Annotated in this window: 52 protein-coding genes and 1 pseudogene (1 of these 53 running past the window's edge); 24 read left to right on the top strand and 29 right to left on the bottom strand. The window is 71.0% G+C overall.

The window, feature by feature from the left end; translation table 11 throughout:
- Both AB0C38_RS32510 and AB0C38_RS32505 read left to right on the top strand, forming a co-directional pair.
- Positions 1 to 2,850: the 3' portion of an ABC transporter ATP-binding protein gene (locus tag AB0C38_RS32510; protein WP_360680916.1), read on the top strand. 897 nt of this gene lie to the left of the window's left edge; the window shows 2,850 of its 3,747 coding nt (coding positions 898-3,747); the start codon falls outside the window, past its left edge; its stop codon occupies positions 2,848 to 2,850.
- Between the two features lie 162 nt (positions 2,851 to 3,012).
- Positions 3,013 to 3,567, top strand: coding sequence for a DUF4291 family protein (locus tag AB0C38_RS32505; protein WP_360680914.1), 555 nt, complete (start codon positions 3,013 to 3,015; stop codon positions 3,565 to 3,567).
- Here AB0C38_RS32505 and AB0C38_RS32500 read toward each other — a convergent pair.
- Complete coding sequence (locus tag AB0C38_RS32500) at positions 3,564 to 3,836, bottom strand: hypothetical protein (RefSeq protein ID WP_360680913.1); 273 nt, start codon at positions 3,834 to 3,836, stop codon at positions 3,564 to 3,566. The two genes, AB0C38_RS32505 and AB0C38_RS32500, sit on opposite strands and share 4 nt — an antisense overlap.
- Before the next feature lie 258 nt (positions 3,837 to 4,094).
- Here AB0C38_RS32500 and AB0C38_RS32495 point away from each other — a divergent pair, with 258 nt between their 5' ends.
- On the top strand, positions 4,095 to 7,820 hold the full coding sequence (locus tag AB0C38_RS32495; protein WP_360680911.1) for a multifunctional oxoglutarate decarboxylase/oxoglutarate dehydrogenase thiamine pyrophosphate-binding subunit/dihydrolipoyllysine-residue succinyltransferase subunit: 3,726 nt from the start codon (positions 4,095 to 4,097) through the stop codon (positions 7,818 to 7,820).
- 79 nt (positions 7,821 to 7,899) lie between these two features.
- On the opposite strand, the gene AB0C38_RS32490 is transcribed toward AB0C38_RS32495, so the two are convergent.
- On the bottom strand, positions 7,900 to 11,160 hold the full coding sequence (locus AB0C38_RS32490; RefSeq protein ID WP_360680909.1) for a CHAT domain-containing tetratricopeptide repeat protein: 3,261 nt from the start codon (positions 11,158 to 11,160) through the stop codon (positions 7,900 to 7,902).
- The gene (locus AB0C38_RS32485; RefSeq protein ID WP_360680908.1) at positions 11,157 to 12,203 is read right to left on the bottom strand and encodes a hypothetical protein; all 1,047 of its coding nucleotides are present in this window, start codon (positions 12,201 to 12,203) and stop codon (positions 11,157 to 11,159) included. The genes AB0C38_RS32490 and AB0C38_RS32485 overlap by 4 nt, the downstream gene beginning before the upstream one ends.
- An 89-nt stretch (positions 12,204 to 12,292) precedes the next feature.
- On the opposite strand from AB0C38_RS32485, the gene AB0C38_RS32480 reads away from it, so the two are divergent.
- Together AB0C38_RS32480 and AB0C38_RS32475 are read left to right on the top strand one after the other, a co-directional pair.
- Positions 12,293 to 12,811 (top strand): N-acetyltransferase, encoded by a 519-nt coding sequence (locus tag AB0C38_RS32480; RefSeq protein WP_360680907.1) that lies wholly within the window; start codon positions 12,293 to 12,295, stop codon positions 12,809 to 12,811.
- A gap of 11 nt (positions 12,812 to 12,822) precedes the next feature.
- A complete protein-coding gene (locus tag AB0C38_RS32475) occupies positions 12,823 to 13,782 on the top strand; it encodes an LLM class flavin-dependent oxidoreductase (protein WP_360680906.1) in 960 nt (319 codons plus the stop codon).
- Here the strand turns inward: AB0C38_RS32475 and AB0C38_RS32470 are convergent.
- On the bottom strand, positions 13,779 to 14,417 hold the full coding sequence (locus tag AB0C38_RS32470) for a class I SAM-dependent methyltransferase (protein WP_360681080.1): 639 nt from the start codon (positions 14,415 to 14,417) through the stop codon (positions 13,779 to 13,781). The two genes, AB0C38_RS32475 and AB0C38_RS32470, sit on opposite strands and share 4 nt — an antisense overlap.
- 134 nt (positions 14,418 to 14,551) lie before the next feature.
- Here AB0C38_RS32470 and AB0C38_RS32465 point away from each other — a divergent pair, with 134 nt between their 5' ends.
- On the top strand, positions 14,552 to 15,154 hold the full coding sequence (locus AB0C38_RS32465) for a LysE family translocator (protein ID WP_360680904.1): 603 nt from the start codon (positions 14,552 to 14,554) through the stop codon (positions 15,152 to 15,154).
- A gap of 82 nt (positions 15,155 to 15,236) precedes the next feature.
- Positions 15,237 to 16,526, top strand: a complete 1,290-nt coding sequence (locus AB0C38_RS32460) for an erythromycin esterase family protein (protein ID WP_360680902.1) — start codon at positions 15,237 to 15,239, stop codon at positions 16,524 to 16,526.
- Between the two features lie 4 nt (positions 16,527 to 16,530).
- On the opposite strand, the gene AB0C38_RS32455 is transcribed toward AB0C38_RS32460, so the two are convergent.
- The 4 genes from AB0C38_RS32455 to AB0C38_RS32440 are packed head-to-tail and all read right to left on the bottom strand — an operon-like array spanning position 16,531 to position 19,869.
- Positions 16,531 to 17,418: an ABC transporter substrate-binding protein gene (locus tag AB0C38_RS32455; protein WP_360680900.1), complete on the bottom strand. Its 888-nt coding sequence runs from the start codon at positions 17,416 to 17,418 to the stop codon at positions 16,531 to 16,533.
- Positions 17,415 to 18,107 (bottom strand): ABC transporter permease subunit, encoded by a 693-nt coding sequence (locus AB0C38_RS32450; protein ID WP_360680898.1) that lies wholly within the window; start codon positions 18,105 to 18,107, stop codon positions 17,415 to 17,417. Before AB0C38_RS32450 ends, AB0C38_RS32455 begins: the two co-directional genes overlap by 4 nt.
- Entirely contained in the window at positions 18,104 to 18,787 is a 684-nt protein-coding gene (locus AB0C38_RS32445; RefSeq protein ID WP_360680896.1) for an ABC transporter permease subunit, read from the bottom strand. The genes AB0C38_RS32450 and AB0C38_RS32445 overlap by 4 nt, the downstream gene beginning before the upstream one ends.
- Complete coding sequence (locus AB0C38_RS32440; RefSeq protein ID WP_360680895.1) at positions 18,784 to 19,869, bottom strand: ATP-binding cassette domain-containing protein; 1,086 nt, start codon at positions 19,867 to 19,869, stop codon at positions 18,784 to 18,786. Before AB0C38_RS32440 ends, AB0C38_RS32445 begins: the two co-directional genes overlap by 4 nt.
- 93 nt (positions 19,870 to 19,962) lie before the next feature.
- Between AB0C38_RS32440 and AB0C38_RS32435 the strand changes: the two genes are divergently transcribed.
- Positions 19,963 to 21,381, top strand: a complete 1,419-nt coding sequence (locus AB0C38_RS32435; protein WP_360680893.1) for a bis-aminopropyl spermidine synthase family protein — start codon at positions 19,963 to 19,965, stop codon at positions 21,379 to 21,381.
- Between the two features lie 91 nt (positions 21,382 to 21,472).
- Here the strand turns inward: AB0C38_RS32435 and AB0C38_RS32430 are convergent, their stop codons facing one another.
- Entirely contained in the window at positions 21,473 to 22,654 is a 1,182-nt protein-coding gene (locus AB0C38_RS32430; protein ID WP_360680891.1) for an NADP-dependent malic enzyme, read from the bottom strand.
- Between the two features lie 358 nt (positions 22,655 to 23,012).
- On the opposite strand from AB0C38_RS32430, the gene rfbC reads away from it, so the two are divergent.
- From rfbC to AB0C38_RS32415, 3 genes are all read left to right on the top strand, one after another.
- On the top strand, positions 23,013 to 23,618 hold the full coding sequence (rfbC, locus tag AB0C38_RS32425) for a dTDP-4-dehydrorhamnose 3,5-epimerase (protein WP_360680889.1): 606 nt from the start codon (positions 23,013 to 23,015) through the stop codon (positions 23,616 to 23,618).
- Between the two features lie 67 nt (positions 23,619 to 23,685).
- Entirely contained in the window at positions 23,686 to 24,159 is a 474-nt protein-coding gene (locus AB0C38_RS32420; protein WP_360680887.1) for an SRPBCC family protein, read from the top strand.
- Complete coding sequence (locus AB0C38_RS32415) at positions 24,156 to 24,590, top strand: MarR family winged helix-turn-helix transcriptional regulator (protein WP_360680885.1); 435 nt, start codon at positions 24,156 to 24,158, stop codon at positions 24,588 to 24,590. Before AB0C38_RS32420 ends, AB0C38_RS32415 begins: the two co-directional genes overlap by 4 nt.
- Here the strand turns inward: AB0C38_RS32415 and AB0C38_RS32410 are convergent.
- Positions 24,580 to 24,915 (bottom strand): annotated as a pseudogene (locus AB0C38_RS32410) (GMC oxidoreductase); the annotation flags it as partial. The gene AB0C38_RS32415 and the pseudogene AB0C38_RS32410 sit on opposite strands and share 11 nt — an antisense overlap.
- Positions 24,916 to 25,005: 90 nt before the next feature.
- On the opposite strand from AB0C38_RS32410, the gene AB0C38_RS32405 reads away from it, so the two are divergent.
- Positions 25,006 to 25,674 (top strand): hypothetical protein, encoded by a 669-nt coding sequence (locus AB0C38_RS32405; RefSeq protein WP_360680883.1) that lies wholly within the window; start codon positions 25,006 to 25,008, stop codon positions 25,672 to 25,674.
- Here AB0C38_RS32405 and AB0C38_RS32400 read toward each other — a convergent pair.
- A complete protein-coding gene (locus AB0C38_RS32400; RefSeq protein ID WP_360680881.1) occupies positions 25,671 to 26,144 on the bottom strand; it encodes a hotdog fold domain-containing protein in 474 nt (157 codons plus the stop codon). The genes AB0C38_RS32405 and AB0C38_RS32400 overlap by 4 nt on opposite strands.
- Before the next feature lie 83 nt (positions 26,145 to 26,227).
- Between AB0C38_RS32400 and AB0C38_RS32395 the strand changes: the two genes are divergently transcribed.
- A complete protein-coding gene (locus AB0C38_RS32395) occupies positions 26,228 to 26,818 on the top strand; it encodes an acid phosphatase (protein WP_360680879.1) in 591 nt (196 codons plus the stop codon).
- A gap of 1 nt (position 26,819) precedes the next feature.
- The gene (locus AB0C38_RS32390; RefSeq protein ID WP_360680877.1) at positions 26,820 to 27,302 is read left to right on the top strand and encodes a GNAT family N-acetyltransferase; all 483 of its coding nucleotides are present in this window, start codon (positions 26,820 to 26,822) and stop codon (positions 27,300 to 27,302) included.
- Between the two features lie 100 nt (positions 27,303 to 27,402).
- Here the strand turns inward: AB0C38_RS32390 and AB0C38_RS32385 are convergent, their stop codons facing one another.
- Positions 27,403 to 27,873, bottom strand: a complete 471-nt coding sequence (locus AB0C38_RS32385) for a hypothetical protein (RefSeq protein ID WP_360680875.1) — start codon at positions 27,871 to 27,873, stop codon at positions 27,403 to 27,405.
- 314 nt (positions 27,874 to 28,187) lie between these two features.
- Between AB0C38_RS32385 and AB0C38_RS32380 the strand changes: the two genes are divergently transcribed.
- On the top strand, positions 28,188 to 29,114 hold the full coding sequence (locus AB0C38_RS32380; protein WP_360680874.1) for a diacylglycerol kinase family protein: 927 nt from the start codon (positions 28,188 to 28,190) through the stop codon (positions 29,112 to 29,114).
- A 274-nt stretch (positions 29,115 to 29,388) separates the two neighbouring features.
- Positions 29,389 to 29,643, top strand: coding sequence for a WhiB family transcriptional regulator (locus AB0C38_RS32375; RefSeq protein WP_072481920.1), 255 nt, complete (start codon positions 29,389 to 29,391; stop codon positions 29,641 to 29,643).
- A gap of 345 nt (positions 29,644 to 29,988) precedes the next feature.
- Here the strand turns inward: AB0C38_RS32375 and AB0C38_RS32370 are convergent, their stop codons facing one another.
- From AB0C38_RS32370 to AB0C38_RS32355, 4 genes are all read right to left on the bottom strand, one after another.
- Complete coding sequence (locus AB0C38_RS32370) at positions 29,989 to 31,509, bottom strand: histidine kinase N-terminal domain-containing protein (protein WP_360680872.1); 1,521 nt, start codon at positions 31,507 to 31,509, stop codon at positions 29,989 to 29,991.
- Positions 31,510 to 31,512: 3 nt separating this feature from the next.
- Positions 31,513 to 31,725 (bottom strand): biotin/lipoyl-binding carrier protein, encoded by a 213-nt coding sequence (locus AB0C38_RS32365; RefSeq protein WP_360680870.1) that lies wholly within the window; start codon positions 31,723 to 31,725, stop codon positions 31,513 to 31,515.
- A gap of 237 nt (positions 31,726 to 31,962) precedes the next feature.
- Complete coding sequence (rsrA, locus tag AB0C38_RS32360) at positions 31,963 to 32,283, bottom strand: mycothiol system anti-sigma-R factor (RefSeq protein ID WP_284744382.1); 321 nt, start codon at positions 32,281 to 32,283, stop codon at positions 31,963 to 31,965.
- Positions 32,280 to 32,903, bottom strand: a complete 624-nt coding sequence (locus tag AB0C38_RS32355; RefSeq protein WP_360680867.1) for a sigma-70 family RNA polymerase sigma factor — start codon at positions 32,901 to 32,903, stop codon at positions 32,280 to 32,282. The genes rsrA and AB0C38_RS32355 overlap by 4 nt, the downstream gene beginning before the upstream one ends.
- A gap of 193 nt (positions 32,904 to 33,096) precedes the next feature.
- On the opposite strand from AB0C38_RS32355, the gene ybaK reads away from it, so the two are divergent.
- Positions 33,097 to 33,573, top strand: a complete 477-nt coding sequence (gene ybaK / locus AB0C38_RS32350; protein ID WP_360680866.1) for a Cys-tRNA(Pro) deacylase — start codon at positions 33,097 to 33,099, stop codon at positions 33,571 to 33,573.
- A gap of 120 nt (positions 33,574 to 33,693) precedes the next feature.
- Here ybaK and AB0C38_RS32345 read toward each other — a convergent pair whose 3' ends face one another.
- Positions 33,694 to 34,302 carry an alpha/beta family hydrolase gene (locus AB0C38_RS32345; protein WP_360680864.1) on the bottom strand — a complete coding sequence of 203 codons (609 nt, stop codon included), beginning with the start codon at positions 34,300 to 34,302 and terminating at the stop codon, positions 33,694 to 33,696.
- The gene (locus tag AB0C38_RS32340; RefSeq protein WP_360680862.1) at positions 34,299 to 35,057 is read right to left on the bottom strand and encodes an SOS response-associated peptidase; all 759 of its coding nucleotides are present in this window, start codon (positions 35,055 to 35,057) and stop codon (positions 34,299 to 34,301) included. The genes AB0C38_RS32345 and AB0C38_RS32340 overlap by 4 nt, the downstream gene beginning before the upstream one ends.
- Before the next feature lie 116 nt (positions 35,058 to 35,173).
- Here AB0C38_RS32340 and rsgA point away from each other — a divergent pair, with 116 nt between their 5' ends.
- The 4 genes from rsgA (at position 35,174) to AB0C38_RS32320 (ending at position 38,939) form a co-directional block, all read left to right on the top strand.
- Complete coding sequence (gene rsgA / locus AB0C38_RS32335; RefSeq protein ID WP_360680861.1) at positions 35,174 to 36,196, top strand: ribosome small subunit-dependent GTPase A; 1,023 nt, start codon at positions 35,174 to 35,176, stop codon at positions 36,194 to 36,196.
- Between the two features lie 101 nt (positions 36,197 to 36,297).
- Complete coding sequence (locus AB0C38_RS32330; protein ID WP_360680859.1) at positions 36,298 to 37,185, top strand: hypothetical protein; 888 nt, start codon at positions 36,298 to 36,300, stop codon at positions 37,183 to 37,185.
- A 68-nt stretch (positions 37,186 to 37,253) separates the two neighbouring features.
- Positions 37,254 to 38,006: a hypothetical protein gene (locus AB0C38_RS32325; RefSeq protein WP_360680857.1), complete on the top strand. Its 753-nt coding sequence runs from the start codon at positions 37,254 to 37,256 to the stop codon at positions 38,004 to 38,006.
- A gap of 51 nt (positions 38,007 to 38,057) precedes the next feature.
- The gene (locus tag AB0C38_RS32320) at positions 38,058 to 38,939 is read left to right on the top strand and encodes an NAD-dependent epimerase/dehydratase family protein (RefSeq protein WP_360680855.1); all 882 of its coding nucleotides are present in this window, start codon (positions 38,058 to 38,060) and stop codon (positions 38,937 to 38,939) included.
- 439 nt (positions 38,940 to 39,378) lie between these two features.
- Here the strand turns inward: AB0C38_RS32320 and AB0C38_RS32315 are convergent, their stop codons facing one another.
- Together AB0C38_RS32315 and AB0C38_RS32310 are read right to left on the bottom strand one after the other, a co-directional pair.
- A complete protein-coding gene (locus AB0C38_RS32315; protein WP_360680853.1) occupies positions 39,379 to 39,870 on the bottom strand; it encodes a hypothetical protein in 492 nt (163 codons plus the stop codon).
- The gene (locus AB0C38_RS32310) at positions 39,867 to 41,273 is read right to left on the bottom strand and encodes a wax ester/triacylglycerol synthase family O-acyltransferase (RefSeq protein ID WP_360680851.1); all 1,407 of its coding nucleotides are present in this window, start codon (positions 41,271 to 41,273) and stop codon (positions 39,867 to 39,869) included. Before AB0C38_RS32310 ends, AB0C38_RS32315 begins: the two co-directional genes overlap by 4 nt.
- A gap of 34 nt (positions 41,274 to 41,307) precedes the next feature.
- Here AB0C38_RS32310 and AB0C38_RS32305 point away from each other — a divergent pair, with 34 nt between their 5' ends.
- Positions 41,308 to 42,069: an RNA methyltransferase gene (locus AB0C38_RS32305; protein WP_360680849.1), complete on the top strand. Its 762-nt coding sequence runs from the start codon at positions 41,308 to 41,310 to the stop codon at positions 42,067 to 42,069.
- Positions 42,070 to 42,072: 3 nt separating this feature from the next.
- Here the strand turns inward: AB0C38_RS32305 and AB0C38_RS32300 are convergent, their stop codons facing one another.
- The gene (locus tag AB0C38_RS32300) at positions 42,073 to 42,447 is read right to left on the bottom strand and encodes an HAD-IA family hydrolase (protein ID WP_360681078.1); all 375 of its coding nucleotides are present in this window, start codon (positions 42,445 to 42,447) and stop codon (positions 42,073 to 42,075) included.
- A 227-nt stretch (positions 42,448 to 42,674) separates the two neighbouring features.
- On the opposite strand from AB0C38_RS32300, the gene AB0C38_RS32295 reads away from it, so the two are divergent.
- Complete coding sequence (locus AB0C38_RS32295) at positions 42,675 to 43,121, top strand: Rv3235 family protein (RefSeq protein WP_360680847.1); 447 nt, start codon at positions 42,675 to 42,677, stop codon at positions 43,119 to 43,121.
- 276 nt (positions 43,122 to 43,397) lie between these two features.
- Here AB0C38_RS32295 and AB0C38_RS32290 read toward each other — a convergent pair whose 3' ends face one another.
- From AB0C38_RS32290 to AB0C38_RS32255, 8 genes are all read right to left on the bottom strand, one after another.
- A complete protein-coding gene (locus AB0C38_RS32290) occupies positions 43,398 to 44,585 on the bottom strand; it encodes a cytochrome P450 (protein ID WP_360680846.1) in 1,188 nt (395 codons plus the stop codon).
- Between the two features lie 65 nt (positions 44,586 to 44,650).
- Complete coding sequence (secA, locus tag AB0C38_RS32285; protein WP_360680844.1) at positions 44,651 to 47,545, bottom strand: preprotein translocase subunit SecA; 2,895 nt, start codon at positions 47,543 to 47,545, stop codon at positions 44,651 to 44,653.
- Between the two features lie 206 nt (positions 47,546 to 47,751).
- Entirely contained in the window at positions 47,752 to 48,438 is a 687-nt protein-coding gene (gene raiA / locus AB0C38_RS32280) for a ribosome-associated translation inhibitor RaiA (RefSeq protein WP_360680842.1), read from the bottom strand.
- A 952-nt stretch (positions 48,439 to 49,390) separates the two neighbouring features.
- The gene (locus tag AB0C38_RS32275; protein ID WP_360681077.1) at positions 49,391 to 50,044 is read right to left on the bottom strand and encodes a ComF family protein; all 654 of its coding nucleotides are present in this window, start codon (positions 50,042 to 50,044) and stop codon (positions 49,391 to 49,393) included.
- A gap of 43 nt (positions 50,045 to 50,087) precedes the next feature.
- Positions 50,088 to 51,776: an LpqB family beta-propeller domain-containing protein gene (locus tag AB0C38_RS32270; protein ID WP_360681075.1), complete on the bottom strand. Its 1,689-nt coding sequence runs from the start codon at positions 51,774 to 51,776 to the stop codon at positions 50,088 to 50,090.
- A gap of 59 nt (positions 51,777 to 51,835) precedes the next feature.
- On the bottom strand, positions 51,836 to 53,560 hold the full coding sequence (gene mtrB / locus AB0C38_RS32265) for an MtrAB system histidine kinase MtrB (RefSeq protein ID WP_360680840.1): 1,725 nt from the start codon (positions 53,558 to 53,560) through the stop codon (positions 51,836 to 51,838).
- A gap of 7 nt (positions 53,561 to 53,567) precedes the next feature.
- Positions 53,568 to 54,245, bottom strand: a complete 678-nt coding sequence (gene mtrA / locus AB0C38_RS32260; RefSeq protein ID WP_005150760.1) for an MtrAB system response regulator MtrA — start codon at positions 54,243 to 54,245, stop codon at positions 53,568 to 53,570.
- 156 nt (positions 54,246 to 54,401) lie between these two features.
- A complete protein-coding gene (locus tag AB0C38_RS32255) occupies positions 54,402 to 54,716 on the bottom strand; it encodes a bifunctional 3-phenylpropionate/cinnamic acid dioxygenase ferredoxin subunit (protein WP_360680838.1) in 315 nt (104 codons plus the stop codon).
- 165 nt (positions 54,717 to 54,881) lie between these two features.
- Between AB0C38_RS32255 and AB0C38_RS32250 the strand changes: the two genes are divergently transcribed.
- On the top strand, positions 54,882 to 55,706 hold the full coding sequence (locus tag AB0C38_RS32250; RefSeq protein ID WP_360680836.1) for an IclR family transcriptional regulator: 825 nt from the start codon (positions 54,882 to 54,884) through the stop codon (positions 55,704 to 55,706).
- Positions 55,707 to 55,802 lie beyond the last annotated feature (96 nt).

Here is a 55,802-nt window from a genome sequence, read left to right as displayed (position 1 = left end):
CTGATCGGCCCGGCCCGGATGCTGTCCGGCCTGGTCGTGCAGGCCCAGCTGACCCGCGCCGGCGCCGAGCGCGTGTACGAGCTGATCGACGCGCAACCGGAGGTCGTGGACTCCCCCGACGCGCGGCCGCTGCCGGCGGGGCCGCTCGGCGTGGAGCTGGCCGACGTCCGGTTCGGCTACACGCGGACCGACCCGGTGCTGGCCGGGCTTTCGGTCACCGCGAACCCGGGCGAGACCCTCGCGCTGGTCGGCACCGCGGGCTCCGGGAAGTCGACGATCTCCCTGCTGCTGCCCCGGTTCTACGACGTGCACGCGGGCTCGGTGCGGGTCGGCGGCCTCGACGTCCGGGACGTCCCGTTGCGGCAGCTGCGGCAGGCGATCGGCGTGGTGTTCGAGGAGGCGTTCCTGTTCTCCTCCTCGATCCGGGACAACATCGCGTACGGCCGCCCGGACGCGAGCGACGAAGAGATCGCCTCCGCCGCGCGCGCGGCGGAGGCGGACGAGTTCATCCGCGTCCTGCCCGACGGCTACGACACGCTGGTCGGCGAGCGCGGGCTGACGCTGTCGGGCGGTCAGCGGCAGCGGCTCGGGCTGGCCCGGGCCCTGATCACCGACCCGCGGATCCTGATCCTGGACGACGCGACGTCGGCCATCGACACCGTCACCGAGGCGGCGATCCACGACACCCTGCGCTCGGTCACCGCGAGCCGGACGACGCTGTTGATCGCGCACCGGCGCTCGACGCTGGCCCTGGCCGACCGGATCGCGGTGCTGGACGAGGGCCGCGTCGTCGACGTCGGCACCGAGGACGAGCTGATGGCGCGCTGCCCGCTGTTCCGCGAGCTGGTCGCGGGCCCGGGCGACGACGTCGAGGAGAAGCACCGCTGCGAGGGCCTGGACTGCGGCCCGGCCGGGGTCACGCGGGCGCTGTGGCCGCGGGACGAGAGCCGTGACGAGGTCGACGACCTGGCCGACGCGGCGCGGCAGCGCAGCGGAAACCCCACCAACAGCGGGTTCGCCGGCGGGGGCGGCGGCCTCGACGTGCCGCCGACACCGGAGCTGATCGAAGGCGTGCGCAACCTCCCGGCCGCCGTCGACGAGCCGCGGATGTCCGATGTGGACGTCACCGCGCCCGACCCCGGTTTCCGGCTGGCGCGGCTGCTGCGGCCGGTCCGCTGGCCCCTGGCGCTGGTGGTCGGGCTGGTGGCGGCGGACGCGCTGGCGTCGATCGCGCTGCCGGGGCTGTACCAGTTCGGCGTCGACCACGGCGTCCGGGCGGGCGTGGAGTGGACGATCTGGCTGGCCGCCGGGATCGGCGCCGCGGTGATCGCGGCCGACTGGCTGGTGGTGTTCGCGCAGACGCGCCTGACCTCGCGGGTCGGCGAGACGGTGCTGTACGCGCTGCGCGTCCGCAGCTACGCGCACCTGCAGCGGCTCGGGCTCGACTACTACGAGCGGGAGCTGTCCGGGAAGATCATGACCCGGATGACGACGGACGTCGACGCGCTCTCGACGTTCCTGCAGACCGGCCTGGCCACCGCGGTGGTCAGCGCGCTGACGCTGGCCGGGATCACGGCGGCGCTGCTGGTCACCGACGCCGGGCTGGCGCTGTTCGCGCTGGCGATGGTGCCGGTGCTGGCGGTGGCCACGGTGATCTTCCGGCGGGCGGCGTCGAAGGCGTACAACGAGGCCCGCGAGCGGGTCAGCCTCGTCAACGCGGACATGCAGGAGAACATGAGCGGCCTGCGCGTCGCCCAGGCGTACACGCGCGAAGACCGCTCCGCGGAGGCGTTCGCTTCGCGCAGCGACGACTACCGGCGCTCGCGGCTGCGGGCGCAGCGGTACGTCGCGACGTACTTCCCGCTGGTGGCGCTGCTGTCCGACCTGGCGACGACGACGGTGCTGGTCGCGGGCGCGAACCGCGTCTCGGCCGGGACGCTGTCGGCCGGCGTGCTGCTCGCGTTCCTGCTGTACCTGCAGCAGTTCTTCTCGCCGATCCAGCAGCTGTCGTCGGTGTTCGACGGCTACCAACAGGCCCGCGTCGGCCTGGACCGGATCGGCGACCTGCTGCGGACGCCGACGTCGGTGCCGGCGGCGGAGAACGCCGTCGCGACGCCTGAACGGCTGCGCGGCGAGGTGTCGTTCAAGGAGGTCGACTTCTCCTACACCGGCACCGAGGGGAAGGCGCTGGAGCAGTTCTCGCTGGACGTCGCGGCCGGGGAGACGGTCGCGCTCGTCGGCGCGACCGGCGCGGGGAAGTCGACGGCGGTGAAGCTGGTGGCGCGCTACTACGACGTCACCGGCGGCGAGGTCCGGATCGACGGCACGGACGTCCGCGAGTACGACCTAGCCGGGCTGCGGCGCCGGATGGGCGTGGTGCCGCAGGAGGCGCACCTGTTCTCGGGCACGGTGGCGGACAACGTCCGCTACGGCCGCCCGGCGGCCACCGACGCCGAGGTGGAGGCGGCGGTGCGCGCGGTGGGCGCGTTCGACGGCGTCGCGGCCCTGCCGGCGGGCTTCCTGCAGCCGGTGGGCGAACGCGGCCGGTCGCTGTCGGCGGGTCAGCGTCAGCTGGTGGCGCTGGCCCGGGCGGAGCTGGTCGACCCGGACGTCCTGCTGCTCGACGAGGCGACGGCGGCCCTGGACCCGTCGACGGAGGCGGCGGTCCTCCGCGCGACCGAACACGTGTCCCGCCGCCGCACGACGTTCGTGGTGGCCCACCGCCTGGCCACGGCGGCCCGCGCGGACCGCATCGTGGTCCTGGACCACGGCCGCATCGCGGAGACGGGAACCCACGAGGAGCTGCTGGCCGCGAACGGCCTCTACGCCCGCCTCTGGTCCCTCGGCTGACCCGTAACTCGCGTGCTCAGGCCCGTGACTCGCGTGATGGGAGCCGGAACTCGCGAGTTCCGGCCCCGATCACGCGACTTTCGTCCCCAATCACGCGGGTCACGGGTTCGGTCGCGCGAAGTTTCGTGGCCGCGGTCGCCTCGCGCTGGGAGCATGGCAGGCATGTTCGAAGAGAAGCGGGTCCCCGACCGGCAGGTTCGCGCGGCGCAGACCGGGACGACCGTCCGGGTCTACCAGGCCTGCTCGCCCGCGGTCGCCGACGCCGCGCTCGAGAAGCAGACCTTCGTCCCCCCGTTCGAGCGGGCCGGCACCACGTGGCTCGTGCCGTCGTTCCGCTGGGCGGCCTACGACAGCGGGAACGGGAGCAAGCCCGGCCGGGAACGCATCCTGGCTGTCGAGCTCACCCGCGACGGCTTCGAGTGGGCTCTCTCTCGTTCGGCCGGCGGGGGTCCGGTGCTCGTCCAGTGGGACGCGGAACGAGACCTCGACCACACGGCGCTGAACTTCGAAGCGATCCGGATCGGCCTGAGCGGCGAAGCCACCGGCCACTACGTCGACGAATGGATCACCGCGATCACCGACGTCACCCCGGTGATGCGCGACATCTCCGGCCTCCTGGCCACCGACCAGCTGCACAAGGCCGTGAAGCTCGTCCCCCACGAGCCCCCGTACGAGCTGTCCGAAGAGCTCGCCAAGGCCGTCGACGCCACCGGCTAAGGCAGCGCCCGCCACTTCAGGGACCCCATCCCCGCCGCCTCGACGTCCGGTCGCGCGGCCCACCGGACCGTCCCCGGCCGCACGTGGACCCCGGCCCCGACCTGCCAGTCCGGCTCGTCCGGCTCCACGTGCTCGAACGACTCGAAGTCGGCCAGGGTCGGCCAGACCGCCTCGCACGAGTCGCACCTCAGGACGACCGCGCCGGACTCCGTCACCAGCGGCCGCACCAGGCCCTGGTCCCAGAACGAAGGACATTCGACCAGCCACATCCGCCCAGTGGACCCCGCCGCGGTGAACGTCCCCGGACCACGGGACGAACCCCGGCGGAAAAGCCCGGGAACCCTGTACCGGGTACAGGGCTTAAGGTTCCCTTAGCACATCTTGATCGAGTCAGTGACCGATCCCCTAGTGCGCCACGCCTCACACAGGCCGGTTCCATCACAAGCCGGTCATCGAGGGGGTTAGCCTGGTAGGCGCATCAGCGGATTCATGATCGAGATCGAGACGGATAGAGGCGAGCCCAAGCCGTGTCCAGCAGCAGCCCTGCGTCACAGTTCGGCCCCAACGAGTGGCTGGTCGAAGAGATGTACGACCAGTTCCTCGCAGACCCCAGTTCAGTCGACGCCGCATGGCACGACTTCTTCGCGGACTTCAAGCCGACGCAGAACGCGCAGGCCAAGGCGGACACCGCCCGGCAGCAGCAGTCCGACGTCAAGACCGCCACCAACGGCCAGGCCTCCCAGCCGTCGGCCGGGGCGGTGCGGAACGCCGAGTCGGCGGCCAAGCAGTCGGCGACCAAGTCGGCCCCGGCCACGGCGGCGCCCGCGAAGGCGGCCCCGAAGCCGGAGCAGAAGGCAGCGCCGAAGCCGGCCGCGGCCAAGGCCGAGCCGAAGACCGAAGCGAAGAAGGACGAGCCGGAGTCGAAGCAGCTCCGCGGCGCCGCGGCGGCCATCGCGAAGAACATGGACGCCTCGCTGAGCGTCCCCACCGCGACCAGCGTGCGCGCGGTCCCGGCGAAGCTGATGGCCGACAACCGCATCGTCATCAACAACCACCTGAAGCGCACCCGCGGCGGCAAGATCTCCTTCACGCACCTCATCGGTTACGCCATGGTGCGGGCGCTGAAGAACTACCCGAACATGAACCGGCACTACCAGCTGATCGACGGTAAGCCGTTCGCGATCACGCCGGAGCACGTCAACTTCGGGCTCGCGATCGACATGAAGGGCAAGGACAACTCCCGCACGCTCGTCGTGGCTTCGGTCAAGGGCTGCGAAGACATGTCCTTCCTGCAGTTCTGGCAGGCCTACGAGGACATCGTCAAGAAGGCCCGCAACAACAAGCTCACCGCGGACGACTTCGCCGGCACCACGATCTCGCTGACCAACCCGGGCGGCATCGGCACCAACCACTCGGTGCCCCGCCTGCAGGCCGGCCAGGGCGCCATCATCGGCGTCGGCGCCATGCAGTACCCGGCGGCGTTCGAGGGCACCAGCGAGAAGACGCTGGTCGACCTCGGCATCAGCAAGATCATGACGCTGACCTCGACCTACGACCACCGCATCATCCAGGGCGCGGAGTCCGGCGAGTTCCTCAAGCGCATCCACCAGCTGCTGCTCGGCGAAGACGGCTTCTACGACGACGTCTTCACCAGCCTGCGCCTGCCGTACGAGCCGATCCGCTGGGTCGCCGACATCCCCGAGGGCCCGGTCGACAAGACCGCCCGCGTGATCGAGCTCATCGACGCGTTCCGGATGCGCGGCCACCTGATGGCCGACACCGACCCGCTGAACTACCGACAGCGCAGCCACGCCGACCTCGACGTGCTGAGCCACGGCCTCACCCTGTGGGACCTCGACCGCGAGTTCCCGGTCGGCGGCTTCGCCGGCCAGGAGCGGATGAAGCTGCGCGACATCCTGGGCGTGCTGCGGAACTCGTACTGCCGCACGGTCGGCATCGAGTACACGCACATCCTCGACCCCGAGGAGCGCCGCTGGATCCAGGAGCGCGTCGAGATCCCGCACGAGAAGCCGGACCCCGCGGTCCAGAAGTACGTGCTCTCGAAGCTGAACGCCGCCGAGGCGTTCGAGACGTTCCTGCAGACCAAGTACGTCGGCCAGAAGCGGTTCTCGCTCGAAGGCGGCGAGACGGCGATCCCGCTGCTCGACACGCTGCTGGACAAGGCCGCCGAGCACGAGCTCGACGAGGTCGTCATCGGCATGCCGCACCGCGGCCGGCTGAACGTCCTGGCCAACATCGTCGGCAAGCCGATCAGCCAGATCTTCCAGGAGTTCGAGGGCAACCTCGACCCGGGCCAGGCGCACGGCTCCGGTGACGTGAAGTACCACCTCGGCGCCGAGGGCAAGTACTTCCGCATGTTCGGCGACGGCGAGACGAAGGTCTCCCTGACGGCGAACCCGTCGCACCTGGAGACCGTGGACCCGGTGCTCGAGGGCATCGTCCGCGCGAAGCAGGACCTCCTGGACAAGGGCGGCGAGGGCTACACCGTGCTGCCGGTCCTGATGCACGGCGACGCGGCCTTCGCGGGCCAGGGCGTCGTCGCCGAGACGCTGAACCTGTCGCTGCTGCGCGGGTACCGCACCGGCGGCACCGTGCACGTGATCGTCAACAACCAGGTCGGCTTCACGACCGCGCCGGAGCACTCGCGCTCCAGCCAATACGCCACCGACGTCGCGAAGATGATCGGCTCGCCGATCTTCCACGTGAACGGCGACGACCCGGAAGCCGCGCACTGGGTGGCCAAGCTGGCCGTCGAGTACCGGCAGGCGTTCCACAAGGACGTCGTCATCGACCTGATCTGCTACCGCCGCCGCGGCCACAACGAGGGCGACGACCCCTCGATGACGCAGCCGGCGATGTACGACATCATCGACACGAAGCGTTCGGTGCGGAAGACCTACACCGAGTCGCTGATCGGCCGCGGTGACATCTCCGTCGAAGAGGCCGAGGCCGCGCTGCGCGACTTCTCAAGCCAGCTGGAGCACGTCTTCAACGAGGTCCGGGAGCTGGAGAAGCACCCGGCGAAGGCGAGCCCCTCGGTCGAGGAGGAGCAGCAGGTGCCGGCCAAGGTGGCGACGGCGATCACCACCGAGACGCTGGAGCACATCGGCGACGCGTTCGTGAACGTGCCGGAGGGCTTCACGCCGCACCCGCGCGTCAAGCCGGTCATGGAGCGACGCCACAAGATGTCCCGCGAAGGCGACATCGACTGGGCGTTCGGCGAGCTGCTGGCGTTCGGGTCGCTGGCGATGGAGGACCGTCTCGTCCGGCTGTCCGGCCAGGACTCCCGCCGCGGCACGTTCACCCAGCGGCACTCGGTGTTCATCGACCGCAAAACCGGCCAGGAGTACTCGCCGCTGCAGAACCTGGCCGACGGCCAGGGCCGCGTGATGATCTACGACTCGGCGCTGTCGGAGTACGCGGCCGTCGGCTTCGAGTACGGCTACTCGGTGGCCAACCCCGAGTCGCTGGTCATGTGGGAAGCGCAGTTCGGCGACTTCGTCAACGGCGCGCAGACCGTCATCGACGAGTACATCTCCTCCGGCGAGGCCAAGTGGGGCCAGCGCTCGGACGTCGTGCTGCTGCTGCCGCACGGCCACGAGGGCCAGGGCCCGGACCACACGTCCGGCCGCATCGAGCGGTTCCTCTCGCTGTGCGCGGAGGGCTCGATGACGGTGGCGGTGCCGTCGACCCCGGCGAACTACTTCCACCTGCTGCGCCGGCACGCCCTCGACGGCATCCAGCGCCCGCTGGTGGTGTTCACGCCGAAGTCGATGCTGCGCAACAAGGCCGCGACGTCGCCGACCGCCGACTTCACCGGCCAGAGCCGGTTCATGTCGGTCATCGACGACGTCACGCCGGACCCGTCGAAGATCCGCAAGGTGCTGCTGACCTCCGGGAAGCTGTACTGGGAGATGGTCGCGGAGCGGACCAAGCGCGAGGCGCACGACGTCGCGATCGTGCGGATCGAGCAGTACTACCCGCTGCCGAAGAAGAAGCTGGTGGCGGCGCTGGAGCGCTACACGAACGCGACCGAGGTCGCGTGGGTCCAGGAGGAGCCGGAGAACCAGGGTGCGTGGCCGTTCTTCGGCCTGAACCTGCCCCGGAAGTTCCCGGAGCTGCTCTCGGGCCTGCAGGTCGTCTCGCGACGCCCGATGGCGGCGCCGTCGGCCGGCTCGTCGAAGGTGCACGAGGTGGAGCAGAAGGCGCTGATCTCGAAGGCGTTCGACTGATCGCTTGATGGTGCGTGAAGGCCACCTTGAGTGACTTAACTTAGTCACTCAAGGTGGCCTTCACGGCTTTCCGGGGAGATCAGCCGCCCGAAGTGATCGAGAACGGCGCCCAGTTCGCCGCCGCCCGGAAGGGCCGCTCGGCGTAGCCCGGGCCCAGCGCGCGCTGGCGGGCGATGTCCGCCGCCGCTTCGTCCGCGGGCACATCGCGGAGCTGCTGACGCCGGTGCCGGCAGGCGGCGAACTCCTCGACGTTCCCCGCCGCCCGGTGCGCCACCGAAAGCAGCGTGTAGGCCAGCGCCAGGTCCAGCTCGCCGGCGGCCACCCGGTCGACGACCCAGGTCAGCACCTCCTTGGCACTGGCCGCGGCGACGCGACGCTGGGCGTCGGTCAACGCCGTGCTCACCGCTTCCAGCGACCAGTCACCGCCCGCGCCGAGCCGGTCGTGGAACCAGAGCATGAGCACCGCCGTCGCGAGGTCCGGGACCGGGCGGAACGTGCTGACCAGCGCCGTCGCTCCCGCGGCGAGCAGGGTGCTCGCGATGCCGGTCAGCTCGTCGCCGGTCCGGACCCGGTGCTTGCCGCTCTGGCAGGAGCCGAGCACGACGAGCGCGCCCGACCAGTCCAGCGAAGCCAGCCGCGACAGCGTCACCCGGTCCGGCCCCCCTTCCGGATGCGCGAGCAGCAGGCCCGAGCGTTCCGGCCGGGCCTCGTCGAACACGGCGTGGCAGGCCAGGTGCACCAGGCGCGCGGTGCCGTCGAGGGCGCCGGCGAGCCAGTCGAAGGTCAGGTCGCCGCCGTGGCGCGCCTCGCCGCCCAGCCGCGCCGCGACGCCGGCCGCTTCCGCCCGCGCGAACGGCAGGTCGCCGAGCGGGTCGCCGCCGATGACCAGTGACGACCGCCGCGCCCACGACCCGCTGTGCGCCGCGCGCAGCAGGGACGCGCTGGGCACCACGAACGTCCCGGGCCGCGGCTCGATACCGCCGTCCTCGCCGGGCACGAGGTGCAGCGACGCCAGGTGCAGGACGCCGTGAGGCGCGACGTACACATCGGTGCGGATGTCCCCGACGAGCCGCGCCAGCCGCTGGTACACGGGCTGGGCGAGCAGGCGGTCGAGGCCGCGCGGGTCGTCGTCGTTCAGCAGCCGGCCGAACTCGGCCAGATCCGGGTCGTCGGCCGCGACGACCAGCCGGACCCCGATTTCCCCGGCGGCCACCGTGAAGACGTAGATGCCCTTGTCGCCGGTGAAGAACTCGAGCAGCGTCCGTTCCCCGCGCAGCGAGAGCAGCGCGCGCACGTCCGGCCCGGTGGACGGCGTCGCCATCCGGTGCAATCGGACATCCGGCGGGAGTCGATCCCAGACGTCCTCGAGCCGGCCGCGGACGTCTTCGATCTCTTTGTCGACATCGAAGAGCCGGGCGACGCGCTCGCGCGGGGAGAGCTCTTCGCCGAGTGAGCGCGTGCGCAGCCGCACGAGCCGCTCCCACAGCCGCGCCTCCTCGGCCGCCAGCGGATCGTCGACGACCGGCGGCCGGTCGCGCACGGCGTCGAGCAGGGCGCGGGACTTCGCGGCCTGCACCAGCTCGAAGGCCCGCTCGGCGAGTCCGAGGTCGATCGCGACCTCGACGGCCTGCGCGTACGGCGGCTCGACGTACACCCCGAACCGGCCCACCTCCCCGACGTCGACCGCGCTCCGCCGCAGCTCCGAATGGGCGGCGCAGGCCCGTTCCAGCCGCTGCAGCGTCTCTTCGGTCCACCCCCCGTCCGCGAAGGCGAGCCCGCCGAGCACGGTGTTGACGACGAACTCCAGCGCGACGTCCGGGGTGACCGCGAGCGACGCTTCGAGCTGCGTGGCGATCTCCGTGGCCTCCTCGGTCTTCCCCTCCCGGAACAGGAAGTGCATGAGCCGGGCGCGCCGGCTCGCGTACCGTCCCGGCAGGTCGTCGGCCGCCCGCTGCCCGGCCGCGACGAAGCGCCGCAGGTACCGCTCCTCCAGCTCGACGGCGCCGTGCTCGGCCGCGATCCCGGCGGCGATGCCGTCGAGGACACCACCGTCGGCGATGCTCGCGAGCTCTTCGCGCTGCGGCTCCGTCAGGTCGACGCCGGTCAGCCGCTCGGCCTGCCGGTCGCGGACGAACGCCTGCAGGCCGCGAGCCCGCGCCAGGAGTTCGAGGGCCTTCTGCGGCGGGATGCCCTCGAACCGCCGGCTGAGGCTGCACTGGTTGACCAGGGCGATCAGCTCGCGCCGGGCGTCGCCGAGCTGGTTCGCGTACTGCTTCGCGCGTTCCAGGTACTGCCACGCCGCTTCGTGGTCGCCGGTCTCCATGTACAGGTAGCCGAGGCTGTTCCAGACCCGCGGCAGGCAGTGGACGGCGTCGAGGTGCTGCCACCCCGCCTCGGCCTGCCGGAGGAGCCGCTCGGCGTCGGCGTACCGGTGCCGGCCCAGCAGCCGTTCGCCCTCTTCGGTGGCGTCGGACGCGGTGTTCGCGAAGAGCCCGATCTCGAGCACCGTCTCGCCGTCGGAGTGCTCCGCGGCGAACTTCTCCTGGGTCCGCTGCTCGATCCGGCGCACCGTCTCCTCGTGCCCGGTCGTGTAGCGCTCGACGTCGACGTCGGCGTGCAGCCGGTGGATGAGGTCGTGGGCGTCGACGAAGGCCCGCGTCGCGGCTTCGGCGTCGACCTCGCGGGCGCGCAGGGCGAGGTTGTGCAGCGCCACGAACTCGTCGTAGCCCGCGCCGGCCTCGCGGAACATCGTCGCGGCTTCGCGCGTCTTCGCGACGGACTCCTCGACCCGGCCCTGCCGGCGCAGCTCCTCGGCGAGGTTGTCGGTGGTGATGGCCCGGAGCGCCGGCCCTTGCCCCGGGACGGCCAGCGCCTCCTCGTACCGCTCGACCGCCCGCGGGTCCCCGCGCCGGGACAGCACCATCGCGTGGTTCTGCAGGGCGGCCCGGTAGCCGTCGGCGTCCCCGGACGCCTGGGCCGCCTTGACGGCTTCGGCCAGGTACTCGTCCGCTTCGGGCAGCCGCTCGTCGGCCCGCTCCACCAGCCCGAGCCCTTCGAGCGCGGCGCTGGCCGCGTTGAGGTCTTCGAGCTCCCGGGCGATCCCGAAGGCGAGCGCGTACGCCTTCCGCGCGTCGTCGAACTGCCGGGCCTGACGCGCGGCCTGGCCGAGCAGCCGGTAGAACGCGAACACGGCGAGCGGGTCGGCGGACTCGGCCTCCGCGAGCTCGAGCCCACTCATCAGGGCCCCGTAGGCGTCCTGGTGACGCCCCTGGCCCAGGAGCCCGTGGACGTGCTGGATCAGGCCCAGCAGCTGCAGGTCCGCTTCCGTCGGCGCGGTCACGCCCCGGCCGCCCGGAGGATGGCGAGCGGGTCGTCGACGACCGGAGCCGCCGCGGACTCGGCCGTCGCGCCGCGGTACTCCGCCAGCTCCAGGTCCGAGAAGCGCTCGACCAGCTCGCCGTACAGCCGCTGGTACTCGGCGAAGAGGACTTCCTGCTGCGGCCGCGTCAGGTCGTCGGTGAAGATCGCCCCGGCGGTCTTGCGCCAGCTGCGCTGGGCGGCGCCGAGCTCGCCCGCGATCACCTGCTCCTTCGTCCGCTCCCACAGCGGGTAGAAGGCGAGCTTGCGGTAGTCGTCGCGCTCGGTCTTCGCTTCGACGCTGACCAGGATGAAGTCGTGCTCGGTGTAGGGCACCAGCGTGACGCCGTCGGCGAGGAGCCGGTGCAGCCGCCCGTCGGCGACGCGCAGCGACGCCAGTTCCGCCGCCGACGTCGTGGTGCGCGGCCGGCGCATCACGCAGTAGTTCAGCGGCTGGAAGCCCTTCTGCCAGGACCGGTAGGCGCCGACGCGCAGTTCGACGTCCGGGGACTCGAGGAACGACTCGATGCCGCGGATCAGCGACGACGCCAGCGGCACGGCGCCGGCGAGCCCGCCGAACCCGACCGCCGACGCGACGTCTTCGACGACCTTCAGCGAGCGCGCGATCCAGTCCGTGGTCTTGGCCCGGAACAGCGCGACCAGCAGGCTGACCTCGTCGCCTTCGTACGGGACCGGCCCGGCGACCCGGACGTTGGCGATCTCGACGGCGTCGTCGGCGCCGGTGACCTGGAACCGGCGGGCCAGCTCGGCGCTGCTGAGCACCGTCGGCACCGCGACGGTGTTCCCCCGGTGGGCGAACTCGGTGACGATCGTCCCGAACGGCAGGTACTCGCGCCACAGCTCGCGCGCGCGGGTCAGCCACATCTGCTGGAGGCGGACTTCGAGGTAGACCTGGCCGGGCGCGAACTCCGGCGCCGGTCCGGGGTCCACCGACGGAACCTCCACGGCGACGATGCCCTCGGCCTCCCGCTTGACCACGCGGTCGACCAGCTCCCGAATCCCCATCGTTTCCCCTCGTCCGGTTGGGACCGATTCTAGGGTGGACGGGCGAAATCGGCTTTCGCCCGCGGCCGGTTCGCGGCAAGGTGGCGGGCATGCTGATCCGCCGCGAGACGCCCGCCGACCGGACCACTGTGCACGCGATCCACAGCGAGGCGTTCCGGCGCGAACCCGGCGTCACCCCGGTCGAGGCACCGCTGGTGGACGAGCTGCGCGCGGACGGTGACCTGCTCGACGCGTTGTCGCTGGTGGCCGTGCGCGACGGCGAGCTCGCCGGGCACGTGTGCTGCAGCCGGGCCCGGATCGGCGAAGACACGACGTCGGCGGTCGGGCTGGGGCCGCTCGGCGTGCTCCCCGGGCACCAGGCGACCGGCGTCGGATCGGCGCTGGTGCACGCGGTGCTCGGCGCGGCGGACGCGCTCGGGTACGGCCTGGTCGTCCTGCTCGGCGACCCGGCGTACTACGGGAGGTTCGGCTTCGTCACGGCGTCGACGCTCTCGATCACGGCGCCGGATCCGGTCTGGGGCAAGCACTTCCAGGCCCGGACGCTCACCGGTTACAAACCCACGCAGGCGGGCGCGTTCGAGTACGCGCCGGCGTTTTCCCGGATCTGAGGAGCCTTCGCATGTACGCACCGAGCTCGTCCGTCGGCGTCCGGATCAACCGCGAGCAGCCACCGTCCCGGCTGGTCGAGCTGGCCCGCCAGGCGGAGGCCGCGGGTCTCGACGAGGTCTGGCTGGTCGAGGACTGTTTCTGGGCGGCGGGGATCGCGACCGTGGCGACGGCGCTGGCGGCGACGTCGACGATCAAGGTGGGCATCGGCGTCCTGCCCGCGGTGGCCCGCAACCCGGCGATCGCGGCGATGGAGCTGGCGGCACTGGCGGAGCTGCACCCGGGCCGGCTGATCGGCGGGCTGGGCCACGGGGTGGCGTCGTGGATGCGCCAGATCGGCGCGTACCCGGCTTCGCCGTTGGCGGCGCTGGAGGAGACGCTGGTGGCGGTCCGCCGGCTGCTGGCGGGCGATCGGGTGTCGATGCAGGGCCGGCACGTCTCGCTGGACGAGGTGGAGCTGGTGTTCCCGCCGGTCGAGGTGCCGCCGGTGCTGGCGGGGGTTCGCCGTCCGAAGTCGCTGGCGGTGGCGGGGAAGTCCGCGGACGGCACGATCTTGGCCGAGCCGTCGCCGCCGGAGTACGTGCGGACGGCGCTGGCAGGCATCGCCGCCGACGGCAACCACGCTTTGGTGACGTACAACTGGCTGGCGTTGGGTGATCCTTCGCGGGCGCGGCTGACCGTGGCGGAGTCGTTGACGCCGGGGGCGCGGGTGCAGGTCGAGGGCCTTCCCTTCGCCGCGGAGCTGCTGGAGCTGGTCGATTCGGCGTCCACTGTGGACGAGCTGGCGGCCGGGCTGCGGCCGGAGTGGATCTCGCGGCTGGCGGTCTGCGGGGACCTGGACCAGTGCGTGGCCGCGGTGCGCGCGCTGCACGAGGCCGGGAGCGGGTCGGTGGTCCTGCTGCCGCTGCCGGAAGAGCCGCCGGAGCGGGGCGTCGAGGACGCCGGCCGGGTCGCGGCCGCCTTACGTCGTTAGCCGGCCTCGAGGACGAAGAACAGGAAACCCAAGAAGGCGCCGGAGGGGAATTTCGCGAGCTCGTCGGGGAAGAGTTCGCGGGCTTCCGGCGCGAAAGGCGGTTCGCTGATCACGGCGGTGCGGAAGCCGGCCGCGGTGAAGGCGTCGGTCATCGCGTGCAGCGGCCGGTGCCAGAAGGTGAGCACGGCCTTCTGGCCGCTGAAGACGTACTCGTCGGACCACTGGGTGGTCGCGAAGTAGTCGCCCTCGGGGTGAACCAGCTTGTGGAGCAGCGGGTGGTTGACGGCCATGATCAGCCGGCCGCCGGGCCTGAGCACGCGCCGGAGTTCGGCCAGCGGCGCGGCCCAGTCCTCCAGGTAGTGCAGGACCAGGGCGGCGACGACGTCGTCGAACGCGCCGTCGGGATACGGGAGCGGCTCGCCCAGGTCGGCGACTTGGAGAGCGGCACCGGCGCCGAGCTTGCGGCGAGCCGACTCGACCATCCCGGCGCTGGAGTCGAAGCCGGTCACGACGGCGCCGCGATCCCGCAGCGCGGCGAACAGGGGGCCGGAGCCGCAGCCGGCGTCGAGGATCCGCCGCCCTGCGACGTCCCCGGCCAGGTCCAAGATGGCGGGCAGCGTGTAGTAGGCGTTCATGAGGCTGGTTTCGTTCTCGGCCGCGTACGCCTCGGCGAAGCTGTCGTAGTCGGTGGTCACGTGATCCATCATGGCAGCGCGACCGGAGCCGAAAACAAGTTCGCCGGGCGCGGCCCGCGTGTCAGGATCGGCTCATGCCGGTCGACCCGCACCTCCTCCTGGCCTTCGTCCTCACCACCATCGTCGCGATGGTCACGCCGGGCCCGGACATGCTCTTCATCCTCGGCTGCGGCATGCGCGGCGGCCCGAAAGCCGGGCTTCTGGCCACCGCCGGGGTCGCCACCAGCGAAGCCATCCACGTCGCTGTCGCCGCGGCCGGGCTCGCCGCCCTCTTCGCCGCCGTTCCCGTCGCGTTCACCGTCGTCAAGATCGCCGGCGCCGCCTACCTCATCCACCTCGGCGTCCAGGCCATCCGGAACCGCAAGCCGCTCGTCGAAAAACCCGCCGACCGCGCCTACCTGAGCGGTCTGCTGACCAACCTGCTCAACCCGAAGATGGTCACCTTCACCATCGCCTTCCTCCCGCAGTTCATCGACCCCGCGCGGGGGCACGTAGCCCTGCAGTTCGCGATCCTCGGCGCCATCATGATCGTGTTCGAGTTCCTCGTCGACGGCGCCGTCGGAGTGCTCGCCGGCCGGGTCGGCGGATGGGTGCGCCGGAAGAAGAACCAGCGCCGCATCGAGGTCGCCACCGGCGGCATCTTCATCGGCCTCGGCATCAAGCTGGCCCTCGACTGACCGAGGGGTAGCGCCTGCGCTACCCCGAAGCCGGCGGCCGGCCCCAGGGTGGAGAACCCCTGCTCCGGCCAGGATCCTTTCCATGACCAGGAACCGGAAAACCACGGCCGTCCTCGCCGTCGCGGCGATCGCGACCGGAACGCTCTTCGCCCCCACGGCCGCCGACGCGGCCCAGCCGGACCCCGTCCGCGCGCTGCAGCAGGCGGCGCATCCCCTGCGCACCACCGAACCCGGCCGGGACACTGCCGACCTGCGGGCCCTGGGCGCGATGATCGGCGACGCCCAGGTGACCGGCCTGGGCGAGGCGACCCACGGCTCCCACGAGTTCTTCGCCATGAAGGAGCGGCTCTTCCGCTACCTGGTGGAGCAGAAGGGTTTCACCACCTTCGCTCTCGAAGTGAGCTGGTCGGCGGGGCTCGAGATCGACGAGTTCCTCCAGACCGGCATCGGTGACGCGCACACGATCGCCAAGGAAACGCTCGCCGGCTCGCCGTGGGACCGCGAGGAGTTCGTCCACCTCATCGAGTGGATGCGCGACTACAACTGCCACCACCCCGGCCGCCCCGTCCACTTCGTCGGCGACGACCTCGGCGCCCCGACACTGGACGACGAGTTCTTCGGCCGGGTGACCGGCTACGTCCAGCGGACCCACCCCGAGTCGCTGGCCCGGCTGAACGAGCTCTACACCGGCCTGCGCCCGATCGACGACGTCTTCGCCTACGTGGCCAAGCCGCTCGCGGAGCGGCAGCGGCTCGCGGCCCAGGCCCAGGAGGCGCTCGAGCTGGTGCAAAGCCTCGGCGACGACTGGGCCGCGCAGAACGCCCGGTCCATCGCCCAGACCACGAAGTTCCTCACGATCGACCTCGCCGACCCGGCCTCGGTGGCGAACTCCCAGCGCTTCCGCGACGAGGTCATGGCGCAGAACGTCGTCTGGTGGCAACGCCACACCGGCGCCAAGATCCTGCTGTCGGCCCACAACGGCCACGTCGGCTACGTCTCCGGCGATCCCGGGCGCTACCCCAAGACGCAGGGCTCGTTCCTGCGCGACACGCTCGGCGCGAACTACGTCGCCACGGGCTTCACCTTCGACCGCGGTTCGTTCCTGTCGCAGGACGAAGCCGGTACCTGGCAGAAGTTCACGGTCGGCGCCGCCGCACCCGGATCGAACGAGGACACCCTCGACCAGGTCCGGTACCAGGACTACTACCTCGACCTGCGGACCGCCCCGGCCGCGGCGCGCGCGTGGCTGGACGTCCCCCGCCCGACCTACGACATCGGGACGGCGTTCCCCGTCGACCCGGCGGACATCGCGCTCGCGCGGTCCTACGACCTGCTCGTCCACCTGCACGACGTCCACGAAGCGAAGAAGTAGGCCTTCAGGACTTGAGGTTGTTGCGGGCCAGGAAGTCCTCGGCGATGTCGAGGGGATTGCGCTTCTTCTCGGTGAACTCCACGTTCAGCTGAGTGAGCTGGTCGGTGGTCAGCGCCGCCGACACCCGGTTCAGCGCCGCGGCTTCCTGCTCCGACAGCGTCCCCTTGGCGATGAGCGGCACGATGTTCTGCGCCGGGAACATGTTCTTGTCGTCGACCAGCGGCACGAACCCGTTCGCGGCGATCGTCGACGACGTGCTGAACAGGTCCACCACCTGGACGTCACCCGACTTCAGGGCCGCCACGGTCACCGGGCCGCCGGTGTCGGTGGTCCGGATCTCCTTGAACTCGCAGCCGTAGAGCGTCTTGATCTTGTCCTTCCAGCGGCTGCTCCACTGGCCCGGCCCGCCGAACACCAGCTCGCCGCAGCGCTTTCCCAGGTCGGAGAACGTCTTGACGCCCGACGACGCCAGCTGCGCCCCGACCACCAGCAGGTCCTTGTCCTCGGCCGGTGCCTGGTCCAGCACCTCGAACCCGGCCGGGACCTTCTGCTTCAGCTGCGTGTAGACGTCCTGCGGGGTCGTCGCCTGGGTGTCCTTGTCGAAGTACCGCAACAGGTTCCCGCTGTAGTCCGGCACCACCGACAGCGACTTGTCCTGCAGCGCCTTGACGACGACCTCGCGGCTGCCGACCGGCGGCCGCACGGTCACGTTCGTCGCCCCCGCGTTCTTCAGCGCGCCGGCGTAGATCTGGGCCAGCAGCAGGCTTTCCCCGACGTCGGACGCGCCGATGATGATGTCGCCGTTCGAACCACCCTCGCCACCGCCCGCCAGCGGGTTGCCGCAGCCCGCGACCAGGACCAAGGCGGCAGCCACCAGACCGAGCCGCTTCATGCCGCCACCTTCTTGCCGGTCGCCACCGCGGTCGCGAGCCGGACGCCCCGGGGCACCAGGGCCCGGTTCAGCAATGCGAAGAGCACGTCCAGGACGATGGCGAGCAACGTCGTCAGCAACGCACCCGCGATGACTTCCGAATAGTCCAAAATGGCCAGTCCGTCGAGCAGGAACCGGCCCAGACCACCGAGTCCGACGTACGCGGCCACCGCGGCGGTCGCCACGAGCTGCAGCACCGCGTTGCGGATGCCACCCAGCACGAGCGGCAGCGAGATCGGCACCTCGACCTTCCACAGCCGCTGCCAGCCGGTCATCCCGATGCCCTGAGCGGCGTCGACCACGCCGTGGTCGGTCGCCTGCAGCCCGGCGTACGTGCCGGCCAGGATCGGCGGCACGGCCAGCACGACGAGGCCGATGATCGTCGAGGTGACGCTCTCGGTGAAGAGCAGGAACAGGAACGTCACGAGCCCCAGCGTCGGCAGCGCGCGGATCGCGTTGCCCGCGCTCACCAAAGCGACGCCGCCGCGTCCGGTGTGGCCGACGAACAGTCCTAACGGGACGGCGATGACCAGCGCGATCACCAGCGACAAAGCGGTGTAGCCGAGGTGTTCCAGCAGCCGCTGCGGGATGCCGTCGGGGCCCGACCAGTGCGCCGGGTCGCCGAACCAGTGGAAGAGGTCGGTGATCATGCGACGGCCACCCCCGTGTTCCCGGCGCGTTCCCACGGGGTCAGCAGGTTCCGGATCCCCACCAGGAGCAGGTCGACGACCAGGGCCAGCACCAGGGTCAGCACGATGCCGACGACGATCGGCGAGAAGTACTCACGCTGGAAGCCGTCGGTGAACAGCACGCCGAGGCCGCCGGTGCCGATCAGCGCGCCGACGCTGACCAGGCTGATGTTGCTGACCGACGCCACCCGCACGCCGGCCGCGAGGACCGGTACGGACAGCGGCAGTTCGACGGCGAAGAACTTGCGCACCGGCTTGTAGCCGACGGCGGTGGCCGCGGCGATCACGGACGGCGCCACCGCGTCGAGCGCGTCGAGCACCGGGCGGACCAGCAGCGCCGTGGTGTAGATCGTCAGCGCGACGACGACGTTGACGCTGTCCAGGATCTTCGACCCGATCAGGCCGGGGATGACCACGAACAGCGCCAGCGACGGGATCGTGTAGAGCAGGTTGGCCAGCACCATCAGTACCGACCGCGCGGGCCGCCAGCGGTGGCCGAGCCAGCCCGCGGCGATCGCCAGGACGATGCCCAGTACCAGCGGGAGCAGCGCGAGGTAGACGTGGTCGCCCAGGTCGCCGAGGATTTCGACGCGCGTGTTCCCGCTGCTCAGGTACTGCCCGAGCTCGTCGAAGAAGCTCATGACGCCTGCGGGGTCGCCTCGATCACGTCCAGCACTTGCCGGGCGAGCACGCCGCCGAGCACCCGGTGGTCTTCGTCGACGACCACGCCGAGGCTGGCCGGCGACGACAGCGCGGCGTCGAGCGCGCCGCGGATCGGCGTCCCGTGGATCCACAGCGAACCGCCGGCGACGAGGTCGTCTTCGGACAGTGCGCCGTCCACTGTGGAGTTCGGCGGCAGCCAGCCGCGGGGTTGCTTGTCAGGGTTGACGCCCAGCCGCCAGCCGTCGCTCACCGGCACCGGGGAGCCGATCTCGACCAGCTCGATCTCCTTGACCTCGACGCCCTCGGCGGAGAGGAAGGACAGGCCGCGGTAGCCGCGGTCGCGGCCGACGAACGACGCGACGAAGTCGTCCACCGGGTGGCGCAGCACGTCGGCGGGGGTGCCGTACTGGGCGAGCACGCCGCCGACCCGCAGCACCGCGACCTTGTCGCCGAGCCGGACGGCCTCGTCGATGTCGTGCGTGACGAACACGATCGTCTTGCCCAGCTGCGACTGCAGCCGCAGCAGCTCGTTCTGCAGGTCCTCGCGCACGATCGGGTCGACCGCCGAGAACGGCTCGTCCATCAGCAGCACCGGCGAGTCCGCGGCGAGCGCGCGGGCGACGCCGACGCGCTGCTGCTGGCCGCCGGAAAGCTGGGCCGGGTACCGCTTGCCGACCTCGACCGGCAGGCCGATGGTCTCGAGCAGCTCGGCCGCCCGCTTGCGCGCCTTCGCCTTGTCCCAGCCGGACAGCAGGGGCACGGTGGCGATGTTGTCCAGGACCGTCCTGTGTGGAAAGAGACCGGCGTGCTGGATGACGTAGCCGATGCCGCGGCGCAGAAGCGCCGGGTCGCCCTCGGCGACGTCCTTGCCGTCGAGCAGCACCTGGCCGCCGGTGGGCTCGATCATCCGGTTGATCATCCGCAGCGACGTCGTCTTGCCGCAGCCGGACGGGCCGACGAACACGGTGATCGTGCCGTCCTCGACCGTCAGGTTCAGCTTGTCGACGGCGACCGTCCCATCGGGATACTGCTTGGTCACGTCGCGGAATTCGATCGTCACTTGCCCACTCCCCATGTCAGGTCCGTTCGACCGTAGCCGAGTCGGCGGTGGTTGGCACGCTGTTCCGGCAGGTGGTGACTACGCTCTGGGGCCGTGAACGCTCTCGACGATGTCCTCGCCAAACACGGCGTCGGCGTCCGCCCGCTGTACCGCGTCATCGACCTGCTCCGCACCGGTGACCACGACCTCGGCGAGCTGGTGCGGCTGAGCACGGCGCCGCGGCGCAGCGTGGAGGACGTCCTGGCCGCCTTGGGCGACGACCTCGACCGCAGCGGCAACCGGCTGCGGATTTCCCCCGGCGTCGCGGCGTCGTACCTGCAGTTCAGCGCGCCGCGCTACGCCGACCCGCTCGACGAAGCCGTCGCGACGCACGAGCTGCTGCCGAAGGTCGCCGAGTGGGTCGCGGAGGTGCCGCCGCCGCTGGCCGCGCTGGACCACGTGCAGGCCACGCCGGAGACGGTGCTGCGCCGCGCGCTGTGGCTGGACGCGCGGTACGACCTCGCGTCGGCGCGGCTGCTGTTCCTCGGCGACCACGACCTGACGTCGCTGGCGGTGCACGCGGTCTGCCCGGCGGCGTCGCTGACCGTCGTCGACCTCGACGAGCGCGTGCTGGCGTACCTCGACGAGCGCGGCAGGCGCGAGATCGCCACCGCGCACGCGGACCTGCGCGTCGGCCTGCCGCCTGCCGTCACCGGCGCGTTCGACCTGGTGTTCAGCGATCCGCCGTACACGCCCGAAGGCATGGGCCTGTTCGCGGCGCGCGGCGTGCAGGCGCTGCGGGAGCCGTCCGAGGGACGGCTGCTGTTCGCCTACGGCTACAGCCCGCGGCACCCGGCGCTGGGCGCGCAGGTGCAGCGGTCGCTGGCCACGCTCGGGCTGACGTTCGAAGCGATCCTGCCGGACTTCAACCGCTACTTCGGGGCGCAGGCGATCGGCAGCGCGGCGGACCTGTACGTCTGCCAGCCGACGGCGAAGGCCAAGAAGATGCGTGGCGGCAAGGGGAAGTCCGCGATCTACACGCACGGGCCGCAGTCGGTGGAGGCGGCCGGGACGAAGCCGGCGCTGCTGGAGAAGCTGAAGGAGATCGCCGTCGCGGGCGGGCTTTCGCCGGAGACGCGGCCCGTGGACTGGTCGATCTCCGGGCCCGAGGGCGACGCCGTCGCGATGGACCTTTCGGCCGACCCGGGCCCGTGGCTGCTGCGCACCCTGCTGGGTACGAACGCCCGGCGCCTGGCGCTGCTGGTGCCGAACGCGCACCCGGACCTGGCGGACGAACGCTCCCAGACGTCTCTTTCCGAGCTGGTCCGCGGCAAGTACACCCTGCGGTACCTGCGGAGCACGCCGGACAACCGGCACGCGGTGGTGGTCGCGGACGCGGTGGAAAACCAGGACGAGGTCCTGACCCGCGCCCACGCCCGGCTGGCGAACGTCTCCCTGGACGTCCCTTCGGAGCTGGAGGACCTGCGCCTGGTCGACGTCCCCCGCCACCGCCTCCCCGACCTGCTGGGCTGAAGCGCCCCAATGTGGCCTTCGGTGCGTCTGACGCACCCAAGGCGGCCTTCGGTGCGTGAGACGCACCCAAGGCCGCCTTGGGGCGCTCGGGTCAGTCCGTGACGCCGTCGGCCTGAGCCGCCTTCGCCACCGCGGCCGCCACCTCGGGGGCGACGCGCGGGTCGAGCGGGCTCGGGACGATCCGGTCCGCGCCCAGGTCGTCCATCGCCACCGACACGATCGCCTCGGCGGCCGCCAGCTTCATGTTCTCGGTGATCGCCCGCGCGCCGGAGTCCAGCGCGCCGCGGAACACGCCTGGGAACGCCAGCACGTTGTTGATCTGGTTCGGGAAGTCGCTGCGCCCGGTGGCCACGATCGACGCGTAGCGCGAGGCCACCGCCGGGTGCACCTCCGGGTCCGGGTTGGACAGTGCGAACACGATGCCGCCGCCCGCCATCCGGCCGAGCAGCGTCTCGTCGATCGTCGCGCCGGACAGGCCGAGGAACACGTCGGCGCCTTCCAGCGCCTCCGCGAGGCCGCCCTGGAGGCCCGCCTTGTTCGTCGTCGAAGCCAGGTGCGCCTTGATCGGGTTCAGGCCGTCGCGGTCCGGGTGGATGATGCCGCGCGAGTCGAGGACGGTGACGTCGCCGATGCCGGCCTCCTGCAGGATCCGCGCGCACGCGACGCCCGCCGCGCCGGCGCCGGAGACGACCACGCGCTGGTCGGCGATCGCCCGGTCGAGGACCAGGTTGGCGCCGCGCAGGGCGGCCAGTGTGACGATCGCCGTGCCGTGCTGGTCGTCGTGCATGACCGGGCAGTCCAGCGCCTGTTTGAGCTTGTCCTCCAGCTCGAAGCACCGCGGCGCGGAGACGTCCTCCAGGTTGACGGCCCCGAAGGACGGCCGCAGCCGCACCAGCGTCTCGACGATCTCGTCGACGTCGGTGGTGTCCAGCACCAGCGGGATCGAGTCGAGCCCGCCGAAGGTCTTGAACAGGACCGACTTGCCCTCCATGACCGGCAGCGACGCGCTCGCGCCGATGTCGCCGAGGCCCAGCACCGCCGTCCCGTCGCTCACCACGACGACGAGCCGGTCCGCCCACGTGTACCGCTTGGCCTTGGCCGCGTCCTCGGCGATCGCGCGGCTCACCTTCGCCACCCCCGGGGTGTACGCGATCGAAAGGTCACGCGGGCTGGAAATGGGGCGGGTGGCCGCCACCGAGAGCTTGCCGCCCTCGTGCCCGGTGAAGATCTCTTCGTCGGTGACCGGCGCTCCGGCGCCGGTGGGGTCGCTCATGGGGATTCCTGTCGTCGTTTCCGTCATTCCCCCAGCGGGAATGACGGAACTCGCGGATCGGACTTGGGTCACTGGAATTTCTCCTGGGCATGCGAGCTGGGACCACGGTCTGCAGGGGAATCCGTGGGGGATCCCGGCGCGGCAGCCCAGCGCGGTAGCGCCGGCCTGTCGGCGAGGCGTCACGTCGGCCATCGGTGCCGTGGGTCTGGCGATGGCCGCGGACGCGGCGGTCCAGTCAGTGTGACAGGTCCGGTCCGGAAGGTGACCCCTCGGTGCGGTTGATGTCACACCGGACCCCTATTCCGGGCAATTGCCAAGACGTCCGTTCGGTTTTTTAACCGCCCGATATGGTGACGCCATGGAATTCCGCCGGCTGAGCGTCCCGGACGCCTTCGAGTTCTCCCCCCGGGCGTTCCCCGACGAGCGGGGCCTGTTCGTCGCCCCCTTCCAGGAGGAGGTCCTGCGCGAAGCGGTCGGGCACCCCCTGCGGCTGGCCCAGGCGAACCACAGCGTGTCCCGGCGCGGCGCGATCCGCGGCATCCACTTCGCCGACACGCCTCCCGGCCAGGCGAAGTACATCTACTGCGCGCGCGGCTCGCTGCTCGACGTCGTCGTGGACATCCGCGTCGGGTCGCCGAGCTTCGGCACCTGGGACGCCGTCAAGCTCGACGCGGACCGGTTCAACGCCGCCTACCTCGCCGAGGGCCTCGGGCACGGCTTCATCGCGCTCGAAGACGACACGGTGATGGCCTACCTGTGCTCCGAGCCGTACAACCCCACGGGCGAGCACGGCATCACCCCGCTCGACCCGGCGCTGGGCCTGCCCTGGCCCGCGGACATCGAGCCGATCCTGTCCGCGAAGGACCGCGACGCCCCCACCCTGGCCGAAGCCCAGGAGCAGGGCCTGCTGCCGTCCTACGAGGACTGCGTCGCTTACTACGACAAGCTGCGCTCGGCGCACTGAGCACCGCTCTCCGGGGCCGTCGCATGACCCCTTGCCAATTCAGTAAGCGCGCATATAGTCTGCCCGCATGCCACTTTACGAGTACGAACACAGCGAGACCTCGACCGCTCCCGCCGCCGCGATCTGGCCGCTCTGGGCCGACACCGCCCGCTGGCCGGAGTGGGACGCGGGCGTTCGCTCGGTGGTCGTCGAAGGCCCGTTCGCGGTCGGGACCAGCGGAACCATGACGATGGCCGGGATGCCCCCGATCCCGTTCACCCTGACCGAGGTCACCGAGGGCCGGAGCTTCACCGACGAGACGCGGCTGCCGGCCGCCCACCTGCGGTTCGAGCACGAGCTGACCGACATCGACGGCGGCACGCGCATCACCTACCGCGTCACGATCGACGGGCCCGACGGCTTCGGGCCGCAGGTCACTGAAGACACCCCGGACGCCATGCGCGCGTTGGCCAAGCTCGCTGAGGCATCACCATCCGGGGCTTCGCCCCAGGCCGGGGGCTCCGCCACCCGGAACCCCCGAAGGGCAGGATCGCGGGTATGACCGCCCCGGAGTCCCGCCTGCCCGGCCCCGAGCGCAGCCCCGGCTTCCTGCTGTGGCGCGTGACACTGGCCTGGCAACGGGCGATGCGGGCCGCGCTGGCCCCGCACGACCTCACGCACGTCCAGTTCGTGCTGCTGACGACCACGTGGTGGCTCACCCGCTCAGGCGAACCGCCGACTCAGCGGCAGCTGGCCGAGCAGGCCGGCACCGACACGATGATGACCAGCCAGGTCGTCCGCAAGCTGGCGGACCGCGGCCTGCTCGCCCGCGCCGACGACCCGGCCGACGCCCGCGCGAAGCGCCTGGAGGTCACTCCCGCCGGCCTGGAGCTGGTCGCGAAGGCCCTGAAGGACGTCGAAGCCGCCGACGCGTCGTTTTTCGAAGCCGCCGACGACGGCTTCGTCGATTCGCTGGCGAAGCTCAGCCCTTGAGGTCTTCGGCGAGGACGCGCTCGATGTTGCGCTCGGCCAGCGCCGTGATCGTCACGAACGGGTTGACGCCCGTGCCGCCCGGGATGAGCGAGCCGTCCGTGACGTACAGGTTCCGGTAGCCCCTGACGCGGCCGTAGTCGTCGGTCGCCTCGCCGAGCACCAGGCCGCCCAGCGGGTGGTAGGTGAAGCGATTTTCGAAGGTGCGGGTGTCGCCGAACAGGTCGTACCGGTAGATCGTCTTGTTGGCGCGGTTGATCTTGTCGAACAACGCCTTCGCGGCGTCGATCGACGGCTGCCCCTGCGACGCCGCCCAGTGCAGCCGGGAACGTGTTTCACCCTACTGAGGAAATCTCCGGCCTTCCCCTGGGGGTGATCCCGGATGTCCGGACCACCCGGGACGAGCAGGCTCACCGCCATGAAACTTCTCGCACTGGGGGCGGCCGCGGTCGCCTTCGCCGCACTGGGGGCCATGCCCGGGACGGCGTCCGCCGACGAGCTGCCGACGTTCGACTTCACGGACTGCCCGGCACCGCCCGCGAACGCCGACCCGGGCACGTGGCGCTGCGAAGCCTTTGTCTCACAAGGAAAACTGACCGTCCACGACCGGGAGATCCCGCTCGGCGAGCTGCGCATGACGTTCAGCGAGGGCCGGGTGAACGGCCAGTACGCGCAGGTGTTCGGCGCCATGCGGCACGCGCCGGTGAGCCTGCCGGGCATTCCCGGCGCGACGATCCAGGTGCGCTACGGCGGTCATTCGGACTTCCAGAGCAACGACGAACGCCGCGGCGAGGTCGACCTCTACGCCGTCGTCCAGCACCCCTTGCTGCGCAAGGATTGCAGCATCGGGACCGCTACCGACCCGCTGCACACCGTCGTCCACGACGACCCCGCGGTGCCGCCGCGGATCATCTCGAACGACCCGAAAATCGCCTACTTCGGCGTCGTCGACCCGGATCTCGCCCTGCCCGCGACCACCGGCTGCGGCGCCCTCGGCAAGCTCGTCGACCTCCGGCTGGGCCTGCCGTCGGCGGCCGGCGAGAACACGTTCCAGCAGACGACGTACGTGCAGTACAAGCCGCTTTAACGCTTCTTCGGCGTCACCCAGATCGTGATCGTCCCGGTGACCACCGGCTTGGCATTCGTGTCCGAAATGGTCACCGGGACCTCGATCTCGAACCCCTCGTCGCCGAACTCCGGCAGCTCGGGCAGCGACGCGACCGCGCGCAGGCCCGTCTCGGCCTTCGCGACGTACTGGACGTTCATGCCCTTCGGCAGCCACCGGTGCGTCGGCGGGACCGTCGCCTCGGCGAGCATGCCCATCGCGATCTCGGCGAGGTTGCAGGCCGCGATCGCGTGGAACGTGCGGATGTGGTTGTAAACACCCCACCACTTCGGCGCGGTGACCTCGCAGTGGCCCGGCCGCAGCTCGCGCACCGAGGGCAGCACCGTGCGGAAGTACGGCACGCGCAGGCACATCGCGGCGCTGAACAGCTGTTTCCCGCCCGGCTTGGCGGCCAGCTTGTGCCACAGCGCGAAGGTCGGCGTGTCGGACATGGAAGTCTCCTCAAGCTAAGCTACTGCTCAGTAGCCAAGCAGACGCCCGGCCGCCGCGCAAACCGCCGGATATATTCGCCCCTGTGGCTAACCGTCTCTTCCTCCTCCGGCACGGCCAGACCGAATGGTCGGTGAACGGGCGGCACACCGGCCGCACCGACATCCCGCTGACGCCGGCCGGGGTGGGCCAGGCGCTGGCCGCGGGCGGCACGCTCCGGAGCCTGGTCGGCGGCCCGTCGCTCGTGCTGTCGAGCCCGCGCGAACGAGCGCTGCGGACGGCCGCGCTGGCCGGCCTGCGCGTCGACGAGGTCACCGAGGACCTCTCCGAATGGGACTACGGCGAGTACGAAGGCATCAGCACCCCGAAGATCCGCGAAACCGTGCCGGGCTGGACGGTCTGGACCCACCCGATCCCCGGCGGCGAAAGCGCTTCGGAGGTCTCCGACCGCGCGGACCGCGTACTGGCTCGCGTCCGCGGCGACATCGAGGCCGGCGACGTGATCCTGGTCGGGCACGGGCACTTCAGCCGCGTGCTGGTGGCCCGCTGGCTCGGCCTGCCCGCGACGTCCGGCGTCCACTTCGGACTGGACGCGGCCGGCATCGCGGTGCTCGGCGACGAGCGCGGCGAACCCCAGATCGAACACCTCAACCTGCCGCCCGCCCTGGAGGACTGACGTGCCCGACGACCGCATCCGCCGGATCCGGCCCGACGACGTCGAGGCCGCCGTCCGGCTGGCCTACGACCTGGCCGAGTACGAACGCGCACCCGGCGAGTGCCACCTGACGGCGCCGCAGCTGCACGAGGCGTTGTTCGGCGACGCGCCCAAGCTGTTCGGGCACGTGGCCGAAGTGGACGGCGAGGTCGTCGGCTTCGCGGTGTGGTTCCTGAACTACTCGACCTGGCGCGGCGTGCACGGGATCTACCTGGAGGACCTGTTCGTCCGCCCGGCCCACCGCGGGTCCGGCCTGGGCAAGGCCCTGCTGGCGGCGCTGGCGGCGGAGTGCGTCGCGAACGGCTACGGCCGGCTCGAGTGGTCGGTGCTGGACTGGAACCCGGCGACGGAGTTCTACAAGGCCCTCGGCGCGGTCCCGATGGACGAGTGGACGGTCAACCGCCTGACCGACGAACCCCTCCGGGCCCTGGCCGCCCAGGCGTAACTCGCGTGCTCAGAGCCGTGACTCGCGTGATTCGGGCCGGATCTCGCGAGTTCCGGCTTCCATCACGCGAGTTGCGGGCCTGATCACGCGAGATCCGGGTTCAGTCCTCGTCGTGGCCCTCGCGCTCGGCGCGGCGGCCGGCGAGCCCGCCGCGTTCGGCAGCTTCCGTCTCCGTCTCGCCTTCGCGCAGGCCCAGCGCCCAGGCCCGGGACGGCCGGCGGAACAGCAGGACCAGTGCGGCGATGCCGAACAGCGCGATCGGCACCCCCCAAAGCGGCTCGCCCGACGGGCCGAGCAGGTACCAGCCGAGGCCGACCACGATCAGCGCGATCACCACGCCGGGCGAACGCGCCCACGTCTGCCCCAGGACCAGCCCCGCCGACGCGGCCAGGAACGCCAGCGCCACCACGATGAACGTGCCGGACTCGACGTAGATGTTGTTGCCCGGCCGCGCGGGCGACCCCAGGCCGTTCACCAGCACGACCACCCCGAACACCAGCAGGGCGAGCGACGGCACCGCCGTCACCACGCCGGCCAGCCGGACCTCACGGGGAGCGGGCGAGAACTTCACTGCGGGGCCTTCCGGAGCGACTTGCTTTGCGGGAGCACAGTGGACTCGACCAGGGCGAGTCACCGTGCGTGAGCTGATTCGATCGTATGCCACCCGGTCGGCCGTTTTCGCGGGACCGCCCGGGCGCTGAGAATTCAGGTGTCGTCGATGAGCGGGCAGTCGGCCCGGGTGCACTTGTCACGACGAGCGGACACCCGCACGTGAAGGAGGGCCGCCCGCCACAGGGTCGCGAAGGTGCTGTTCCCAGGGTTGCGCCCGTCACCATGAGGCGCCGGAAGGTTCTCGGGCCGCCGGAAGTCACCTACCCTGCGGTGGTGCGCGCTATCCTCGTCGTGAACCCCCAGGCCACCTCGACCACCGCCGGTGGCCGGGACGTCCTGGCGCACGCGCTCGCCAGCCAGGTCAAGCTCGACGTGGTCGAAACCGACTACCGCGGGCACGCCATGGCGGTGGCGCGCTCGGCCGCGCGGGACGGGATCGACCTGGTCGTGGCGCACGGCGGCGACGGCACGGTCAACGAGGTCGTCAACGGCCTGCTGGCCGATTCCGACGGCGACCCGACCCAGATCGGCCGCGTGCCGGCCCTCGGCGTCGTGCCCGGTGGCTCGGCCAACGTGTTCGCGCGCGCCCTCGGCATCTCCGCGGATCCCGTCGAGGCCACCCACCAGCTGCTCAACGCGCTGGAGAACGACCGCTCGCGCCGGGTCGGGCTCGGTTTGGCCGACGGGCACTGGTTCACCTTCAACTCCGGGCTCGGCTGGGACGCCGACGTCGTCGGCGTCGTCGCGAAGCGCCGGGGCAAGCAGACGACCGCCGGCCTCTATATGAGGGCCGCCGTCCGCTCCTACTTCCGGCCCCCGCTGGGCCGGCCGGCCCTCACCATCCGCGTCCCGGGTGAAGAACCCACCGAAGCGCTGACCGCTTTCGTGTCGAACACCGATCCGTGGAGCTACCTGGGCGAGCGTCCGATCCACCTCAACCCGGGTTGCTCGTTCGAGACGGGACTGGGTCTGTTCGCGTTGAACGGTCTGGGGTTGCCCACGGTGTTCAAGCATGTACGGCGTGCTTTGGCTACGAAGAGCAACCAAAAGGGTCGGCGTCTCCTTCGTCACGACGACCTGCCGATGATCCGCATCGACGCAGCTGAACCGGTAAACTTCCAGGTGGACGGCGACCTCGTCGGCCAGCGGACCAGAGTGGAATTCTTCAGCGTCCCGGACGCACTCACAGTAATCGTGTGACGACGGGACCGCTGATCGCCTGCGGCAAAGTGCAAGCTGCCGTTCGTCGACGCAGAAGCTCCACTCAGCGCATCAGCCTTCCCTTCGGGCGGCTGTTTCGGAGAGAAACCGCAGGTCAGAGGGGTCGCTCGGCCGGGTGACCTGACTCACCGATCTTCAAGAAACCCTTGTCGAACGCGGTGCTTCGTGAAAGCATTCACAAGCACCCAAGAACACGACTGCCCATGACGACTGTGGCGCGGCTCTCTCGCGCCATATGAAGGAGCTCACGAACATGGACTGGCGCCACGACGCGGCCTGCCGAGACGAGGACCCCGAGCTGTTCTTCCCGGTGGGAACCAGCGGTCCTGCTCTGTCGCAGGTAGCTCAGGCGAAGGCCGTGTGCCACCGCTGCACCGTCGCTTCCGACTGCTTGGCCTGGGCTCTGGCCAGCGGCCAGGACGCGGGCGTGTGGGGCGGCATGAGCGAGGACGAGCGACGCGCTCTCAAGCGCCGCCGTACGCACATCGGCACGCGTACCAACGCCTGACGCTTCATTTAGCTACACAGCATCTAGTTACACAGCATCCAGCTACAAAGCATCGAGTTACACCCGAGCCAAGCAGGTAATTCGCCCGGGCTGGCACTCCTGTGTCCAGGCCCTCTGGGGTGATACCTACCCGGCTCAAGTTTAACAACCGAGGCGAAACCACCCGGAAACGGGTGCGCTGAAACCTCACCAGGACTTCAAGTCCTCCCGCGAACGTTGAACGGCCCGGCACCACAGCACCAGGTGCCGGGCCTTCACCGTGTCCTGGGTCCCTTCGCGATCCGCACCCGATCACGACCACCGAGATCGAGATGCCCGGCGGTGATCAAGTCCAAACGCGACGGTCTAGAGCCGCCTCGAAAGAGGGATGCGCAGCGCGGCTTCGGTTCCCGTCACCCGGGTCGACGACGCCTCCACGCGCACCTTCCGCAGCGAGAGCGAGCCCCGCAGCTCGGACTCCACCAGCGTCCGCACGATCTGCAGACCGAGGCCGTCCGAACGTTCCAGCGAGAACCCCGCCGGCAGGCCACGCCCGTTGTCGCGGATCACGACGTCCAGCCAGCGGGCCGAGCGCTCCACGATCAGCTCGACCTTGCCCGACCGGCCCGCCGGGAAGGCGTGCTCGATGGCGTTCTGCACCAGCTCGGCCAGCACCATCACCAGCGGCGTCGCGATCTCCGCGACCACCACCCCGAACGAGCCCTTCCGCTTCAGCCCGACCTGCGACTCCGCCGTGGCGACCTCGCCGACCATCGGGAGCACGTTGTCGAGCAGCTTGTCGAGGTCGACGCGCTCGTCCACCGAAATCGACAGCGCCTCGTGCACCAGCGCGATCGACGTCACCCGGCGCACCGACTCCGCCAGCGCGAGCCGCGCCTCCTCCGACGACGTCCGGCGGGACTGCAGACGCAGCAGGGCCGCTACCGTCTGCAGGTTGTTCTTCACCCGGTGGTGGATCTCGCGGATCGTCGCGTCCTTCGACAGCAGCGCGCGGTCGCGGCGCTTGACCTCGGTGACGTCGCGGACCAGCACCAGCGCGCCCGCCGCCTGCCCGGCCGGCCGCAGCGGCAGCGCGCGGAACAACACCACCGCGCCACGCCGCGAATCGGCCTCCGTGCGGCTCGACGGCTTCCCGTCGAGAGCCTCGATGATCCGGTGCGACACCTCGGTCGCGTCGAACGGGTCGCGGATCAGGGACCGCGTCAACGGCGCCAGCCGCGTGCCGACCAGGTCGGACTCGTGCCCCATCCGGTGGTAGGCGGACAGGCCGTTCGGGCTGGCGAACACGACGGTGCCGCTCGAGTCGAGCCGGATCAGCCCGTCCCCCACCCGCGGCGACGTGTGCGTGTCGGTCGCGTTGGTGCCGCTCGGCGGGAACGTGCCGTCGACGATCATCTGGCACAGGTCGCCGGCGCTGCCCAGGTACGCGATCTCCAACGGCGAAGGCACGCGCGGCGCGGCCAGGTTCGTCTCGCGGCTCATCACGGCGACGACGTCGTCGTGGAACCGCACCGGGATCGCTTCGCGCCGCATCGGCAGGTCGCGGTACCAGTGCGGGTCCTCCTCACGGCAGATCCGCGCCTCGCGCATGGCCTTCGCCAGCTGCGGGTGCTCCTCCACCGTGAACCGCGTGCCGACGACGTCCTCGGGGTGCGCGGTGGGCGCCGTCGTCGGCCGCGCGTGCGCGACGCAGACGAAGTCGCCGCCGTCCGCCTGCAGCTCCTCGGTCACCGGGACCCAGAGCAGGAAGTCGGCGAAGGACAGGTCGGCCAGCAGCTGCCACTCCGCGACGACGGTCTGCAGGTGGTCCGCGGCCTCCCCGGGGAGGCCGGTGTTGTCGGCGAGCAGTTCGGCGAGCGTGGACACGGGTTACTCGACCGTCCCGAGGACGTCACCCTGCTGGACCCGGTCGCCCTTCGCCACGACGAGGCTGGTCAGGGTGCCCGCCTTCGCGCTCACGGCGGGCAGCTCCATCTTCATCGACTCCAGGATCAGCACGGTGTCACCGGCGTTCAGCGCGGCGCCCGGCTCCGCGACGACCTCGAGCACGGTGCCGACCATTTCGGCCCTGATCTCGGCCATCGACGCCCTCCTCGCGCTCGCCCGACCACCCCATCCAACCAGAACGGGACGTCATGACACACTTGAGAGGTTGACCAGCTTTGACGACGAGGAGTGAACATGTCGAAGCGCGCCCGCAAGCGTCGCAGCCGGAAGAAGAACAGCGCGAACCACGGCGGTAAGCCCAACTCCTGAATCCGGCGTCGGCACGCAAAAGGCCCCCACACGTGGTGCGGGGGCCTTTGTCCTGCTCGGGCGCTATTCGGAACGCTGCTCGAGGGTGATCTCGGTGCGTTCCACGGTGACCCCGCCGCGCGTGGCGACGGTCTGGCGGATCGACGCCCGGAGCCGGCTCTTCAGCTCGGCCGGGGCGTGGTCGCCGCCGCACTTGCGGGCCAGCAGCTGCTTGATGTGCTCGTCGATGCCGTACTCCTCGAGGCACGGCGGGCAGTCCTCGATGTGGGCGCGCAACGCGGCGTCCCGCTCGGCACTGCACTCGCGATCGAGGAGCAGGTAGATGTCGGCGAGCGCCTCTTCGCAGCGGACCTTGTCGGACGCGCCCTCGCACATGTCGTTCATCGCCCCGCCACCTCTTCCTTGGCGCCCCGGGCGAAGCCGCGCTCGCGCGCGACGTCGGCGAGCAGGTCGCGCAGCTGGGCGCGGCCGCGGTGCAGGCGGGACATCACGGTGCCGATGGGGGTGTCCATGATCTCGGCGATCTCCTTGTACGCGAAGCCCTCGACGTCGGCCAGGTAGACGGCCAGCCGGAACTCCTCGGGCAGCTTCTGCAGGGCGGCCTTGACGTCGGTGTCGGGCAGGTTGTCCATCGCCTCGACCTCGGCCGAACGCAGCCCGCTGGAGGTGTGACTCTCCGCCTTGGCGATCTGCCAGTCGGTGATCTCCTCGGTGGGCTGCTGCACCGGCTGCCGCTGCCGCTTGCGGTAGCCGTTGATGTAGGTGTTGGTCAGGATGCGGTACATCCAGGCCTTCAGGTTCGTTCCGGCCTTGAACGACGCGAAGGCGGCGTACGCCTTCAGGTAGGTCTCCTGGACCAGGTCCTCGGCGTCGGCGGGGTTGCGGGTCATCCGCATCGCGGCCGAGTACAGCTGGTCGAGCAACGGCATGGCGTCCCGTTCGAAGCGCTCGGCGCGCTCCGCCTCGGTCGCTTCTTCCGGCGCTGAGTTCTGCGTGCTCGGCAAACCGTTCCCTTCCCGCTCGGCGTCGACGCGCGTGCGCGCATACGGCGACGTCGAGTTTACGCGGGGGCCGGGCACACCGCGGTTCGCCGGTGCCTCAGGGCGGCGGCGGCTGCGAGAGCGTGTGGTGGCGAGGGTTGTGGTCACGCCCCGTACAACCGTTCGGGGGGTGCGGGCATTCCCTAGACTCCGGCCCATGGCTGGTAAGGGCACCCCGGCGACGGCGTTGCTGGTGAAGCAGAAAGTGCCGCACACGCTGCACGCGTACGACCACGACCCGCGCGCGGAGTCGTACGGGCTGGAGGCGGTGGAGGCGCTGGGGCTGGAGCGGGCCCGGGTGTTCAAGACGCTGGTGGCCGAGGTGGACGGCCGGCTCGTGGTGGGCGTGGTCCCGGTCACGGGCCAGCTGGACCTGAAGGCTTTGGCGGCTGCCGCCGGTGGCAAGAAGGCGAAGATGGCCGATCCGGCGGCGGCCCAGCGGGCGACGGGGTACGTGCTGGGCGGGATCTCGCCGCTGGGCCACCGGAGCCGGCTGCCGGTGGTGATCGACACCTCGGCGGAGAAGTTCGAGACGGTGTTCTGTTCAGCCGGACGGCGGGGGCTGGAGGTGGAGCTGGCACCGGGCGAGCTGATCCGGCTCACCTCCGCGGTGGTGGCGCCGATCGCGGCTTGACCACCGTTGTTGACCGGCCGCCAGCGCCCCAATGTGGCCTTCGGTGCGTCCAACGCACCCAAGGCGGCCTTCGGTGCGTCAGACGCAACCAAGGCCACATTGGGGCGCTTGGGGCCGACGTCAGCCGAGCGGGCGCAGCACCCGGGACAGCCACTCCGTCGCCGCCCGCGACACCGTTTCCAGGTCCTTGCCGAGGCTGTGGTCCCCGTCCACCAGCACCAGCTCCTGGTGCGCCCCCACCGTCGGCCGGCCGAACGGGTCCCGCTCCCCCTGGATCACCAGAGTCGGGACCTCGACCGCGTCGAACTCCGGCTGGCGCGTCTTCTCCGGCTTGCCCGGCGGGTGCTCCGGGAACGCCAGGCACAGCACCGCCACCGCCTGCCCGGCCGACGCCGTCCGGCAGGCCACCCGCGCCCCCGAGGAGCGGCCGCCGAACACCAAGGGCAGTGCGTCGAAGCGCTCCGACAGCTCGTCCGCGATCGTCAGCCACGCCGTGTCCAGCTGGTTCGCCGGGGCCGGCGCGCGACGCCCCGCCACCCGGTACGGCTGCTCGACCAGCGCCACGTGCACGCCGGCCGTCTGCGCCGCGTGCGTCACCGCGACCAGGTCCTTCGCGCCGAGACCGCCGCCCGCGCCGTGGCCGAGCATGAGCACCGCCACGCCCTCTTCGGCGCAGTGCAGGTAGACCCGGGCCGGGCCGTACGCGGTGTCGATCGCGAGGGCGGTCATGACTTCGGCGCGTCGAACAGGGCACCCTCGTGCGCTGGGTCGACGCGCTCCAGCAGCTCGGGCCCGTTGTTGCGGACGTTGTTGACCAGGGTCGAGATCGGCCGCAGCTCCAGCGACGAAACGATGTCGTCCGGCGTCGGGACCAGCAGGTCCTTGACGTCTTCGCGGTCCGGGTCCAGCCAGCCGTCCCAGTGGGACTTGGGCACGATCAGCGGCATCCGGTGGTGGACGTCGGTGAGCTGGCCGGCGGCGTCGGTCGTGATGATCGAGAACGTGATCAGCGGCGCCGCGTCCTTGTCGTCCTTCGGGTGCCAGCTCTCCCAGATCCCGCCGAACGCGATCGAGGAGCCGTCCGGCTCCGTCATGTAGAACGGCTCCTTCTCCTTGCCGGTGCGGCGCCACTCGAACCAGCCGTCGGCGGGCACCAGGCAGCGGCGGGACACCAGCGCGCGGCGGAAGGCGGGCTTCTCGGCGGCCGTCTCGGCGCGCGTGTTGATCATCCGCGAGCCGACCGACGGGTCCTTGGCCCAGAACGGCACCAGGCCCCACTTCATCATCCGCAGCGAACGCTCGGCGGGCTCGTCCTCGAGGACCTGGCCCTCGTCGTCACGCGGGTGCCGCTGCACGACGGTGACCACGCTCTTCGTCGGCGCGACGTTGTGGTCCGCGCGCGCGTGGCCCTCGGTGAGGTCGATGGCCTCGAACTCTTCGATCAGCTTCGCCGGGTCTTTCGTGGCGGCATAGCGGCCGCACATGGCCAACCTCCTCGCGTACCGGAACAGCCGGGACGCCATCGTTACACGCTCGCCAGGGCCCTGGCGAGCGACGTGGGATCATTCGGGTGGGCACCGGTGCACGAGAGGACGAGGGTTTGGCGCGCAACGACTGGAGCAAGCTGGACGAGTCCGACGTCCGCGTGCGTCCGGGCAAGGGCACCCGGCCCCGCAGCAAGCGCCGTCCCGAGCACCTCGACGCCGTCAACGCCATGGTCATCGGCAAGGACCGCGGCCGCTGGACCTGCGCGATCGACGCCGATCCCGGCCGGGTGATCACCGCGATGCGGGCCCGCGAGATGGGCCGCACGCCGGTGGTGGTCGGCGACCGGGTCGGGGTCGTCGGCGACGTCTCGGGCAAGCCGGACACCCTCGCGCGGATCATCCGCGTCGACGAGCGCAGCAGCTCCCTCCTGCGCACGGCCGACGACACCGACCCGTTCGAGCGGCTGGTCGTCGCCAACGCCGAGCGGCTGCTGATCGTCACCGCGCTGGCCGACCCGCCGCCGCGCACCGGGTTCATCGACCGCTGCATCGTCGCCTGCTACGCCGGCGGAGTCGAGCCGGTGCTGTGCCTGACGAAGGCCGACCTGGCCAGCCCGGACGAGCTCCTCGCGGGCTACGCGGGCCTCGACATCCCGGCGATCGTCAGCCGCTACGACGAAACTCCCGAAGGCCTCGCCGGGATGCTGAAAGACCGCGTGACGGCGCTGGTCGGGCACTCCGGCGTCGGCAAGTCCACCCTGGTCAACCGCCTGGTCCCGGACGCCGACCTGGCCGTCGGCGTGGTGAGCGGAGTCGGCAAGGGGCGGCACACGTCCGTCGCCGCGGTGGCGCTGCCGCTGCCGGACGGCGGGTGGGTGATCGACACGCCGGGCGTGCGGTCGTTCGGGCTGGCCCACGTCACCGCGGACGACATCGTCGACGCCTTCGAGGAGTTCGCCGAAGCCGCCGAGGAGTGCCCGTCGGGCTGCGGGCACCTCGGGCCGCCCGAGGACCCGGGCTGCGCGCTCGACGACGTCGTCACCGAGGGCCGGGCGGGCCCCGAACGGCTGGCGTCGCTGCGGCGCCTGCTGGCCTCCCGCGGCGGCCATGAAGTGACCCGCGCCACGGAATCTTGAGGCAACCGGGAACCCGTTGCGGATCGTCACCGTCTCAGTGGTAACTATTCGCCCGTTCGGGCGATATGCCGAGCGGAAGATCCGACTCTGAGGGGAATTCGATGCGCAAGACCACCTTGGTCGCCGCGGGCGCCGCGCTGGTGCTCACGTTGACGGCGTGCGGCGGCAACTCCGGCACCGCCGCGCCGGCCGCCGCGGGCAACCAGACGCAGGCAGACGGCGGCGGCCTGCTCGCTTCGCCGTTCACCGACGCGATCCAGCTGGCGTCGGCGTCCAAGCAGGGCACCGAGAAGTCCAAGTCGGCGAAGTTCACCATGGAGGGCTCCGCCGCCGGCCAGACCATCAACGCCACCGGCGCGATGGCCATCGACGGCGCGAACACCAAGTTCTCGATGACCAGCACCGCGGCCGGCGAGACCACCGAGATGCGCATGGTCGACAAGGTCATGTACATCAAGCTGCCTGCCGACCAGCAGAAGGAGATGGGCACCGACAAGTCGTGGGCCAAGATCTCGGCCGACGGCACCGACCCGGTCTCGCAGGCGCTGGGCAGCTCGCTGTCGCAGTCGGCCGAGCAGAGCGACCCGAGCAAGATGCTCGACCAGATCTCGAAGACCGGCCGGATCATCTCGTCCGACCAGACCGAGCTGAACGGTGAGAAGGTCAACCACTACAAGGTCGAGCTGGACGTCGCCAAGGCGGTCGACCAGTTCACCGGCTCGGTCCCGGCCGCGGCGCGCGACAAGCTCACCGAGATGCTCAAGGGCAAGGACATCAAGATCCCGGCCGAGCTGTGGCTGAACAAGGACAACCTGCCGGTGCAGGTCACCATGGACCAGGGCCCGATGATGCAGGCGCTGGGCGCGCCCGCGGGCGACGCGAAGTTCACGATGAAGTACACCGACTGGGGCACCCAGGTCGACGTGACGGCCCCGCCGGCCGACCAGGTCGTCGACCTCGGCGAGCTGATGAAGAAGGCCGGTCGCTGACCGGACGACTCCCAGTGACAGCGGCTCCCCCGAACGGGTTCGGGGGAGCCGCTGTGTTTTGGTGTGCCATGCGCAAAGCCGCCGTCGTGCTGCTGTTCGCCCTGTTCGCCGGCGCCTGCACGGCCGCGCCGCCACCCCCCGCGTTCACCGACGCGCGGGCGCTGGCCGACGCCGCCACGGCGGCCACGACGAGCGGCGGCTCGGCGAAGTTCGGCACGGACGTCGCCGTGGGCCAGGTCCGTTCGAAGGGCCAGGGCCAGGCGCGGTTCGGCGCGGGCGGGACGTCGCAGGTGATGACGACCGACTTCATCGGCGAACCGATGGAGCTGCGGCTGGTGGCCGGGAAGCTGTACGCGAAGGTGCCGGAGGGCTCGCGCGACGAGGTCGGCACGGGGAAGCCGTGGGTGGTGGTCGCCCAGGACGGCACGGACCCGTTCTCGCAGGTCCTCGGCGGCAGCCTCGCGCAGCTGGCGGCCCAGAACGACCCAGCGCACACGCTCGGCGAGATCCGGACGGCGGGCTCGATCGTCTCTTCCGAGCGCGGGCAGCTGGACGGCGTGGCCGCGGAGCACTACCGCGTCGACCTCGACCTGTCCCGCCTGGGCACCGACCTGCCGGCCGGGTTGTCGGCCGACTCCGCCGGGCAGCTCGGCGGCCGGTTCCCGGTGGAGCTGTGGCTCGACGACGCGCACCGGCCGTTGCAGATCGTGCTGGACCTTTCGCCGATCCTGCAGGGCGGCGAGGCACGGATCACGACCCGCTACCGCGACTGGGGCGTCCCGGTCGACGTCCAGCCGCCACCCCCGGGCGAGGTCGGCTAGTCACGTTTCCGTCCCGTGTCTCGTCCGGTCTCCGTCGAAAGGAGATGGGACATGCGGGTGATGGTGATCGGGGCGACGGGCGTGCTGGGGCGCCCGGCGGTGGCGGGGCTGCTGGCGGCGGGGCACGAGGTGAGCGGGCTGGCCCGCGACGCCTCGCGCGCGCCGGCCATCGAGGCGACGGGCGCCAAGCCGGTGCCGGGCGACTTGTTCTCGGCGCCGTCGCTGGCCACGGCACTGCGCGGGCACGACGCGGTGCTGAACTTGGCGACGCGCATCCCGCGGAAGGTGACGAGCAAGTCGGCCTGGGCGTCGAATGACCAGGTCAGGTTGGCGGGGAGCGCGGCGCTGGCCGCGGCGGTCCGGCAGGTGGACGAGGTGCGGATCGTGGTCCAGGAGGGGATTTCGTTCGTGTACGCGGACGGCGGCTCGGTTGAGCTCACGGAAGACGCTCCCCTGCGGCCGCGCGGAGTGACGGCGTCCTCGGTGACGGCGCACGCGAACGTGGCGGCCTTGGAAGACCGGACCGTGGTGCGGCTCCGGATCGGGACACTGGTGGGCGCGGACGCGCTGACCTCGGCCCTGCTGGCCGCGGCCCGCCGCGGGGCCCCGTTGATCATGGGATCCCGGACGGACTGGACGACGGCGATCCACCCGTCGGACGCGGCCGCGGCGGCAGTGGCGGCGTTGGACGCGCCCTCCGGGGTCTACAACGTGGGGGCGCCGCCGGTGTTGAAGGGCTCACTGGGTGAGGCCATGGCTGCGGCCGCCGGGGTCCGGAAGGCGCGTGCGTTGCCCAAGTGGCTGGTTTCGCGGGTGCCGATGGCCGAGCCGATGGGACGGTCGCAGCGAGTGGTGTCCGGGAAGCTGACGGCGGCGACCGGGTGGCGGTGCGAACGGCCGGTGCCGGGGCCGGACTGGTTCACGGAGGAGTGAGGCGTCGCCGGGGTCGCCTCTGTCCCAGGCAGGGTCGGGCCCGCTTGCCGCCGGTCTGGCAGTGCTCGGGGCCCGATGTGCCGTCGAGGGCTTGGTCGCGCGGCTTCAGACGACGTGAATGAGTCATTCACGACGTCCAGGACCTCAGCCGGACAGCCCCCGCCCGTCCCAGGCAGGGTCCCGGCAAAGTCGCTTGGCTGGCGCGCTCGGCCAGGGTTCGGTGTTGCGAATGAGTCATTCGGGTCCTCTGGCGTCCCGAATGAGTCATTCGCGACGTCCGGACTGCCCTCGCCCCGCTCGCCGACCGCGCCCCAAGGCCACCGCCGGACAGCCCCCGCCCGTCCCAGGGGGGCGTCCCCGAGTCCAGTCTATCGGCCACCCCCGACAGCATCCCCAGCTCAACCCGAGTTGTCCACAGGTGTACTCACCTGTGGACAACTCAGAGAAGCTCCAGCAAGAACGGCAGTTCCTGCGGCGCATACCAAGCCAGCTCGTGGTCCTCGGCGTCCCCCAAGGTGAACTCCGCGTCCGGATCCCCCAAGTCCGCCGCGTCGATCACCGCGGCTGCCGCGGCCACCGCTTCTCCCGCCTCGGCCGCGTCCACGTGGATCGCCGCCACCGCCGAAAACGGGATCGGTCCTCCGATGCGGACCACCGGGGCGTCCAGGTCCGGGCGCAGCGTCACGCCCTCGACGTCCGCCGAGATCACCACCCGCCGCGGCTCGCCCTTCTCCTCCGCCGCGATCAGCCGCAGCGAAGCCCGGGCCGCGTCCAGCAACGCCGCGTACTCCAGCTCCTCGTCCGAACCGCTCACGTATGCCTCGCGCAAAGCCGGCGTCAAAGCGAACGCCGTTCCGCTGCGGGCGCGGAACTCCCCCGAGGATTCGAAGTCGCGAAGCATCGCGATGGTCGCCGGAAGAAAGACCCTCACCAGTGCGCACCCTTCAGCTCTTCCACGGACTCTTCGATCATCCCGGCCACGAGGTCGACGTCGAAAGCGGCCTTGCGGTCGCCGTTGAGTCCGAAGTAGACGCCGCCGTGGTAGGACGTCACCCCGATCGCCAGCGCCTGGGTGCGCATCAGCGGCATCACCGGGAACATCTCGACCAGTCTGGCCTCTCCCGCGTACATCGGCACCTGCGGGCCCGGCGAGTTGGTCACCATGACGTTGAAGATGCGCCCGGACAGCGACCCCGCCGCTCGCGCCCCCAGTGAATGCAGGGTAGCCGGGGCGAAGCCGCCCACCTTGAGCAGCCCGCGCGCCGTCACCGAACGTCCCGAATCGAGGTGCTCGGCCATCGCGTGCCCGATGTGCTGCAGCCGCAGCACCGGGTTGGGCTCGCCGACCGGCAGGTCCACCAGGTACGCGGCGACCTGGTTGCCCACCAGGGCCGGCGTCGAGTACTCCGCCGTCTCGGCGTCGCGGACCGCCAGCGGCACCAGCGCGCGGATCGTCGCGTTCGGGGACAGCGACTCCTCGCGCGAAAGCAGCCATTCGCGCAGCGCGCCCGTGATGGCGGCGAGGACGACGTCGTTGACCGTGCCGCCGTGCGCCGCGCGGATCTTGCGGAAGTCCTCCAGCCGCGTGCGCACCACCGAGAACACGCGCCCGCCGGACACGCGGACGTTCAGCGGCCCGGTCGGCGCCGGCTTCACCAGCGTGCGCAGTGTCGACGCCACCCCGCCGACGGTCTCGGCGAACTTGCCCGCCGTCGCGAACGCGTCGTTCGCCGCCGAGCGGACGTTCTCCACGACCTCGCCCGGCCGCTGGACGCCCTCGCTGACCGCGTCCAGCACCAGCTGCGCGCGGCTCGGCTCGCGCCGCGGCGTCCAGATGTCCTCGAACGGCTCCGGCTCGGCCGGCGTCGAGTCGAGGATGAGCTGGCCGAGGTCGATCGTGCCGACACCGTCCACAACGGACTGGTGGGTCTTGGTGACCAGCGCCACCCGGTCGCCGCTCAGGCCCTCGATGAAGTACGCCTCCCAGAGCGGGCGCTCCGGCGCCAACCGGCGCGACATCAGCCGCGCGACCAGGTCGAGCAGCTGCTCGTCACTGCCCGGCTGGGGCAGCGCCGAGCGCCGGACGTGGTAATTCAGGTCGAAGTCGACGTCGTCCACCCACACCGGCCGCGCGAGGTGACCCGGCACCTCCAGGACGCGCTGGCGGTAACGCGGCAGGTACGCCAGCCGCGCCCCGACGAGGTCGAGCAGCTGCGCGTAGCTGAACCCGGACCGCGGCCGCTCGAAGATCGCCACCCCGCCGACGTGCATCGGCGTCGCGTGGTCCTCGACGTAGAGGAACGAGGCGTCCAGCGCGGACAGGCGGTCGGGCATAGGCCGATCCTTACACAGTGCGAGACTGCCGGGTGTGGGTGATGAGTCGACTGTCTCGCCGAAGGACCGCTTCCTGACCGTGTACGGCCGGAAGCCGGTGCTCGAAGCGCTGGCCGACGACGGCCTGCGGGTGGACAAGGTGATCCTCGCCGACACCGCCCGCGGTCCCGGCGCGGCCGAGATCCAGCGCGCGGCGAAGGAAGCCGGCGTGGCGGTGCAGCGCGCCAGCGCCCACCGGGTCAAGGTGCTCGCCGGCAACGGCAAACAGGACCAGGGTGTGCTCGCCGACGTCGTCGCGCCGCGGATGCGCGCGCTCGAAGCCGCGCTTTCGGACCGTCACCCGCCGTCGCGCGTGCTGCTGCTCGACGGGATCACCACGCCCGCGAACGTCGGCATGATCCTGCGCACGGCGACCGCCGCCGGGCTCGACGGCGTGATCGTGCCGCGCCGCGGCGTCGCGGCGCTCGACCCGATGGTGGTCAAGGCTTCGGCCGGCGTCGCATTCCGCGCGCCGGTGCTGCGGTGCGGCTCCGCGCGCGAAGCCGCGGAAATGCTCACCGAGGCCGGATACGGCCTTTACGCGCTGAGCGCAACGTCGAAAACCACGATTTTCGAATTCGACCTGCCGCAGCGCGCCGCGTTCGTACTCGGCGGTGAGACGGCCGGAGTCGGCACCGAAGTCGGCGAGCTCGTCACGGAATGGGTGTCGATTCCCATGCCGGGTGACGTCGAGTCGCTGAATGTCTCGGCGGCCGCGGCGGTCCTGTCTTTCGAACTGGTCCGCCGCGCGCGCTGACGCTCACCCGTCCGGGAACAGCGCGCCGAGCTCGGTGAGCGTTTCCTCGACCGACCGGTGGTGCACGCCGACCATGCCCGCCTGGACGGCGCCGCGGATGTTCGCGGCCGAGTCGTCGACGAACGCACACCGCACGGCAGGCAGGCCGAGCCGGTCGGCCGCGATGAGGTAGACGGCGGGATCCGGCTTGGCGACGCCGACCTCGCCGGAAAACACGAGGGCGTCGAAATAGACGAACATGGTGTTCTTGACCTCGGCCGACGCCCCGGGGGCGTTGGACAGCAGTCCGGTGCGGACGCCTCGCTCGCGCGCGGCCATCAGATAGTCGTAGAAGCGGCCGGCGTCGGGATCCGTGAGAACTCCGGCGAAATCGACCAATAACCCCTTCAGCACCCGGCACACCATAGCGGGGGCGATGACCGCTGTCTCGCATAGCGCAACAACGGCTCGCACTTACCGCACCGGCGTCGGAGAATCCATGGCTTCGGCGGTTCTTTCCCGAATCGGGCGATTCCCGTCGCCTTTCGGACCGGTTCCCCCCTCTAAGCCGTGGCGGCGGTGAAATGCCGCGGCCGGGAGGGGAGGAAATGTCCGAGGAACACCGCGTGAGAACGCTGGTCCACAACGAAGTGCCGCGCCGGGCGGAACAGCCGCCGGCGATGACCCCGCACGAGCACCGCCGGAGCGACGCCCGGTGGCCGGTGCCGAGGCAGCTCGAGGCGGGCGAGGTCGGCCGCCTGCTGACCATGCTGCTGGAGGCGTACGACGGCCGCCGTCCGGTGCCACAGATCCGCGGGCTGGTGGCGCCGGAGGTGCTGGCCGGCCTCAGCGGGCCACACCTGGCGCGGCCGCGGCACCGGCTGCGCCGGGTGCACGTGTGCACCCCGGTGCCGGAGGTGATCGAGGCGTGCGCCCGGGTGGAGGCGGACGGCCGGTCGTTCGCACTGGCGGCCCGCTTCACCCGGCGGCCGGAAGGCTGGCAGTGCGTGCGTTTCGCACTGCTGAAGCCGGGCCGGCCGGACCAGCAGACGCGCCGGCCGGCAGCGGCGTGAGCCGCGCTCGTCCGGCCCGCGCCCCGCCGGGGTTGGCTGGGCCGCCGGCTGGGTCGCGGTGGCCTGCCCGGACGTCATGAACGACCCTTTCACCGCGTCAGATGAGGTGAAAGGGTCTTTCATGACGTCGCAGCCGCGCGACAACGCCTTCGCTCGACGACCACCCCGGCTCCGCCGCGGCGGAGCCGAGCGCGGTGAACGACCCTTTCATGTCGTCAGGCGAGGTGAAAGGGTCTTTCATGCCATCGCGCGGTCGGCGGCGCGACCCAGCTTCGCCTACTTGCCGCTCGCGACCGGGAGCGTCGCCAAGCCGCGCAGGGTTGTCGTCGCGGTCCACTTCGGATCGCCGGCCAGCCTCAGCTCCGGCAGCCGGCGCCCCAGCTCCCGGAACACGATGCGGCCCTCCAGCCTCGCCAAGGGCGCGCCGAGGCAGAAGTGGATTCCCTGGCCGAACGCCAGGTGCCGCCCCGGGGCCCGGGACGGGTCGAAGGACTCCGGGCCCGCCGACGGGTCGCGGTTGGCCGCTCCGATCAGGACGATCACCTGGCTGCCCGCCGGGATCGCCACCCCGCCCAAATCCGTGTCGCGCAACGCTGTCCGGGCCGTCAGCTGGACCGGCGAGTCGTGGCGCAGGACCTCCTCCACCACCCGGTCGGGCGCCTCCGCCGCGGGGCGCAGGCCGTCCGGGTGCCGCAGCAGCGCCAGGACTCCGTTGCCGATCAGGTTCGTCGTCGTCTCGTGGCCGGCGATCAGCAGCAGCGTGAGCGTCACCAGCAGCTCGCCCTCGCTGAGCACGTCGCCCGCGTCGGACACCGCCACCAGCGCGGACAGCAGGTCGTCCCCGGGCTCGCGCCGCCGCTGGTCCGCCAGCTCGCGGAAGTGCCCGACGAACGACTGCCGCGCCTTGACCGCCGGCTCGATCGTCTCCGGGTGCTGCAGGAACGGCGGGTCCAGCGCCCGCGCCATCGCGTGCGACCACTCCGCGAAGCGCTCGCGGTCGTCCAGCGGCACGCCGAGCAGCTCGGCGATCACCTCCACCGGCAGCGGCTTCGCCAGCGACGTCATCAGGTCGAAGCCGGCCGGCGCACGGTCGATGAGCGACGCGGTGATTTCCTCGATCCGCGGCGTCAGCTGCTCCACCATCCGCGGCGTGAACGCTTTCGCCACCAGCCGCCGCAGCCGCGTGTGGTCGGGCGGGTTCAGGGAGAGGAACGCCCGGACCACGCGTCCCGACTCGTCGACCGGCTGGTCCGGAAGCCGGTCCGCCGGATCCAGGTACTCCGGTTCGGGGTGCCCGAAGGCCGGGTCGCGCAGCACCTGCGTGGCTTCGGCGAAGCCGCTGACCGCGAACATCCGCTCGGCCAGGGCCGCGACGGGGAAGCGCTCGCGCCACCGCCGGTAGTGCGGGTACGGATCCGGCCGCCGCTCGGGCGCGAACAGCGCGAAGAATTCCTGCGGATCCACCAGCTGCTCCCCCTTGCACGAAAACAGGGCCGGGGTGCGCACACCCCGGCCCTGTGTCCACTACGTCAGCGACGCGGGCCCTTCTTGCCCTTCTTCTGGGCATCGCGCTGCGCGGCTCGGCGGTCACGGCGGGTTCCTCCACCGCCACCGCCCGCGGCCTGCGCGCCGCCGTCGGCGTGGGACTCGACCTCGCCGTCCTCACCCGGCCCGGACAGCGTCACGCCCGGCGGCTGGCCACCGCCACCGAGGCCCTTGCCGCGCAGGGCGGCCGGGACGGACTCGGTGTCGGTCGTCGGCGGCTGGGGCGGCGCCGGCCGCGCGTGCCGGCCTTCCGCGGGCGCGCCGGCCTGGCCGTTGCCCGAAGGGACGCCCGTCGGCAGCGCGGCGGCGTCCTCCGCCGGCGGCGCCTCGGCCCGCTCGACCTGCAGGTTGAACAGGAAGCCGACGGCCTCCTCCTTCAGCGAGTCGAGCATCGCGCGGAACATGTCGAAGCCCTCGCGCTGGTACTCGATCAGCGGGTCGCGCTGCGCGAGCGCCCGCATGCCGATGCCCTGCTTGAGGTAGTCCATCTCGTACAGGTGCTCGCGCCACTTGCGGTCGAGGACCGTCAGCATCACCTGGTGCTCCAGGGTCCGCATGCCCTCCGGGCCGACGAGCGCGTTGATCTCCGCTTCACGCTTGTCGTAGGCGTTGCGGGCGTCCTGCACCAGCGCGTCGCGCAGGTTGTGCGCGTCGAGGTCGCCGTCCTCCATCAGGTCGTCCCAGTCGATGCTGACCGGGTACAGCTGCTTCAGCGCCGTCCACAGCTTCTCGTGGTCCCAGTCCTCGGAGTAGCCGCTGGAGGTCGCACCGTCCACATAGGCGTTGACGACGTCCACGAGCATGCCCTCGATCTGGTCGCGCATGTTCTCGCCGGCCAGCACGCGGTGGCGCTCGGCGTAGATCACCTTGCGCTGCTCGTTCATGACCTCGTCGTACTTGAGGACGTCCTTGCGCTGCTCCATGTTGATCTGCTCGACCTGCGTCTGCGCGCTCTTGATGGCCTTGGAGACCATCTTGTGCTCGATCGGCACGTCGTCGGGCAGCCGCATGGTCGTCATGACGCGCTCGACCATCGTCGCGTTGAAGCGGCGCATGAGCTCGTCACCGAGCGAGAGGTAGAAGCGGGACTCGCCGGGGTCACCCTGGCGGCCCGACCGGCCGCGGAGCTGGTTGTCGATGCGGCGCGACTCGTGCCGCTCGGTGCCCAGCACGTACAGGCCGCCGGCGTCGCGGACCTCTTCGGCCTCGGACTTCGACTCTTCCTTGACCTTCTCGAGGACGGCGGGCCAGGCGGCCTCGTACTCCTCGGAGTGCTCGACCGGGTCCAGGCCCTGCTCGCGCAGCACGTGGTCGGCGATCAGGTCGGGGTTGCCGCCGAGCACGATGTCGGTACCGCGGCCCGCCATGTTCGTGGCGACCGTGACGGCGCCCTTCTGGCCGGCGCGCGCGACGATCAGCGCCTCGCGGTCGTGGTGCTTCGCGTTCAGCACCTCGTGCGGCACGCTCAGCTTCACCAGCAGCTTCGACAGGCGCTCGGACTTCTCGACGCTCGTCGTGCCGACCAGCACCGGCTGGCCCTTCTCGTGCCGCTCGGCGATGTCCTCGGCGACCGCCTCGTACTTCGCTTCCTCGGTCTTGTAGATCAGGTCCGGCTGGTCCTGGCGGACCATCGGCCGGTTCGTCGGGATCGGCACCACACCCAGCTTGTAGGTCTGGTGGAACTCGGCGGCCTCGGTCTCGGCCGTACCGGTCATGCCGGACAGCTTGCCGTAGAGGCGGAAGTAGTTCTGCAGCGTGATCGTCGCCAGCGTCTGGTTCTCGGCCTTGATCTCGACCTTTTCCTTGGCCTCGATCGCCTGGTGCATGCCCTCGTTGTAGCGGCGGCCGACCAGGATGCGCCCGGTGAACTCGTCGACGATCATGACTTCGCCGTTGCGGACGATGTAGTCCTTGTCCTTGTGGAAGAGCTCCTGGACCTTCAGCGCGTTGTTCAGGTACCCGACCAGCGGGGTGTTCGCGGCCTCGTACAGGTTCTCGATACCGAGCTGGTCCTCGACGAACCGGACGCCCTTCTCCGTGACGGCGACGGTGCGCTTCCGCTGGTCGACCTCGTAGTGGTACTTCGAGTTGATCAGGTTCGTCTTCTCGGTGCGCTCGCGCGAGCCCATCGTGGTGGTGTCGATGCCCTGCATCAGCGGCGCCAGCCGGGCGAACTCGACGTACCAGCGCGACGACTGGTCCGCCGGGCCCGAGATGATCAGCGGCGTCCTGGCCTCGTCGATGAGGATCGAGTCCACCTCGTCGACGACGGCGAAGTAGTGCCCGCGCTGCACGCAGTCGTCGAGGCTCCACGCCATGTTGTCGCGCAGGTAGTCGAAGCCGAACTCGTTGTTCGTGCCGTAGGTGATGTCGGCGTTGTACTGCGCACGCCGGACGTCCGGCTGCTGCTCCGACAGGATCACCCCGACTTCGAGGCCGAGGAACCGGTGGATGCGGCCCATCCACTCCGAGTCGCGCTTGGCCAGGTAGTCGTTCGTCGTGACGACGTGCACGCCCTTGCCGGGGATGGCGTTGAGGTACGCCGGGAGGACGCAGGTGAGCGTCTTGCCCTCGCCGGTCTTCATCTCGGCGACCTGGCCCAGGTGCAGCGCCGCGCCGCCCATGAGCTGGACGTCGAAGTGGCGCTGGCCGAGCACCCGCTTGGCCCCCTCCCGGACGACCGCGAAGGCCTCCGGCAGCAGGTCGTCCAGCGACTCGCCCTCGCCGTTGCGCTTGCGGAACTCCTCGGTCTTGGCCCGCAGCTCGGCGTCGGTCAGGTCCTTGACGTCGTCTTCGAGGGTGTTGATGTGATCGGCGATGTTGCGCAGCCGCTTCACCATCTTGCCCTCACCCGCGCGGAGCAGGCGGTTCAGCACCATCCGGTCGACCTCACTAGCTGATCATGAGTGCGCCCAGGCCGGTCCCGGGCAGGTTTTCCCGCGGCGGCGGCCGTGGTCGGCGCCACCGTCCCACCCCATCGTAGGGAACGGTGGGCGTCGCGTGCACACGCCGTAGGTCCTGACATGCGGATGGCCCGCACGCGAGCCGCGTGCGGGCCATCCGGAAGGCCTCCTTCAGTACCGGCTCAGCCGAGCCGGATCACGCCGTAGTCGAAGCCTTTCCGCCGGTAGACCACGCTGGGCCGGCCCGCGTCCGAGTCGTTGAAGAGGTAGAAGTCGTGGCCGACCAGCTCCATCTCGTAGAGAGCCTGGTCCACCGTCATGGGATCCGCGGTGTGCTGCTTCTCGCGAACGACGCGACCGGGCTGGTGACCGAGGTCGTCGTCGGCCCAGCTCTGCTGCTGGGGCAGATGGATCTCTCCCGCACTCGCGAAGCCGTTCGTCTGCGGTTCGGCTTCGGGTGCTTCCAACACCGCGGTACTCGCGGCGGGACTGGCTACGGCCGGGGATCCACCACCCGGCAGTACCGAGGTCGCTTCGGCGACCGACTCCGGGCGGCTGCGCCCGTAGTGCACGCGCCTCCGGTCGTGTGTCCTCCGCAGCCGGTTTTCCAGCTTCGTGACTGCGGAATCAAGCGCTGCGTAGAAGTCGGCGGCACACGCTTCAGCGCGTACGGCCGGGCCACGTCCCTTTCCGGTGATTTCGACGCGCTGGCAGCTCTTGGCCTGGCGCCGATTGGGTTCGTGGAACAGTTCCACGTCGTACCGGATGACTTTCCTGTCGTAGCGCTCGAGGCGGGCCAGCTTTTCGCTGACGAGTGCCCGATAGTGCTCGGGCACCTCTACGTTGCGGCCCTTAACGACGATGTCCATACACGACCTCCCTCGCGGAGATGACTGCGAGCTGTTGAGTTCACACACGGCGCCGGTGTAGCGGGGACGGAAGCCCGGATCGCGGGCTGAGAAGGAACTCGGATCGGTTCACGACGTCTCGTGCCGGATGCCCGAGCGCGGACTCAGCGCACCTCCGGCGCCAGGGACATGGGCTCGTCACCTCCCTGCCTGCGGGGATTGCTGATAGCGGAGCACGTTAGCTTCCTCACGCCCGTTGCAACAGCCCCCGAGCCGGGGGATGTCGAGGAATGAGACTCCGTCACCCCGCGCAGTGAGCGGAGGGTGAACACCAGAAAACTCCCGCTGGTCGGACGCGGCGCGCTCGACGTGGGTTCACACGGACGGCGCATCGCCACCGGCTGGTGGACGCCGAGGGTGACGGCCAGGTCCGCCGCAGCCGCCACCCCGGTGGAGTGGCGCGGCGGCCGAGTGGTCTTGATCGACACCCTCATGCCCGGACAACGGCCGCGGGGCTGCTTGCGTTCCCGGCGAATGTCACTCATGTAGGTGACATCGGGGTCACCCGGGTGCGGGGTGAGCCGGGATGTGCGGGGTCGGTCGGCGGCCGGTGGTGGGCGTTTGCGGTGGTGGTGGGGTTTGCGGTGGTGGTGGCCGGCCCGCGCAGTGGAGCTGGAGTGGCGGACACTGCGGTGGTGTGGCTGGCCCGCGCGGCGGTGGTGGCGGGCCCGTGCGGCGGTGGTGACCGACTCGCGCGGAGGAGCTGGGATGGCGGGCACTGCGGTGATTGCGGGGTCGGCGGCAGGCGCTGATGGCTTGTGCGGCAGGTTGCGCCGGGCGGCAGGCGCAGCCGTACACGAGCGGAGCCGGGCAGCGGTCCTCTCCGGAGCCAGCGCCCGGAGGTGTCCCGCGAAATCCGGGATGGCTACCGCACCCCACGCCGAACTCCCATCACGTATCCAGAGCGCAAAAATCACCCGGCCACGAGCAGCGTCAGAACCGCGGCGACCTCGATTCCCTCCACCTCCAGCGCCCGCACACAAGCGGCTGCCGTGGCTCCCGTGGTGATCACGTCATCCAGCACCACCACCGGGAATCCCGGCGGCGGGCGCCCCGTTTCGCGGAAGCGCAACCGGCCCGCGAGGTTGGCCACTCGTTCCGCGCGGTCCAGGCCGACCGCGTCGCGAGCGCTGCCGGCCAGCTCCAGCGCCGGCGCCACCGCGACCTCGAAACCCCGCGCGGCCAGGGTGCTCGCCGCCGCGTTCGCCAAGCGCTCGACGTGGGGGCCGCCGCGGACCCGCGCCGCTGGTCGGCGGCTCGGCGCCGGAACCAGGCAGACCGCCCGGGACCCGGTTTCCTTCCGCAGCGGCAACACCACCAACGCCGCCGCCAAGGCGCGCCCCAGCGAAGGTGCCAGATCACGGCGCCCGCGCTCCTTGTAAGCGATCAGCAACCGCCGGCCGACACCTCGGTACCGGGCCAGGGCGAACACCCGCACCAACCCCGCCACCGGCACCCGGACCACTTCGGACACCGAACCCCACACCCCCGCGCACCGGGCGCAACAGGGCGCCCCACGGGCCCCGCAACCGGCGCACCGGGCGGGAATCAACAAATCGAGCAGCAGCACACGGACAGTGTCCCCGCCACCACCGACAGTTTCGGAAGCGTCAGCCCGGGTAGAACGGGTCGGCGTCCTTCATCGAGTGGTTCTGCGGCCGCCACACCTCACCCAGCACCGACGCCATCCACAGCCCGCTCGCGTCCGCCACCACGATCGGCCGGCCGGGCGCCGCCGTCACGCCGCGGACCTGGGGGGTCAGGTTGGAGCTGTTGAACGCGTCCATCCGCTGACCGTCCACCGTCACGCGGACCACCGGCTGGGACGTCGACGTCGTGACCGCCACCAGCGTGTCCTGGGTCAGCCAGTCCACGTCGACCACGTCGTGGAGGTCGTGCGGCTGCAGCAACCTCGGCTCGCGCAGGGCCACCGAATCGCCGCTGCCGACCACCGAGGCCACCCACAGCTGCCCGTTGACCACCGCCGCGACGCGGGCGCCGTCGCGGGAGAACCGCAGCTCCGTGATGCCGCCCTGCTGCGTCAGGTCGGTCGCGTTGACCGTCAGGGCCGTCCACTGGTTGTTCTGGTTGACCACCATCCGGCCCACCGAATACTGGTCGACCACCGTCCACACCTCACCGGTGCCCGGCCGCCACGTCGGCCGGCTCAGCGTGGTCCCGCCCAGCCCGGCCGGCGGCAGGTCGTGCCCCAGGTCGCCGATCCGCAGCCGCACCTTGCCGCCGTCGCGCTCCACCACCGCCAGGCGCTTGCCGTCGATCGACTGGGCCGCGTTGACGACGTCGTAGCCGCCGTTGCCCGCCGGGCCCGGGACCGGCGCGCCGTCCCCCAGCGACCGCACCCGGCCACCGACCGTCATCAGCCCCAGGAGGTCGACGTTCAGCGACAGGCTCGCGCCGTAGTTGGGCAGCTCGTTCGACCGCCAGTCCGGGTGGTTCGCCACCAGCGGGGCGCCGTCGGCGAGGATCCGGATCCGCGCCGAGGTCACGTACTGCAGCGTGAGGACGATCTGCGCGGCGATCAGCTTCCGGATGTCGTCGGCGACCCCGGTCAGCCCGGTCAGCGGGACCAGCAGCGTCCCGTCGTCGAGGTTCTTGACGTTCGTGTCGATCTCGACCGGCTCCCCGAGCAGGTTCTTCACCGACCCCGCCAAACTCGCCGACGGCCCGTTGACCAGCAGGTACATCACCCGGCTCGGCAACCCGGACTGCGGCTTCGCGACAACGTAGCGCCGGTCGGGGACGAAGGTGGCCGACTGCTCGGAGTAGAAGTTCACCGGCACTTCGGTGTAGTTCTCCCCGAAGTCGGACTCGGTCGCGTACAGGTCGGGCGGCGGGTCGACGATCCGCCACTGCCCGTTCGCCTGCTTGCGCACCTTCACCTTGAGCGCCGCCGGGCTGTAGTCCGGCACGAACGCGTTGGCCTGGTCGAGCGTGCCGATGTCGATCCCGCGCACGTTGACGACGAGGGTGTTCGGGTCGGGCTGCGGGGCCGGGTCGTAGACCGTGCCGAAGGTGTCCTGGATGATCGTCAGGCTGCGGCTGGGCCGCCAGTTCGCCCGGCCCTGTTCGTCCAGGTAGGCGCGGGCGGCCGCGTTGTTCTGGCCCGGCTTGAGCGTCGCGCCGACGAAGTCGCGCACGAGGGTCAGCGGGTCGCTGTCCGGCTTCGGCTCGGGCACGACGTCGCCCGAGCCCTGGCCCGGGCGTTCGCCGGAGACGACCACGGGCTGGGACTCCAGCGGGACGTTCGCGCAGCCGGCGGCCAGCACCAGGCACAGCACCGCGGGAAAGAGCCGCGACGACCGGAACTTCGTCCCCGCCCGCCGGAAAGCCTGTGGTTTCACTGACCGATTTCCTCACGTTCGGCGAAGATCGCCTCGGGCGCCGGCGTGATGTCGATCAGCCCGAGGGGCACCTCCACGGCGGCGCGGTCCGGCGGCGGCAGCACCAGCGGCGGATCGCCCGCGGGCACGTCCTGGCGGCGCGGCAGCACGAGCCGGAAGCACGCACCGTCGCCGGGCTCGCCCCACGCGTCGAGCTCGCCGCCGTGCAGGCGCGCGTCCTCCTGGCTGATCGCCAGGCCGAGCCCGGTGCCGCCGGTGCGCCGGTTGCGGGACGGGTCGGCGCGCCAGAACCGGTTGAACACCAGGCCGGCCTCGCCGGGTCGCAGGCCGACGCCGCGGTCCCGGACGGTCACCGCGACCGCGTTGTCGTTGGCCGCGACGGTGAGCACCACCGGCCTGCCCTCGCTGTGGTCGACGGCGTTGCCGAGCAGGTTGCGCAGGATCCGCTCGACGCGCCGGGCGTCGACCTCGGCGATGACCTCCTCGTCGGGCAGCACGAGCTCCACCGAGCTGCCCGCGTTGCCGGCGATCACCCGCACCTGCTCGACCGCGCGGGTGGCGATCGGGCGGACGTCGATGAACTCCGCCGACAGGTCTTCGACACCGGCGTCGAGCCTGCTGATCTCCAGCAGGTCGCCGAGCAGTGACTCGAACCGGTCGAGCTCGTCGACCAGCAGCTCGGTCGAGCGCGCGAGCCCGGCCGGGAACTGCTCGCGCGACGCGTGCAGCACGTCCGCGGCCATCCGGACGGTGGTCAGCGGCGTGCGCAGCTCGTGCGAGACGTCGGAGGTGAACCGGCGCTGCAGGCCGCCGAAATCCTCGAGCTGGCGGATCTGGCGCTGGATGCTCGCGGCCATCCCGTTGTAGGACACCGCGAGCTTCGCCAGGTCGTCCTCACCGAGCACGGCGAGGCGCTGGTCGAGGTCGCCCCCGGCGAACTGCTCGGCCGCCGCCGCGGCCTGCCGGACCGGGCGCACCACCTGCCGGGTCACCAGGTTCGTGATGCCCGCCAGCAGGAGCAGCAGCACCAGCCCGCCGACGAGCAGCGTGTTCTGCACGGTCGCGACGGTGTTCTGCTCGGTCGTCAGCGGGAACAGCAAGTACAGCTGCAGCGGGCTGGCGACGGTGTTGAGCGGCGTGCCGACGATCAGGTACGTCGTGCGCCCGCCGTCGGTGTCGGTGACCGTGTGCTCGAGCCAGCTCATCTCGTTGGCTTCGACGAACTGGCGCAGCCGCGGCGGCACGTTCTCGAACGGGCCGGCAGACGATGGCTCGTCGCCGGACTGGTCGTGGCCGCCGCTGGCGAGCACCGGGACGAACGTGCCCGCCGCCGAGCCGGCCGCGTCCTGGCTGGTCGGCGTGATCGCGATCTTCTTCAGCGCGTTCTGGAGGCGGCTGCTCATCGCCTCGTCCGTCTCGCCGCCGAGGCCGACCAGCTCACCGGCGGCGGTGTCCGCGGCCGCGCGGGTCTGCGCGATGGCGGCTTCGCGCTTGGTGTCCAGCAGGCGCTCGGTGATCTGGTTCTGCAGCACCATGCCCAGCACGAAGACCACGGCCGAGGACAGCGCGAGCGTCGACACGGTGACGCGGAACTGGAGCGAGTGCTTCCACAGCTCGTTGAACGCGACCGCGCGACGGCGCGCGAAAACGACGACACGCCGCACCAGGCGTGCCGTCGAACTCGCGAACGCGGGGAGCCGTCTACCGGTCTCCGTGCTCATGGAGCCATCATGGCGGGCCGGCCTTGTACCCGACGCCGCGAACGGTCAACACCACCTCGGGGTGTTCCGGGTCCTTCTCGACCTTCGAGCGCAGCCGCTGGACGTGGACGTTCACCAGACGGGTGTCCGCCGCGTGCCGGTAGCCCCAGACCTGCTCGAGCAGCACCTCGCGGGTGAACACCTGGCGCGGCTTGCGGGCCAGCGCCACCAGCAGGTCGAACTCCAGCGGGGTCAGCGGGATGGCCTTGCCCTCACGCGTGACCTCGTGGCCGGGCACGTCGATCGCCAGGTCGCCGATCGTGAGCGACTCCGCCGGTTCGGCCTCGGTGCGGCGCATCCGGGCCCGGACGCGCGCGACCAGCTCCTTCGGCTTGAACGGCTTGACGACGTAGTCGTCGGCGCCGGACTCCAGGCCGAGGACGATGTCGACGGTGTCGCTCTTGGCGGTGAGCATGACGATCGGCACCCCGGACTCGGCGCGGATCGCCTTGCAGACGTCGATCCCGTTCATCCCGGGCAGCATCAGGTCGAGCAGGACGAGGTCGGGCTTCAGCTCACGCAGCGCGGGAAGCGCGCGTGAGCCGTCGGCGACCACCGCCGTGTCGAACCCCTCCCCACGGAGCACGATGGTGAGCATCTCCGCGAGGGCGGGGTCGTCGTCGACCACGAGAACACGTGCCTTCATGTCCACATATTCGCACTAGTTCCGGCGGCCGGACGCGCGACCCGCGTGTTTGACCACCAGAAAGATCAAGATCCGCAGCGCCGCCTGCTCCATCCGGGTGCCCCTGGACGGTCCGTGAAGGCCGACGCGCGGCCTTCACGGACCTGCGGGAAACGGTCAGGGAACGGCCGGGACGGGCGCGTCGACGTGCACCGCGCCATCCGCGACGACCACGCGGTACGTGCGCACGGGCGCTTTCGCCGGCAGGCAGGTCGGCACGCCGGTGCGCAGGTCGAACTGCGCGGCGTGCAGCGGGCACTCGACGAAGCAGCCCTCGAGCCAGCCGTCGGCGAGCGAGGCGTCCTGGTGGGTGCAGGTGTCGTCGACGGCGAAGAAGCCGTCCTCGGTGTGGAACACGGCGATCGGGACGGGGCCGTCGAGGCGGAGGGCTTCCCCCTCGGGCAGGTCGGCGACGGCGCAGGCTCGGATCATCGAGGCCTCCGGGTAACAGGTGACGGGAAACCGGGACGGTGCGTGAAAGTTGCGCATTGCGCGACGCTGCGCCTCTTGCGCAACAATCCGGCTTCGACGGCGGCCCCGTCAAGAGATTCGCCCACTCAGCCGATAGGGAGTGCGCAAAACGGATAGTGTTGCGCTATGCGGAACCAGGACTCTGCTGACGCAACCTCGGCGGGAAAGCATGCCTCGGCTGGTGGCAACGCAACTCAAAGCCAGGTGCAGTCGGTCGACCGGGCGATCAGCGTGCTGGAGCTGCTCGCCCGCAACGGCGAAACCGGCATCACCGAGATCGCGGGCGAGCTGGGCGTCCACAAGTCGACGGCGTCGCGGCTGCTCAGCGTCCTGGAGTCCAGAGGCCTCGTCGAGCAGCTCGGCGAACGCGGGAAGTACGCGATCGGGTTCGGCATCGTGCGGCTGGCGGGCGCCGCGACCGGCCGGATGGACCTGGCCAAGCTCGGCCGCACCAGCTGCCTGGCGCTCGCGGACGAGCTGGGCGAGACGGTGAACATCGCCATCGCCGACGACGGCGTCGCGATCAACATCAGCCAGGCCCGCGGCTCGGCGGCGATCACGACGCAGAACTGGACCGGCCAGCGCACGCCGCTGCACGCGACGTCCAGCGGCAAGATCCTCCTGGCGTACATGGCCGAAACCGAGCGCAAGCAGGTGCTGAAGCGGAAGCTGGAGCAGTACACGCCGCGCACCACGGTCGAGCCCGACGAGCTGATGACCGAGCTGGACCGGGTGCTCGAAGACGGCTTCGCGGCCTGCTACGAGGAGCTCGAGCTCGGCATGCACGCGGTCGCCGTGCCGATCCACGGCCCGGGCGGCGACGTCGTCGCGGCGATGAGCGCTTCCGGCCCGTCGTACCGGCTTTCGAAGCAGCGGGTGAAGCAGATCGTGCGGCCGATGACCGAAGCGGCGGACGACCTTTCCGCGCAGCTGGGCTATTTTCGGGACTAGCTGTGATGTCCAGGGACGTTGTCCCGAGTTGAGGTGACCAGCGGCGGCCTGTCGTACAGACAGGTGAAGGCCTCCGGATGTGAAGTGGAGCTGTCT

This window comes from Amycolatopsis sp. NPDC048633, from assembly GCF_040650695.1.
Taxonomy (GTDB): domain Bacteria; phylum Actinomycetota; class Actinomycetes; order Mycobacteriales; family Pseudonocardiaceae; genus Amycolatopsis.
The sequence above is the reverse complement of the archived record's forward strand: the minus strand, read 5'-3'. Positions and strand labels throughout refer to the sequence as shown.

Excerpts from the sequence above, each read along its gene's own strand:
- AB0C38_RS32430 (WP_360680891.1), bottom strand. The coding sequence starts at position 22,654 with ATGAGCGACCCCACCGGCGCCGGAGCGCCGGTCACCGACGAAGAGATC.
- rsrA (WP_284744382.1), bottom strand. The coding sequence starts at position 32,283 with ATGAACGACATGTGCGAGGGCGCGTCCGACAAGGTCCGCTGCGAAGAG.
- AB0C38_RS32460 (WP_360680902.1), top strand. The coding sequence starts at position 15,237 with ATGACCAGGAACCGGAAAACCACGGCCGTCCTCGCCGTCGCGGCGATC.
- AB0C38_RS32375 (WP_072481920.1), top strand. The coding sequence starts at position 29,389 with ATGGACTGGCGCCACGACGCGGCCTGCCGAGACGAGGACCCCGAGCTG.
- AB0C38_RS32345 (WP_360680864.1), bottom strand. The coding sequence starts at position 34,302 with ATGACCGCCCTCGCGATCGACACCGCGTACGGCCCGGCCCGGGTCTAC.
- mtrA (WP_005150760.1), bottom strand. The coding sequence starts at position 54,245 with ATGAAGGCACGTGTTCTCGTGGTCGACGACGACCCCGCCCTCGCGGAG.
- AB0C38_RS32505 (WP_360680914.1), top strand. The coding sequence starts at position 3,013 with ATGTTCGAAGAGAAGCGGGTCCCCGACCGGCAGGTTCGCGCGGCGCAG.
- AB0C38_RS32445 (WP_360680896.1), bottom strand. The coding sequence starts at position 18,787 with ATGAGCTTCTTCGACGAGCTCGGGCAGTACCTGAGCAGCGGGAACACG.
- AB0C38_RS32255 (WP_360680838.1), bottom strand. The coding sequence starts at position 54,716 with ATGATCCGAGCCTGCGCCGTCGCCGACCTGCCCGAGGGGGAAGCCCTC.
- AB0C38_RS32415 (WP_360680885.1), top strand. The coding sequence starts at position 24,156 with ATGACCGCCCCGGAGTCCCGCCTGCCCGGCCCCGAGCGCAGCCCCGGC.
- AB0C38_RS32310 (WP_360680851.1), bottom strand. The coding sequence starts at position 41,273 with ATGCCCGACCGCCTGTCCGCGCTGGACGCCTCGTTCCTCTACGTCGAG.
- AB0C38_RS32455 (WP_360680900.1), bottom strand. The coding sequence starts at position 17,418 with ATGAAGCGGCTCGGTCTGGTGGCTGCCGCCTTGGTCCTGGTCGCGGGC.
- AB0C38_RS32485 (WP_360680908.1), bottom strand. The coding sequence starts at position 12,203 with ATGGGGATTCGGGAGCTGGTCGACCGCGTGGTCAAGCGGGAGGCCGAG.
- AB0C38_RS32365 (WP_360680870.1), bottom strand. The coding sequence starts at position 31,725 with ATGGCCGAGATCAGGGCCGAAATGGTCGGCACCGTGCTCGAGGTCGTC.
- AB0C38_RS32480 (WP_360680907.1), top strand. The coding sequence starts at position 12,293 with ATGCTGATCCGCCGCGAGACGCCCGCCGACCGGACCACTGTGCACGCG.
- AB0C38_RS32250 (WP_360680836.1), top strand. The coding sequence starts at position 54,882 with ATGCGGAACCAGGACTCTGCTGACGCAACCTCGGCGGGAAAGCATGCC.
- AB0C38_RS32400 (WP_360680881.1), bottom strand. The coding sequence starts at position 26,144 with ATGTCCGACACGCCGACCTTCGCGCTGTGGCACAAGCTGGCCGCCAAG.
- AB0C38_RS32340 (WP_360680862.1), bottom strand. The coding sequence starts at position 35,057 with ATGTGCGGCCGCTATGCCGCCACGAAAGACCCGGCGAAGCTGATCGAA.
- AB0C38_RS32500 (WP_360680913.1), bottom strand. The coding sequence starts at position 3,836 with ATGTGGCTGGTCGAATGTCCTTCGTTCTGGGACCAGGGCCTGGTGCGG.
- AB0C38_RS32420 (WP_360680887.1), top strand. The coding sequence starts at position 23,686 with ATGCCACTTTACGAGTACGAACACAGCGAGACCTCGACCGCTCCCGCC.
- AB0C38_RS32450 (WP_360680898.1), bottom strand. The coding sequence starts at position 18,107 with ATGATCACCGACCTCTTCCACTGGTTCGGCGACCCGGCGCACTGGTCG.
- AB0C38_RS32470 (WP_360681080.1), bottom strand. The coding sequence starts at position 14,417 with ATGAACGCCTACTACACGCTGCCCGCCATCTTGGACCTGGCCGGGGAC.
- AB0C38_RS32475 (WP_360680906.1), top strand. The coding sequence starts at position 12,823 with ATGTACGCACCGAGCTCGTCCGTCGGCGTCCGGATCAACCGCGAGCAG.
- AB0C38_RS32405 (WP_360680883.1), top strand. The coding sequence starts at position 25,006 with ATGAAACTTCTCGCACTGGGGGCGGCCGCGGTCGCCTTCGCCGCACTG.
- AB0C38_RS32465 (WP_360680904.1), top strand. The coding sequence starts at position 14,552 with ATGCCGGTCGACCCGCACCTCCTCCTGGCCTTCGTCCTCACCACCATC.
- AB0C38_RS32330 (WP_360680859.1), top strand. The coding sequence starts at position 36,298 with ATGCGCAAGACCACCTTGGTCGCCGCGGGCGCCGCGCTGGTGCTCACG.
- AB0C38_RS32320 (WP_360680855.1), top strand. The coding sequence starts at position 38,058 with ATGCGGGTGATGGTGATCGGGGCGACGGGCGTGCTGGGGCGCCCGGCG.
- mtrB (WP_360680840.1), bottom strand. The coding sequence starts at position 53,560 with ATGAGCACGGAGACCGGTAGACGGCTCCCCGCGTTCGCGAGTTCGACG.
- rfbC (WP_360680889.1), top strand. The coding sequence starts at position 23,013 with ATGGAATTCCGCCGGCTGAGCGTCCCGGACGCCTTCGAGTTCTCCCCC.
- ybaK (WP_360680866.1), top strand. The coding sequence starts at position 33,097 with ATGGCTGGTAAGGGCACCCCGGCGACGGCGTTGCTGGTGAAGCAGAAA.
- raiA (WP_360680842.1), bottom strand. The coding sequence starts at position 48,438 with ATGGACATCGTCGTTAAGGGCCGCAACGTAGAGGTGCCCGAGCACTAT.
- AB0C38_RS32325 (WP_360680857.1), top strand. The coding sequence starts at position 37,254 with ATGCGCAAAGCCGCCGTCGTGCTGCTGTTCGCCCTGTTCGCCGGCGCC.
- secA (WP_360680844.1), bottom strand. The coding sequence starts at position 47,545 with ATGGTGCTGAACCGCCTGCTCCGCGCGGGTGAGGGCAAGATGGTGAAG.